Source organism: Desulfonatronum sp. SC1 (assembly GCF_003046795.1).
Lineage (GTDB): Bacteria > Desulfobacterota > Desulfovibrionia > Desulfovibrionales > Desulfonatronaceae > Desulfonatronum.
The window spans coordinates 57672-114803 of the sequence record NZ_PZKN01000003.1; the positions used below are offsets into that span (position 1 = coordinate 57672).

Below are 57132 nucleotides of genomic sequence, written 5' to 3' on the forward strand. Positions count from 1 at the left end.
GACGATCTCGATGATCAGGTCCGGTGGGCCTTGGATGCTTTGAGGCGTGATCCTGGTTTTGTCGCAGACTATGAAGAGGTCCGGCTGAATCACGGTGCGGTCGTCCAGGACGACGTCGGTGAGGGCGGTGAAGACCGTGCAAGTAGATTTGGTCGCAAGAAAAGATTTTCTGGTCTCATAAAACAAATTGCCGACCAGGGTTTGATGCCGGGTGGACGGTGCGGGCGTCATGCTGAAGGCTTCGCCGTGAATGATCTCCCAGCGTTCCTGGTCCGGCCAGGACAGATAATCCTGATATGTGAATCCGTCGTCCCCGAGTTCAGGTAGTGCCATCTCGTCGCCTCCAAGGAAGGGTGTCGCTATCAAAGCTCTGGAATGCCGACGTCATGATTTGCAACCGTAAGCGTCGGGTTCTGCTTGGTCAAGAGATGGCCATGGCTATGCCAACTGTAGCACCCCCCAACCGCTTCATGGAATACACCCCGTCTACCCCGCAAACTAGGGGTAAACCTCCTTGTATCCTTTGAATCCAGCAGATGTTTCACTCCATCGAAAACCTCGGCCACGAACTCTTTTGAGCCGATGATCCCGGAGTCCTTGAAATGCCGGCAGCGGTGGCGGAAGACGTCGGCGCGGGAGAGGCGGTAGTTTTTTTGCGCACGCGTTTGACCAGTTCGGGGTTGAGCTGTTTGCCCTTTCCGGTATCCATTGCCCCGGTTTCGTAAATGAACTGGCGATATTTTCGAATAATCTCCTTAGGATCAAGTTCGTTCCACTCAAACATGAAGAACGACCAAAAGCTATAATAATTATAGCTTTTGGTCGTTCCTTTGGGATTATATGCTTTATAATTGAAAGGGTTTCTTTGCTATGGGGCTGTCCAGGTTCCAGTAAGTGTTGGAGCTGATCCGCCAGTGTATGTCACTGTTACTACTGATGTATCACCAGGATCTGGCCATGTCGCACCAGCGCATGCAATTGAAGTTATGGTGGATCCTTCAATTGCTATTGCAGCGCATGCTGCAGCCGGACCAGCAGGTGCACCGGCAGCCCCCAGAGCATCGGCAGCCCAACCAGTTGTTAATGCTGTAAACCCTGATGCAAGGCCTGCCTCGGCAACTTTGTCTGCCGCTTCCCGCTGCAAGCCAAAAAAACGCGGCACGGCCACGGCCGCCAGGATGCCCAGGATGACCAGGACCGCGATGATTTCGATGAGGGTGAAACCGCCTTGGGCCTTTTTCGGATCTTTCTGTTTCATGTTTTCCTCCTTAGGGGAAAGATAAATGTGAAGGTGAAAGGTTGATGGTAGATTGAACCTAGCAAAGCAAAGGCTGTGCCACGGCTTGCTGTTTTGTCTGGGGAGGGGGGAGGGGTGCCGGGGTGTGTTTGTTTTGGGCGGTTTTTTTGTCGGTGCATGGGGGAGGCGGCGAAGATGAAGGCGAAAAGTGAATAAGAAGGCAGGGCGGGATGACAACAAATTTTGGAGGGCTTGAAGTAAAAAGGCGACAAATTGTGAAGGTAAAGGGATGGTGAGGGCGATGAGAGGGGGCGCTCGCTTGGCTCAGGGCGCGGAGGTCGCCGAGTGAATTTTTGCGCCTGAGGGCGATGATTTGAGCTTCGGGTTTGCGTGCCGCCCCCCCACCTGTGGTTCCCTTGTCGCCCAGCGGGCCCCCGCAATTCCGGCATCACGTGCGCTTCAGCTATTGCATCATTGTATGCCCATTGAGCCGTCTATTGCCCAGCTTCTTCAGGCCGACGGAGAATCGTCGATCAAAGGTGACAATGAGCGCGCTTTTTTCTTTCATTGCAAGAGCGGCGACCAGGGCACCCCCGAAATCACGGATGGGATCGGGCCAATAAGACAATGCCGATTTCAGGTTGACTTCAGGCACGATCTCCACTCCGGGCATTTCGATTTGATATTGTCCTTCGATTTCCATGTCCTGGCCAGGAAGATGGCAACGGCTGTCGCCTGCCCGCCCTTGATGCCCTCGGGGTGGTTGTGGGTGACCTCGGTGAACTCCCGGGCCTTTTCCAAGACCGTTTCCAGGTCGGCGTAAGCGTATTCCACCGGGCTGACTTGGGGCGCGGTAAACGAGCGCCGGGCCATGGTCTGCAAGGCTGGCCAGTCGTCAGCGGAAAATTTTCGGATTGTGGGCATCGTCGTCACCAGGGCTGGATGAAGCCCGCGAATCTGTCCCGCGAGGGATGCTTGCTGGTCCTGTACAGTTGCCGCCAAAATATATAAAGAACTGAAAAAAGATAACAATCTTGTCGAATTTTGCGATACATTTATAGCAGCTATCGCACTTTGGTATGTTTTTTCCTTGGCGACATTGAACAGTTGTAGCGTTAATGACCTGCAACCCCCGAACTCATTAGCCCTGATTAGGAGTAGGAATGACTATTGCTGAGCATTATTCACTCCCTCCGCGCCTTGGCCGGTAAAGCCCAAGCTGATGCTTTTTGACGAGCCCGTCTCGGCCTATAGATTAATGTCGGAGAATATCCACGCGAAATGCCTGGGCGCCGAACCAAAGGCCGTACCTCTTCACTGACGGAACGCTTCCCTATGTCGACATCTCGCGCCACAAAACTGGCCATTGGCCGCCAGCTTCGTCATTGCCCGTCCGTGTACTCCCTGGGCGTCCGGCGCAACCTCCTGGACTATTCACCGGCTGAACTGGAGATGATTCGCACTGCGTCTAAAATTTACTACCCCACGATACTCCTGGCCGAAGCTCTGACCGCTTTGGGCAAGGACATTTTTCCAAGTGTCCAGACAATCCGCTACGCTGGCGATAAGATTCTGCAAACCCGTCTTTTTCAACTTCTGGGGTTGCCCATGCCCTACACCAAAATATATTATGGTCAGCGCCAAAAAGAGAACATCCTGGACGACTTTGCTTTTCCCTTCGTGTCCAAAATCCCCCGCAAATCCTCCAAAGGGCGAGGTGTCTTTCTGGTTCACAACCAGGCCCAACTGCACGACTATCTGCGTCAGGCCCAACCTGCCTATATCCAGGAATATCTTCCCATTTATCGAGACATGCGCGTGGTTATTCTGGGCCGCAAGGTCGTGCATGCCTACTGGAGGAAAGCCAGGGGTGACGATTTTCGGACCAATGTTACTCAAGGCGGGAGCATCATGCTGGCTCCTTTGCCGAAAGAGGCTCTGGAACTGGCCATGCATGCCGCGCGGCAATGTCGCTTTGACCAGGTCGGCTTCGACATCTGTGAATATCAGAACCGATTCTACATCTTCGAAGCCAATATGGCCTTCGGCATGGACGGATTCAAGGCGGCGGGCCTGGATTTTCGGATCATTCTCCGCGACCTGGTGGAGAGCGACGTTCTATGAGCGGAGCAGGGGCGGTTCTTAGCCGGCCACGGGCTTGCCCGTGAAACTGGAATGACGCGAACACCCTCAGGCAAAGCGCCTAGCACTTGATGAACATGAGCCTGGGGCTGGAAACCGAGAATTTCGACCTTTTGCTGTGGGCAAAAAACATCCCAGATAGACTAAGCCCGCGATCAGAAAAAACGTCATCCTTTCTCCTCGTGCACGGTTTTACGGGTTTGTTTGACGGTCCCGCGCCGTTTCTTCCGGTCCAACCTGCGTTGTCGCGCCGCCAGGGTCGGCTTGGTGGGGCGGCGCGGTCGGGGTGGGCGCCAGGATTCGGCGATCAGTTCCGCCAGCCGAAACAAGGCATCGGAACGGTTGCGTTCTTGCGTCCGGTGTCGGCGAGCCTCGATGATCAACTCTCCCTCGTCGGTCATCCGTCTGCCGGCTCGAAGGATCAGTCGTCGGCGAACATCCTCGGGCAGCAGCGGGGTGGAGTGAACGGTGAAGCGCAGGCGCACCGCCGTGGAAACCTTGTTCACATTCTGCCCGCCCGGTCCGGAACTGCGCAGAAACTCCAACTCCACGTCGGGAGAGCGTTCGAGCTGGTCAGGGGATATTGGGAAGAGGGGCATGGTGGTGTGGGACGACGGGGGGATGGCGAATTATATCAATCACTGGACCTTTTTTGAACGACATTGCCCAGGATGATCAGGAATAATCCGACTATAGTCGAGGGCAAAATTTCTTCTCCCACGAAAACACGGATGAAGATCAGCGAGAGGAATGGCGAGAAGTAGATCAGATTGCCCACCTGGGCCGTGGTCCGGGAGAGTTTCAGGGCTTTGAGCCAGAAGATGAAGGTGATGCCCATTTCGAACACGCCCACGTAGGCCGCGCCGAGCAGGCCGGGGAGGTTGACGGCTAGAGGGTCGGAGAACAGGAACGTCACCGGGAGGATGTAGGCGAACCCAAAGGCGAAGTTCAGGAACAGCCTGAGCACCGGGTCCATGGCGTCCCGGGTGTTGAAGATCCAGTACAGGGCCCAGATCACGGTGCTTCCCAGGGCCAGTCCCGCGCCCAGCGGGTCGGCGAAGGACAGGCCGAACAGGTCGCCCCGTGTGCAGATGGTCAGCACCCCCAGGTAGCTCACGCCCATGGCCAAAAAGTCGCGGCCCGTGATCCGCTGGCCCAGCAGGGGGATGGAGAGCAGGGCCAGGGTGATGGCCCAGGTGTAGTTCAGGGGCTGGGCCTCCTGGGCTGGGAGAAGGTCGTAAGCCTTGAACAGAACCAGGTAGTAGAGAAACGGGTTGAGCAGCCCCAATAGGGCCGAGCGGCCCAGGTCCGTGCCGGACAGGCCGCGCAGGGAGCGCAGCCTGCCTTGGGCGATCAGAACCGCCAGCAGTGTCAGCGCGGAAACCAAGGTGGAGATGCACAGCAATTGGATCGGATCCACGTGGCGCAGGGAAATTTTGAAGGCCGAAGCCACGGTGGACCAGAGCAGGACCGTGGCCAAGCCGTAGGCGTATGCCGTGCGTTGGGTGTTCATGGTGTGCGTTGATGGCGAAGAAACGGGTGATGCGGGGAATAGTGTCGAGCCAGAGGATACTGCATCGAACGAGGTGTTTTCTAACGGGATTCCGCGGGATGCACAATGGACGACTCTATCCCGGGCCGGTTTCGAACTGCCGTTTCAGGCAGTGATTATCACGCGGTTTTCATGCGATGGTCTTGCCGTGATTCGAAAATGATTGCGGAAATCGTTTATATTGACAGTGGTCTTTCTGTTGAGCTAGTTGAGCCGCCATGCATTTTTACGGACATCTTTCGATCCATGACCGTGGGCAAGGCGCTCCATTTTTCAGGTACGGCTGTCCGGTTGTGTTTTCCATGTTCGGCTGGCGTACGATTTGCCATTTCAGTCCTGGTTTCGGCGCTGTAGGTGCGGCTGGGGTCTGGATGATAACACTCAGCAAAAGGAGAGACGGTAATGAGAAGGTTTCTGGTTTTGGCCCTGCTGACCGTATTTGTTTTTGGCTTCTCTGGAGCGGCCCAGGCCGTGGAACTCAAGGCCAAGGGCTCGTGGCGAGTGCACTTCAACGCCATTAAGAATCCGACGTTCGACAAGGATGAAAAGTGGGACACTTTTGCCGCCATGCAGAGGATGCGAACCAATTTCGATTTCATCGCCAGTGAGAATCTGAAGGGAGTGCTGCAGTTGGAAATCGGCGACATAACCTGGGGCGGCGAGGATGGCGGGGCTTTGGCGGATCGTGCCGTGAACATTAAGACCCGTTACGCGTACATCGATTTCAAACTGCCGGGCACGAACATGGATTTCAGGGCTGGACGACAGGACGTGACCCTGCCCAGCACTCTTGGCTCGCATATTCTGGAAGACGATGTTGCCGCCATGTTGACACACCTGCCGTTCAACGAAGCGGTCGGCCTGACCCTGGGGTGGGCACGTGCGTATGATCATGCAAGGGTCAATCCGGACGACATCACCAAGAAATGGGATGACGAGGTGGACGTGTTCCTGGGCGTACTGCCCATCAGCCTGGATGGCATCAATCTGAACCCCATTGTCGTCTATTCCCGTTGGGGCAAGGATTTCAACCTCTATGAGCTGGATAATCCGAAAAACGCCAACATGTGGCACGCTGGACTCAATATCGAGGTGTCTTTGCTCGATCCCGTCTCCATCCTTGGTGATGTCAACTACGGCCAGGTGACGTGGGCGGAAGATTTCAAGCAGTCCGGTTGGATCGGGGCGCTGGCCGTGCAATATGCCATGGACATGATGACCCCGGAAGTGTTCTTTCTCTATGAAAGCGGCGAAGGGGCCGATTTCCGGGACGGCCGCAAAAGCAAGCGCATGCCCGTGATCGGTACGGATGGCGGTTCGGTGGCCACCGGCATTGGTTACGGCGGTGCTACGGAATTCGCGGACGACAATTTCGTGCGCGGTCTGTTGGCTGAAATCGATCCCATGGGATATCAAGCCGATGAAGGTGCAGTGGGTCTGTGGGCCGTGGGCGCCGCGTTGCGGGACATCACCTTTATTGAGGATTTGTCCCATGAATTCGTGGTGTCGTACGCCAGAGGCACGAACCATAAGGATAACTTGAACCTGATGACCACCAAGGACAGCTATTGGGAAGTAGACTTTAACACCAATTGGCGGATGTACGAGAATCTGGCCCTGGTCCTGGAGTTGGCTTACGGTAAATTGAAGCTGGACGACATGAATATCGGACGAAGCGATCTGGCCAAGGACGCGCTGTATCGAGGCGCTCTGGGCTTTGTTTACGATTTCTAAGTCGGCTCTGCCCTTCAGCAATCAAAAAGGCCGCCCGGATGGGCGGCCTTTTTGATTGGGATATGATTGGAGTAACTACTCACCTGCGTTCCGGCTTGTCGTGAAAATGTGCTGAGTAGTTACTAATTGGAAGCCTTACTTCTTCCAGCTTTCGAACTGCTCCGGGTTTTCGCGCAGAAAACGCTTGGCGTTTTCCAGGCGGTCCGCGCCGGATTCCTGGTTCCAGGCCATGATCATCTGCAACTGGTTGGGGCTTTCATAACCGAAGTTCTTCAGGAAGTTGTAAACTTCCGGTTTGTCTTCCTTGAGGCCCTGACGCACGATGGTGTGGATGCTTTCTTCACCGCCCAGGATGCCCTTGGGGTCGTCCAGGTACTTCAGATCCCAGACGCCAAACATCCAGTGCGGGGACCAAGCGGTGACGACAACCCATTCATCGCGGTCCACGGCGTTGCTCAAGGCTCCGGTCATGGTGGCGTCGCTGCCTTCAATCAGTTCCAGGTTGGTTAAACCGTACTCCCGGACCGCGTCTTCGGAGAGACGCATCAGGCCGGCGCCAGGATCGATGCCGATGATCCGTCTGTTGAACTTGTCCGCGTGGTCGTTCATTTCAGCGATGGAGTTGATGGTCACGTAGGAGGGCACGGCCCAACCCAGTTTGGCGCCGCCGACAATGGGGCCCAGGTCTTCCACGGAGTCCTTGACCCGCTCATAGTAGTCGGCGTGGGTCACGGGCAGCCAGGCGGTGACCATTCCGTCAACGTTCCCGGTCCCCACGGCCTGCCACATGGCCGCGGCGGCCACCGGCAGAATTTCCACGTCATAGCCCATTTCCTCCAGGGCCGCCTGGACCACATGGGTGCTGGCCGCTGCGCAGTCCCATTCCACGTAGGCGATGCGCACGGACTTGTCCCGGGCGGACGCCGTACCGGCGGTTACAAACAAAATTACCATCAGTGCCAGCAGGATGCGAAACAGTTTTCCACTCATCATGTAATACCTCCTTGGTTTCAGGTTCGCAGTCCGTTGAAAAACACTCAATTGCCGCGTCGCTGCAAATAAACAAACTCTCACGTATGAATAAATACGCTTCGACCTTGATTTTTTTTGCTCCTTGCACTTGGGGTTTTTGAACGAACTGCCGGATAAAAACTTTTTCAATACGCAGTTAGGTGAGGGTTAGTTTTTCTTGGTGCCGAAGTGCTGCAGGACGCGGTCCAGGATGATGGCCACGATCACGATGCCCAGGCCGGCTTCGAAACCGCTGCCCATTTGCAGGCGCTGGATGGCCCGCCAGACCTCGCCGCCCAGGCCCCGGGCACCGATCATGGCCGCGATGACCACCATGGACAGACCGAGCATAACGGTCTGGTTAACGCCGGCCATGATGGTCGGCGTGGCCAGGGGCAGTTGCAGCTTGAACAGCTTTTGCCACTTGGTGGAGCCGAAGGCGTCGGCGCATTCCACCAGTTCCCGCGGCACCTGCTTGATGCCCAGGCAGGTCAGACGGATGGCCGGGGGCATGGAGAAGATCACCGTGGCAAAGATGGCGGCCACCTTGCCCAGGCCGAAAAAGGGGATCGCCGGGATCAGATAGACGAAGGCCGGCATGGTCTGCATCACGTCCAGGACCGGCTGCACGACCCGGTTCACGCCGCCGTGCAGGGCGGCCAGGATGCCGATGGGAATGCCGATGCTCAGGGCGGTCAGGGTGGCGATGAGCACCAGGGTGATGGTGCTCACCGTGGGCACCCACAGGCCCATGTTCCAGATCAGGGCCAGACCCAGCAGCGTAAAGATTCCGATGCCCCGTTTCCTGGTCAGCCAGAAAGTCAGTCCGGCCGCGGCCAGGATGAACAGCCAGGGCGGCAGGAACAGCAGCCCGTTTTCAATGGCCCGGATCACGATCTCCATGACCCTGGTGAAGGCGATGGTCAGAAAGGAAAAGTTGGTGACCAAAAAGTCGATGATCGCCTCAATGGTCGCCCCAATAGGTATTTTAGGCATCGTTGTTCCTCCCGCGTTCGGCCAAGGCCGCCAGCAACGACCCGCGAATGATCACGCCCATCAGTCTGCCGTCAGCGCTGACAACCGGCAGCGGATGGGGCAGGTTGGCCATGATCGGAATCAGGTCCGCGGCCGGGGTCTCCGGAGGCACGCTGACGAAGTCGGTTTGCATGATGTGGTGCAATTCGGTCTCGCCGCGCTTGGAGGCTTCGGAGGCCTCGTCGGCCGAGACGTAGCCGATGACCTTGTGTTTCTCGTCGTGGACGAAAATCTGGGACAGCCCCTGTTTCTGCATGAAGCGTAGCGCGGATTTGGGACCGTGGGCCGAAAGGAAAGCCACGGCCTTGGGCTTGATCATCACGGTCTCAGCGGTGAGCACTTTGGTAATGTCCACGTTTTCCACGAAGCGGGAGACGTACTCATTGGCCGGATTGGTCAGGATCTGCTCCGCAGTGCCGATCTGGACGATGGCTCCGTCCTTCATCAGCACGATCCGGTCTCCGAGCTTCAAAGCCTCGTCCAGGTCGTGGCTGATGAACAGGATGGTCTTTTGCATCTTGCTTTGCAGATTGATCAACTCGTCCTGCATGTCCCCGCGGATCAGGGGATCCAGGGCGCTGAAGGCTTCGTCCATGAGCAGGATGTCCGGATCCAGGGCCAGGGCCCGGGCCAGTCCGACGCGTTGCTGCATGCCGCCGGAAAGATTGACCGGGTAGTAGTCTTCCCAGCCCTTCAGGCCAACCTGCTCCAGGGCGATCATGGCCTTATCGCGCCGTTTTGCCTGGTCCATACCTTGGATTTCCAGGCCGTACTCGGCATTCTGACAGACCGTGCGATGGGGGAACAGGGCAAAATTCTGGAAGACCATGCCCAGCTTGGTCAGCCGGACCTGGCGCAACTCGTCCATGGAAAGGGTGGTGATGTCCTGATCGTCGATCAGGATCTTGCCGGCGGTGGGCTCGATCAAGCGATTGATGCACCGGACCAGGGTCGATTTGCCGCTACCGGAAAGACCCATGACTACGACGATCTCACCCGCGGCCACGGTAAAGCTGGCATCCGCCACGCCCACCCCGCACCCGGTTTTTTCCAGAATCTTGTCTTTCCCGACCCCGGACTGAAGCAGCTTCAAGGCTTCCTTGGAGTTGGAGCCGAAAATTTTCGTCAGGTGCTCGACGCGAATTTTCGGTTCCCGGGTGGTTTCTGACATGAAGAGTTTCCTCTGTTGATGGTGAAAAGTGTCTGTAAGCAATATCCCATTAAATTATCTCAATCATGGGGCTATGTCAACACAATGCCGGATTGATTTGCGATCAAGGAAATTAGATGTCTGTCCAGGGCAGAGGTGCAAGACTGGAGGAATCACAGCCTAGTGTGACTCATTTTGGATGCTTTAAAGCCTATGAATGTTTTTTTAGGATATTTCTTCAAATTCTGGAATGGATGATAATTTCCATAGTCTGGTTTTGCGGTGTGATATTTTCTCCCCATCTGACACAACAACCATAATTTAGTCAGGTGGTATTTTACTGCGTACTATCCGGTTCTCTGGTTGTACTTAGTGGTGAGAAATTCAGTTTTTTGGCGATATTTGTCTATTGTTGTGGAGATTTGAATGTTGGGCTTCACTTTTAGCCAGAGTGAATCTTTCGAATGATCTATCTGGAAGTGGCCCAGAGCTCGAATAATCATCCGGCTCCCCTGGTGCTTGGCGAAGTTCGGATTGACGGCCAGGGGCATCAAGGGAATAATCTTTTTTGGATTGCCACTCAATTGTCGAAAAAATGTAACATGATCGTCATGCAACACAGCCCTTCCAAGGGCACTCTGCATCTGCCTCGCACCTCCATTCGAAAAGGTCCGTCGCGTTCAGCGTCCTGAGCGCGGCGGGCTTTTTCTTTTTATGAGTTCTTGGCGCGTACGGTGCATTTTGAGGGGTAATCAGGAGGTTCCATGGAACGTGAAGATAAATTGAAGATGACGTGCACACCGGAGCAGTTGGGGGAAATTCTGCGGAGTATGGCCGATGCCATGGAACAGGGGCGGTTGAGTCTGGATACCGTGGAACTCGACTGGAACTCGGTGGAGAAGATCGCGCTGACGATTCGCAATGCCGCGGGCATGGCGGACGTGAAGATTCGGGTCTCTTCCGGTGATCGTACCGTCGATCTCCCCGAAGATCTGGAGGACGCGGAGGGTGTTGGTGATGACGCTTTGGATGGCCAGCCCCGTGATTGGGATCAGGGCCAGGACAAGGTTGGGGAGGAATTTGAGGCGCAAGCATCGGGCATGCCCCAAAAGTTGGGCAAACCACGCGGCAGCTATGGTTCGTTGAAGAAACGGATGAAAAAGTCGTTCAAGAACATCATATACGCTCTGCATGAAAACATGTGGCCTTCACAAGTCGACATTGATGAATTTCTGCGCGACTCCAGGGATATGGTCCGCTATCCGGACAAGGGCAACGAGTTCTATCCCGCCTACACCGATGCCGTGGCCGCATTCGCCGACGTGGTTCAGCGCAAGGATCTGGAGGCCGCGTATCAGGCGGCGCACGTGCTGAACACGCTCAAGACCCAATGCCACAAGAAGTACGACTGACCGGAAAGCACGAGCAAAGGGAGGGCGAGATGTTGGCCGCGAAAAGCAGGAAGATGGAAATCGTCAAGCGCGACGACACCAACGTGATGGTGAAGAGTCTGGAGTATCCGCCCCGATTGACCGAGGCGGACGTAAAGTGCTTCCGCGCGATCACTTCCCAGGAACTGACCCCGGAACAGGTGCGGCGGATCGTTACCCCGCTGGAGGTGCTGCCCCGTCAGGACGAAGTTCTGGCCATCCACTGGCACCCTGAATACGTTCCCATGGATCTGATCCGGCAGCGGATCGAGGCCACCTTTCCCTGCAAGACCCGCGAATTGATCATTCCCACCCAGCACAACGTGCTCATGGAGTACGGCGATTATTCCGGCGTGGAGGTGGACTGCTATTCCCATGGCTTTCAGCGCAAGGTGCAACTGCTGCTCCATTTCCGAACCAGCAGGCTGGAATCCGCGGACGTGTTCAAGTCCATGCTGGACCACACCTTCCGGTACCGTTCCAGCCAGTTGTACGCCTTTCTGGACATGGTCACCAACCCCAAGTTCGAGGACTATTTGCAGTTGGCAGCCGAGGAAACCGGGGTGGACGAGGACGTGGTCCGATTTTCTCGGATACAAGCCATGAAGCTGCGAATGCTCCTGGACGAACATGAGCAGAGCATTCCCCGGGACATGATCAAGAACAAGCTGATTCGGGAGTTCATCACCGCCCAGGCGGATCTTTATCCCGAATCCCTGGCCCACCGGGCTCAGGTGTTCCTGAAGACCGTCAAGCGGATGGTCAAGGAAAACTTCAGCCCGACCTATTTTTACCGGACCTCTGAGTTCATCGAGGAAGCCAGAGCCTTGGGCGGCGGCGTGGTGGTTCCACACCCGGAGCAGTTCTGGCCGATTCTGTTGGCGGATTACGACGTGGACGGCTACGAGGTCTGGAATCCACAGTCCCAGGAGTACACCGAGTTCCTAGTCAACGTGATCAACCGGCAGAACAAGAGCCGGGGCGTGGACGACCGCTCCTTGCTGGTGTTCATGGGCGACGACACGCACATGACCGAAAAGCTCAAGGACCCCGCCCAGGCCGAAGCCGAAAAGTACTATCGGGACATCGGCGTTCAGCCGGCCTGGGACGACCTGTCCATCCGTAAAAGCCTGATCGTGGGCAATGCCAGCCGGGCGAGGAGCATTGAGGAATATCGGGCCAGATTGGATGGATGAGGAAGAGGGAAGGAGGCTGAAGGCTGAAGTATGCAACCTTAAACAGTGAGAAGTGATATGGCGGATGAAAAGTTTCGGCACGAATCCTTGCAGGACAAGGAATCCATCGGCAAGTATCTCAACGCGCTCAGCGAAGGTTTCCTGAACGGCAAACTGCAGTTTTCCTGGAAGGACAAGCGATTGGTCCTGGAACCTCAAAGCCTGATCAAGTTCGATGTGGAAACCAAGAAAAGGGACGGCGAAGTGAAGATGGTCCTGCGTTTTCGCTGGGAACAGGCCTCGGAGAGCAGCATGTTCGTGGACGGTCCGCTGGTCATCGAAGGCAAGGAAAAAGGCTAGGCCCCTATGCATGCTTTTGAGGGACTGGAACAGAAAATCCAGTTCATGGCCCTGGAAGTGGCCAAACAGGTGGACGAAACCCTGAAGGTGCTGATCGCGCCGGAAGCCGAGCACATCGAAAAGGTGTCCTCCCGGGACGACTATATCGACAATTTCAAAAGCGTTATCGAAAACGCCTGTTTCTCTCGGCTGCACGGCCAGTCCCACCTGGACAAGGCCGGCATCGACTTCATCCGCGCCGTGAACATCATCAGCAACAATCTGGAGCGGATCAGCGACTTTTCCGTGGATATCGCCCGTCAGGTCCAGTATCTGTCCGATTCGCGCTTTCTGGACCAGTTCGAATACCGGCCCTTTTTTCGTCAGATTCTCGGAGCCCTGGACATCGTGGTCCGCTCCCTGTTTCACCGGGATCTCTCCCTGGCCTTGCGGATCTGTCGGGCGGAGTTCATTCTGGACAAGCTTTACAAGCACAATTTCGACAAGATCATCGCCCAGTTGCAGTCCGGCAAGGAAACCCGCAACCTGATCACCACCTTGTTCATCTTCCGGTATCTGGAACGGATGGGGGACTCCTTGCTGAACATCGGCGAAGCAGTGATCTTTTCCGTGGTCGGCGAAAAGCTGAAGATCAATCAATTTCAAGCCCTGCGGGAGTCCTTGGACAACCTGGGCTTCGACCTGCCGATGCGGGAAGTGGAGTTCGAGTCCATTTGGGGCACTCGGTCCGGGTGCCGGATCGGCAAGGTTTCCAGCGACGGCCAGGGCGATTCCACCGGGGTGATCTTCAAGGAAGGCAAGTTCAAGAAGATCGCCCAGGAAAAGCAAAACATTCAGCGTTGGGAAGCGATCTTGCCCGGTCTGACGCCCAAGGTGTTTGGATTTCAGGAAGGCCGGGACAACGCCTCGATCTTGTTGGAATTCTTGACGGGATGCACGTTTCAGGAAATCGTTTTCAACGACGACAAGGAGATTTTCGAGGACGCGTTTTTTCTGGTTCAGGAAACCGCGACCATGATCTGGCAGAAAACGCTCCAGCCCGGTAAAACTCCCTGCACGTTCATTGAACAGTTGTTTTCCCGTATTGAGGACGTTTTCACGGCGCACCCGGATTTCAACTCGCCCCAGGTACGGTTCTGCGGCCTGAAGGTTCCTTCGACCATGGAACTGCTGGAGCAACTGCGCGAGGTGGAACGGGAGGTGGTCATTCCGTTCTCGGTGTTCATCCATGGGGACTACAACAGCAACAACATCATCTATACTCAGAAAGAGCAGCGCATTCACTACATCGACGTCCATCGCTCCAAGGACGGGGATTATCTGCAGGACGTGTCCGTGTTTTTGGTGTCCAACTTCCGGATTCCGATTTTCGACAAGGTCGTCCGGTGCAAGCTGAATCAGGTCGGCCTGCACTTTCTGCATTTTGCCCGACAATTCGCTCGGGAGCACCAGGATGCGACCTTCGAAATCCGCCTCGCGCTGGGCTTGATCCGCTCCTTCATCACCTCGACCCGGTTCGAATTGAATGAGGAGTTCGCCGCGAGCATGTTCGTCCGGGGAATGTATCTCGCCGAGCTGGTTTTGGCCCATCGCGGCCGGCCCTGGGAGACGTTCAAGGTTCCGGATCTCATCCTGCGGTACCGCTATTATTGATCCCCGGGTCGGTCGTTCCGAACCCGAAACTCAATCAAAGCAATAGGAAACACGCATGCAACGGATAGCGGTCATCGGCAATCCCGGGAGTTGGTCCACGGAAAAGCTGGCCGACGCGTTCGAGGCCAAGACGGGATTTCGTCGCGTCGTGGACATGTCCCGGGTGTATATGAACCTGGACAAAGGGCGGATGTGGTTTGATGGAGTGGACTTGTCGACGCTCGACGCCCTGGCCGTGAAGAAGATCGGTCCGGCTTATTCGCCGGATATGCAGGACCGCTTGAGCCTTTTGGATCTGCTGGCCCGGAACGGGACGCCGATCTTCTCCAACCCGGCCGCGATCCTCTCGGCCCTCAATCGTCTGAGCTGCACCGTGATCCTGCGGGCCGGAAACATGCCCATGCCGCCGACCACCATCACCGAGGACGTGGAAGCCGCGGTGGAGGCCGTGGAAACGTACGGGAGGGCCGTGTTCAAGCCGCTGTATACCTCCAAGGCCCGGGGCATGGAGGTGATCCAGGCCGATCCTTTGTGTCGCGAGCGGATCATCCGCTTTCAGCAACAGGGCAATCCCGTGATGTACATCCAGAAAATGCTGGACACGCCGGGCAAGGATCTGGGCATCGTCTTCCTGGGGGGAGAGTATTTCGGGACTTATGCCCGGCAGAGTTCCGGGGCCTGGAACACGTCCACGTCCAGCGGAGGCAAGTACGCGAGCTATGAGCCGACCAAGGAGATCATCGATTTGGCCTGGAAGGCGCAGAATCTGTTCGGGCTGGACTTTACCTGCGTGGACGTGATGGAATCCAAGGACGGGCCGATGATCTTCGAGGTCTCGGCCTTCGGCGGCTTTCGCGGCCTGCTCGAGGCTCGGGGATTGGACGCTTCGGTGCACTTCGCGGAGCACGTCCTGAATCGGGTGCGGTCATGAGCGCGATGTCCGCGAACCACCTCCGCGCCAAGCTGCTGGAACGCGTCGCCGAGGGCGATTTTTGGAAAATGTTGCGGTTGCGCTTCGGAGAGTGCCGGATCGCCGTGAGGACGAACAATCCCGCGCTGATCGCGAACTTTACGCGCTATTACGCGGATTTTTTGGATCGAGGCAAGGGTTCCGGAAGCGGCGACGCTCCGGACATGACCGTGACCGCCCTGGAGACGGATGTTTGGAATCCAGATCTGCCGTGGATCGTCAAGCAGCCTGATCCGGGCAAGATCAAGGTCAAGGAAGAGTATTTGGATTTGTTCCTGAATCAGGGAGAGGGGCGGTTCGTCCGCAAGCGGCTGACCGGGATGCTGTTTTATTTCGACCGTGAAACGCATCTGGCCGTCGGCCCTTGTCTGGCCAACGACAACCAGGTGATCAACTTCGTCAACAGCCGGTTCATCCAGTGGATGCTGGACCGCAACAGTCTGCTCTGCCACGCCGCCGGGGTGGCCCTGAACGGCAACGGCCTGGCCCTGGCCGGCTTTTCCGGGATGGGCAAATCCACTCTGGCCCTGCACCTGATGCGCCGGGGGCTGGACTTTGTCAGCAATGACCGACTGTTGATCCAGGACGCCGAGTCAGAGCCGCTTCCACATGGCCCGACCATGCACGGCGTGGCCAAGCTGCCCCGGGTCAATCCGGGAACGATCCTGGGCAATCCCTCCCTGACCGGACTGCTGGACGCCTCCCGGAAGGAGGTCTACGCCCGGATGGAGCCGGACGAGCTGTGGAACCTGGAACAAAAGCACGACGTCTATCTGGATGAATGCTTCGGCCAGGGAAAATTTCTCGACTCCGCCCGGATGGTCGGCCTCGTGATCCTGAACTGGAAGCCCAAGTATCCCCGGACCTCCCTGGAGTTGGTGGACCTGGTCCAACGCCCGGAACTGCTGGACACGGTGATCAAATCCCCAGGCCTGTTCTTCCTTCCCCGGCCCGACGTCGCGTACCGCTTCCAGCCAGAAAGTTACCTGGATATTTTCAAAAAATGCGCGGTGTTCGAGGCACGGGGCGGAGTGGATTTCGACCATGTGGCCGATGCCTGCGTCCATTATCTGGGGCAGCAGGGAGAGGGATGAGGGGGGGGAGGGCGTTCCCTGTGCAACAAATCCGTATCTTCCGCACCGCGCTGATTCCCGATGAACTGCGCCTGGCCCGGTATCTGAAAGCGCCGGAACTGGGGCCGCGGGTGCTGTTCTTCAGCGGCGGCACGGCTCTCAACCCCTTGAGCCGGGAGCTGGTTCGCTACACGCACAATTCCATTCATCTGGTCACGCCTCTGGATTCCGGGGGCAGTTCGGCCAAGCTGCGGGAAGCCTTCCGGATGCCCGCGGTGGGGGATCTGCGCAGCAGGTTGATGGCCCTGGCGGACCAGAGCGTGAAGGGCAACCCGGAAGTTCGGGAGCTGTTCGCCCACCGGCTGCCTAAAAGCGCCGCCCCGGAGGAACTGCGTCACAGCCTGGAACGGCTGGTTTCCGGACGGGATACGCTGGTACGGCGCATCCCGGACCCGATGCGCAAGATCGTTCGCAACTATCTGCGCATTTTCCAGGAAAAGATGCCCGAAGGCTTCGATCTGCGCGGGGCCAGCATCGGGAATCTGATCCTGACCGCCGGCTACCTGACCAGCCAGCGGCGCATTGATTCCGTGGTCTTCCTGTTTTCCAAACTGGCGGAGGTCCGAGGCGTGGTCCGACCGACCATGAACCGCTATCTGCATCTGGTCGCGGAACTGGAAAACGGCGAGACCATCGTCGGACAGCATTTGCTCACGGGCAAGGAAACGCCGCCCATCATCTCCAGGATCAAGCGGGTTTACATCAGTTCCGGAGATCCGGGGGGCGAGCCGGTTCGGGTGGCCATCCGCGAGAAGGTCCGGAACCTGATCCGCCAAGCCGATCTGATCTGCTTTCCCATGGGCAGCTTCTATTCCAGCCTGATCGCCAACCTGTTGCCGGACGGCGTGGGACAGGCCATCGCGGAGAACGACTGTCCCAAGGTCTACGTGCCCAACACCGGGACGGACCCGGAACAGTTCGGGATGACCCTGGCGGATAATACGGCCGCATTGTTGCATTATCTGCGCCGGGGGTGCGTGGACGACCCGCCCGTGGAGCGACTGCTGAACCTCGTACTCCTGGACTCCCGCGACGAGTGCTACGCTCAGCCCGTGGACGTGGCCGCCTTGCGACGTCTCGGGGTCGATGTCCTCCGAACCTCTCTGACCGGGGACGACCAAGCATGCTCTCAAACCACAGCCTTGGACGGCGACCGGGTGGTTCGGGTTCTCTTATCCCTGGTTTGAGTATCTTGGCGCAGCGACGTCTAAAGGTATTTATCAGACATTTTTTCACGGGGCCGGAATTTCGTTAACGCCCAGCCTTCGGGCGTGACTGACAAAAAAATCGTAACTACTCAGCACAGAGTAATGCCGGGGTCGGAGTCGGAATCGGAATCGGGATCGAAAACGATGGGATGCGTTCTATTTTTTCCTGTTCCGATTCCGATCCCGACCCCGATGGCCGCAGGAAGAGCACACAACGTATGCTGAGTAGTTACAAAAAATCCAAGGAGCAGACCATGTCGAAAAAAGAAGTGAAGTTGAAAGGCGTGATGGACGTCGACCAAGTGGTGACCTATCTGGAAGACTTGGCGACTTCCCTGAAGGAGGGCAAGATCTGCGTCCAGCAGGGCGAGCAGTTCGTGACCCTTTGCCCGGACAAGATGGTGGACGTGGAGGTCAAGGCTACCTCGAAAAAAGGGAAAGAAAAGTTCGAGATGGAGTTGGCCTGGTACCGGGATGTTTCCCAGGAGATGAGTATTTCCTCGGACGAACCGGAACAGGACGCCGAAAGCGAGGGATCGCCGCCCGCGGTCAGCGGTCCGGTGATCGAAATGCCGCAAGCCCAGGACGAGGACAATATTGATCGGAGCTAGGGCAGCTCCGGTTGGACGAACGATGTGTGAGCCGGCGGCATTGTCGATCCGGTTTCGTCAACCTTTTCGAACATCATAGCGGCCTCCGTACGGGGGCCGCTTTTTTTATTGTGGCCGATAATGGGCGTGAGGGTAGGGGCACAACGCGCTGTGCCCCTGCCCTCGCGTTTTTTCGTCATTGAATCGGCATTGAACCGTAACTCCACCGTAACCATGCGATTCGCGTTGGGGTTATATGGGTTCGAACAACAACGGCGTTATGGAGCAGTTTGCTCATCCCGACAAACCACGAGAAAAAACAGCAGAGCGCACAAGGACAGCCATGTCGACAGCCATGACCGCTCAAGTCGAGTATCTGATGCCGAAAAACGAGCATTCTTCTCCATCTTCGCCCAACATCCACCCCGTATCAATGGATTATCCGGCATGCGCCAACGGTCGGCCGGACACGTCTCCCCCCCGTGCTCATGTCCTGATGCGTCTGGCTCCGTACGTCGCCCCCACAGTGCCTCTGCTCAATGTTTACGATACTTTCCGCAACTACCCGGATTTGATGGTGTTGCCCGTGGTCCAGGAAGGCAAGCCGGTAGGGCTGATCAATCGCTTCAAGCTTCATGAGATGTTCAGTCAGCCGTTCACCCGTGAATTGCATGGTCGCAAGCCGATCAGTCTGTTCATGGCCGCCAACCCGGTGATCGTGGACAAGAACGTGTCCATCGACGACCTGGCCCGGATCATTATCGACGCGGGCATGCAGCATATGTACGACGGTTTCATTATGACGGAGCAGGGGAAGTACGTCGGCATCGGCAACGGGCATGATCTCCTCGGGGCCATCACCGAGCGCAAGCAGGCCCACCTGTTCTACCTCGCCCATTTCGACGCTCTGACGGATCTTCCCAACCGACTCTTGTTCAAGGATCGACTGACCCAGGCCTGCGTGCGTTCCGAGCGTAACGGGCACTCCGTGGCCCTGATGTTTCTCGACCTGGATCGTTTCAAGCTGATCAACGACACCCTGGGCCACTCCGTGGGCGATAGGCTTCTGAAAAGCGTAGCGGCCCGATTATTGGAAACCGTGCGCAAAAAAGACACGGTATCCCGGCTGGGCGGGGACGAGTTCACGATCATTCTGGACGACGTGGGCGCGCCTCAGGATGCGGCGGTGGTCGCCCAGAAGATCATCCATGCCATGGGTCAGCCCTTTGTTCTCGAGGGCGACGAGGTTGTGGTGACCACGAGCATCGGCGTGGCCTTTTATCCCCAGGACGCCGCGAACCCGGAGGAATTGCAGAAAAATTCCGACGCGGCCATGTACCATGCCAAGGAAAAGGGCAAGAACAACTACCAGTTTTTCAAGCCGGAAATGAACGTTCAGGTCAACGCCCGGCTGAGCCTGGAAAACCAGTTGCGCAAGGCCGTGGAGGCTGATCAGCTCCTGCTGCACTACCAACCCCAGGTGGAACTGAGCACCGGCAAGGTCGTGGGCGTGGAGGCCCTGCTTCGCTGGCAGCATCCGGAGTTGGGCTTTGTCCCGCCCTTGACCTTCATTCCCCTGGCCGAGGAACTGGGGCTGATGGCCTCCATCGGGGAGTTCGTGCTCCATGAGGCTTGCCGCCAGAGCAAACAGTGGCAGGACGAATTGGGGGTCCGTGTCTGCATGGCCGTGAATCTGGCCGGATGGCAACTGGAGCAGCCCGATTTTCCGGATACCGTGGAGCGCATCCTGCGCAAAACCGGCCTTTCCCCGCGTTGTCTCGAATTGGAATTAACGGAAAACGTACTCATGGAGAACATCAAACAAGCCCGGACCGCGTTGAACGTGCTCGGCCAAAGGGGCGTTCTCGTGGCCATCGACGACTTCGGCACGGGCTATTCATCCCTGAGCTATCTGCTCAACCTGCCCATCGATACTTTGAAGATCGACAAGTGCTTCATCCAGAGCATCGGCCTCCAGGACGACGGCGCGACCATCGCCACCGCCGTCATCGCCCTGGCCCGCAGCCTTAAGCTCAACGTCGTGGCTGAAGGCGTGGAAACCCTTGAACAGCAGGATTTTCTGCGCGAACAGGGCTGCGATTTCATCCAGGGCTATTTTTTCTGCCGGCCCCTGCCCGCCGCGGAACTGGTTTCTCTCCTCGTCAAACACGCGAAAATCCCCTCCTCCCGCAAACTCAACTGCTTGACTCAGGAGTGATTTGAAGGGCCGAAATCTTGAACGCTATTGATTGATTGAGTGTTGCTGAAACGAAGCGCAATCCTGATTGCGTCGTCAAATTGTAACGGGAATGTCGCGAACGGATTGACGCTTTCGGCTACCATCTTGTATTTGGCCGCCAGTATGGTGACGGAAGGTGTGCCGGGTGATTTCAGTGGGCGCTTCGGCCCGACCCGGCTTCCGTCGCGGACATCGCTCTTTCAACCAGACAAACCCAAGTAGCAGGAATGCGCATTGAATTGAATCAGGTCAGCAAGGTGTTCAAGAACGCCGTGGCCTTGGACGATATCAGTTTTACCGTGGAATCCGGGGAACTGGTGGTGATTCTCGGGCCGTCCGGGTGCGGGAAGTCGACGTTGCTGCGGATCGTCGCCGGACTGGACGACGCCAGCTTCGGGACGGTGCGGGTCGGTGGGCAGGACGTGACGAAATTATCTCCGGATCGACGCGGCATTTCCATGGTCTTCCAGTCCTACGCTCTGTTTCCGCATCTCAATGTCGCGGAAAACATCGTTTTTGGGCTGCGCATCCGCGGATTGGGCAAGGCCGAAATCCGAAAACGCCTGGACCATGCCGCGGGCATGCTGGGGCTTGGAGAACTGCTGGACCGCAAGCCGGCTCAGCTTTCCGGGGGCCAGCGCCAGCGAGTGGCCCTGGGGCGGGCCATCGTCTCGCAACAGCCGATCTGCCTGATGGACGAACCCCTTTCGAACCTGGACGCGAAGCTGCGCCATGAAATGCGTCGGGAGATCCTGGAATTGCAACGCAAGCTGCGCATGACCATGGTCTATGTGACCCATGACCAAGTGGAGGCCATGACCATGGCCGACCGCATCGTTCTTCTGGATCATGGCCGCGTGGCTCAGATTTCCTCTCCCGCGGAACTCTATGCCCGGCCTTCCAGCTTGTTCGCGGCCCAGTTCATCGGCTCACCGCCGATGAACATGCTGGCCCTGGAACCCTTTGGCGAGGGCTGCGCGCTTGCGGGAAGCGAGAGGTTGATTGTCCGGGGCGGGTGCGAGCCTCTGCTTCTTGGGGTTCGCCCGGAAGACGTCCGCCCGGCTGAGGGTGGAATTCCCGGCGTGGTCATTCGAACGGAGTATCACGGCGCGGATACCCTGGTCGCCGCCCAGGTGAGCGGGCAGGAAGTGGTCATGCGTTTGTACGGCAAGCACGACTACCAGGCCGGAGATGCGATCCACATGATCTGGGACCGGGAAAGCAGCCACCTTTTCAGCGTGGAGAGCGGGGAGCGTCGCGAAGGCCTGGAGCCTCGGCTCGTGCTCCCGGAAACCGCCCGCTGATCGATGGTGGGACGGCTTGACGAATGTCCAGGGGCATCTTTTCGGCCTCTTCAACCAGAAACCAGATACAAGGAGAGCTTACATGCGCCTTATCGCGACCGCCATGGTTTTTTGCCTGCTGCTTATGATGAGCACGTCGGCCCTGGCCCAGAACGTCAATCTGACCATGTACTACCCCGTGGCCGTGGGGGGGCCGATCACCAAGATCATCGACGACATGATCGCCGATTTCCAGAAGGACAATCCGGGGATCACGGTCCAGGCCGTGTACGCCGGGAACTACGACGACACGCGGACCAAGGCCCTGGCCGCACTCAACGCCGGGGAGCCGGTGCAGCTTTCCGTGCTGTTTTCCATCGACGTCTTCGACCTGATGGATCAGGATGTAATCGTGCCTTTTAATGATCTGGTCGCCACGGACGAGGAGCGCCAATGGATGGGAAGCTTCTATCCCGCGCTGATGGAGAACAGCACGGTGGACGGCAAGGTATACGGCATTCCGTTCCAGCGCTCGACCATCGTGATGTACTATAACAAGGATGCGTTCCGGGATGCCGGACTGGACCCGGAGAGCCCGCCGGCCACCTGGGACGAAATGGTCGAGGCGGCCAAGAAGCTGACCAAACGCGACGCCTCGGGCAACGTGACCCAGTGGGGCGTGCACGTCCCGTCCTCGGGATATCCCTATTGGATGTTTCAGGCCTTTGCCATGCAGAACAACCAGGTGCTGATGTCCGGTGATGGCACAGAGGTATACTTTGACCATCCGGCTGTGGTGGAAAGCCTGGAATTCTGGCGTGATTTGTCCCATACCCACGACGTGATGCCCAGGGGCGTGATCGACTGGGGAACGCTTCGCCAGAAATTTCTGGAGGGCAGCACGGCCATGATGTGGCACACCACCGGCAACCTGACTCCGGTGCGCAATGAGGCCCGTTTTGATTTTGGAGTGGCCATGCTTCCGGCCAAGCAGCGTCGCGGCAGCCCCACGGGTGGCGGCAATTTTTATGTGTTCAAGCAGGCCAGCGCCGAGGAAAGGAAGGCGGCTTTGCAATTCATTCGCTGGATGACCTCGCCGGAGCGGGCCGCGGACTGGTCCATCGCCACCGGATACGTGGGTGTTCGCCCGGACGCTTACATCACCCCCGCGTTGTCCGAGTATGTTGAAGGCTTTTCCGCGGCGGCCGTGGCCCGGGATCAGTTGGAGTACGCCACGGCGGAATTCTCCACCTATGAGACGGCCCGGGTGAAGAAGTTCCTGGACGACGCCATTCAATCGGTGCTCACCGGGCAGGCCCAGCCGGCCCAGGCTCTGCAAGGCGCTCAGGCCGCGGCTGAGCGCGTGCTGCGCGCGTACAAATGATTGTGTTGTGATGGCCCGCCCCGGTCCGGTACTTCGGATCGGGGCGATCCCATCTCAATGGTTTCCCTTTCTTCTTTGCGGCGCGAGGAGTGACGGTGTATCGGGTTTCCAATCAAGTGTACGGATGGCTGCTCTTTTTTCCGGCAGCGGTGATGTTTTTTCTCTTCACCCACTTCCCGATTCTGGCCACCCTGAAGGCCAGCTTTTTCTCCACTCCTCGTGGTGCCCGTCCGGCCAGGTTTGTTGGGCTGGAAAACTACCGGGTGATGTTTGATGATCCGGTGTTCTGGAAGGTCCTGGGCAACAACTTCATCTTCGCCGCGGGAACCATTCCGCTGAGCATCGGCCTGGCCTTGCTGATGGCCGTCTGGGTCAACGGCAAGCTGTCCGGGCGTAGCATCGTACGCACCGCGTACTTCACGCCCACCGTGCTGCCCATGATCGCCGTGGCCAACATCTGGCTCTTTTTCTACACCCCGCAGATAGGGCTGCTGGACGGCTTGACCGGGCTGCTCGGCTTTCCCAGCCGCAACTGGCTGGGCGAACCGTCCACCGTGATGAGCTGTTTGATCGTGATGACCATCTGGAAGGAGGCCGGTTTTTTCATGATCTTTTATCTGGCGGCGCTGCAGTCCATCTCTCCGGAGCTGCAGGACGCGGGGCGGATCGAAGGGGCAGGAAGATGGTACTTCTTTCGCCGGGTGACCTGGCCGCTGCTGATGCCCACCACGGTGTTCATCCTCTTCAATGCCGTGATCAATGCCTTCAAGCTGGTAGACCACCTGTTTATCATGACCAAGGGCGGCCCGAACAACGCCTCTTCGCTGCTGCTGTACTACATCTATGAAGTGGCCTTTTCCTTCTGGGATACCGCCTATGCCTCCACCCTGACCATGGCCCTGCTGGTCGTCCTGGCTGTTTTGGCCCTCAGCCAATTCGTTTACCTCGAACGGCGGACCCACTACCAATGATCACCGCCAGACTCTCCCACTACCTGGAAAGCCTCGGGGCCTGGCTCCTGGCCCTGATCTGGGCCGGGCCGCTGCTCTACGCGGCCTGGGCTGCCTTTCACCCCCCGGCCTACATCGCCAATTTCGATCTTTTTGCTCCGCTGACCCTGGACAACTTTCGCACGGCCTGGAATACCGCTCCCTTTGCCCGATATTTTCTAAATTCCTTTGCCTACGTGAGCATGACCCTGGCCGGACAGTTCTTCTTGTGTACCCTGGCTGCTTTCGCCTTTGCCCGGTTCGAATTTCCCGGACGGGACATCGCCTTCATGCTTGTCCTGGTGCAGTTGATGATCATGCCCGATCAGTTGATCGTGAAGAATTACGAATTGATGAGCCGCCTGAACCTCGTGGACACCACGGCGGCGATCTCCCTGCCGTACATGGCCTCGGCCTTCGGCACCTTCCTGCTGCGCCAGACCTTTAAGCAGATCCCCAGGGAACTGGAGGAGGCGGCCCGGGTGGAGGGCGCGGGCTGGCTGCGGGTGCTCTGGAAAGTCTACGTCCCCCTGGGCAAGCCCACCTACATCGCCTACGGCCTGGTTTCGGTGAGTCACCACTGGAACAACTTTCTCTGGCCCCTGGTGATCACCAATTCCGTGAACACCAGGCCCCTGACCGTGGGATTGGCCATTTTCGGGGCGCCCGAATCCGGAGTCAATTTCGCCATCATCACGGCGGGAACATTGATCGCCGTCGCACCGTTGCTTATCGCCTTTCTGCTGTTCCAGCGCCAGTTCGTGCAGAGCTTCATGCGCTCGGGCATCAAGTGATTCAGAGGGGCTCATTGCAAATGGGGAGGAGATCGGCCTATTGCCGGGCATCCTAATTATCTGCCCATTTTCATTCTCAAAATATGAACCGCCCGCTTCGCTCATGGAAGGCTCCAAGGTCTCCAAGATAAAGATTTTGGAAAGCAAGGAAGAAGCTGCTTTCCAAAATCATTGGCTCTCCCTGTCGGAGGGATTATCACCGCCGATAGGCGGCGAGTCTTTTGGCTTCCGCATCTTTCCAGCGGAAGGCAAAAATCTCTTCTTGGCGTACTCCGAGCCTTGAGCGAAGCGGGCGGTTCAGGTTCTCATGCCTCAACAGGCCTTGAGCCATCCTCTCTATCCTTTCCCCAAGCCTCCGCACCCTCGCCACAAAGCCGGAGCCACGCCAGGGCGGCCTTGTCGCAAAAGGCCGTCGCGTCGGCGAGGAGCAGCGGGAGGCGTCTGGCCAGGTCTGTATAATACGCATCGGGGAACTGGTCCTGGTAGACGCGGTAGACGGGAATGGCTCCCTGGCGAAACAACGTCAGCCAGTCGGCGAGAATCCTTGAATCCGCCTCCAGGTGGAATTGGAAGCCGTACGAGGCGCGGCCGACCCGGAAGCACTGGTTGGGACAGGCCTCCCCCTGGACAAGCAGGGTCGCGCCGGGGGGCAGGGTGAACGAGTCCTCGTGGAATTCCATCAGGGGGGGCAAGGGCAGGGCCGCGCCGATGACGGGGTCGTCCCCGGCCGCCGGGGTTGGGTGGTGCTGAACGAACCCGAACTCCAGGCCGGAAAGGGTGTAGGTGGTTCCGCCGTGGGCTCGGGCCAGCAGTTGCGCTCCCAGGCAGATGCCGGCCACGGGGCGGTGTGCCGCGTCAAAGGCGCGCATCAGGTCCATGAGCCGGGGAAAGTGCGGGGACGAGGCGTCGTCAAAGGCGTGTTGCGGCCCTCCCAGGACCACGAGCCCGGCGAAGTCTTCCGGTCCTTCGGGCCAGTTCGACAGGACGTCGCCGTCCGAGGGCCTCAGGGTGGTTACTCGCGCGCCCCGGCGGAGAATGGCCTTGACGAAGTTGCCTCCCGGCGCTTGCGGACTGTGCTCGATCACGAGGATGGGAACGTCCTGAACGTCCTCGGCGGGCCAAGCGGCCACGGCCACCCGGGTCTCGTAATAGGGGCAGCCGTCGCCGACCCGACTGGCCATGTCCCGGGTCAACCGGTTCAGACCGTGTTCTCCTTTGACCCACCCGCCCCGTTCGGCCACGAGGATGTCCTCGCGCAGCTCGAGGTCGACGCTGAGGCGGGCCTTGACCGCTCCATGTGGACTGAAGACCTTGACCAGCCGACCTTGTTCAAGCCCCAGCCCGGCGGCCTGGCGCGCGGATAGAACGACCGCGGGCAGCGGTTCATGGTCCGCCAGGGTCCGTTCCGAGCAAATGGCGTCATGGGGGGCGACGGTGAGCAGGGTGTAGGGGAATTCCGGAGTCTCCGGAGAAGGCTCGGCCTCGTCCAGGCGCTCCAGGAAGCGAAACTTCCCCGAAGGAGTAGGAAATCTACGGTCCGCGTAGGGAACCATGGGCGCGTTGACCCGGAAGGGACGACTTCGCAGCGCCTGCAAGTCCCCGCCCTGATCCCGGCCCTGTTCTCTAAGAGGCGCGCAGACGGCTTCCAGCCACTCTTCCAGCCCTCGGCGATATTCCGAAGCAAAGGGAAACCGTCGCGCCAGTTCCTGAAACATCCAAAATTCCGACCGGCACTCGCCCACCGGCTCGATGACCTTGTTCACCGCGCCGACGTAATTGTGGCCGTAGCTGGCCATGACGTCCTGTTCTTCCAGAAACGTGGTCGCGGGGAGAAAGACATGGGCATGGTCCGCGGTGTCGTCCAGAAAATGACCGCTGTAGACCACGAATTCCGTTTGCCGAAAGGCCCGGCTGACCTTGTCGGTGTTGGGGGCCATGCATACGGGGTTGGCCGCGGTGACGAAGATCATCCGGATTTTCGGGTTGGTCGCGTTCAGGATCTCCTCCCCGATCCGAGGCATGAGCAGGGTGCGCCTGGGTGGATGCAGCTCGTCTCCCCAAAAGCGCTGGTCATAGGGTCCGTATTCCTCAAAGCCTTGACTGACGCCGCCTCCAGGGATGCCCAGATTGCCGCTGAGCGCTCCCAGGGCGTCGATGGCCTGGATGGACTGATGGGCCAGGGCGTGCCGGTGCAGCCCCCAGCCGAGAAGAATGGACGTAGGCTTGGCGGTGATCAGGGTGTCGGCGATAAGTTGAGCCTGATCCTCGCAAACCCCGGCCCGGTTGCAGAGCTGATCCAGGCTGAACCGCTCCGCCAAATTCAGAAAATCCCGCACTCCCTCGGCGTGCCGTTCCAGGAATGGTTTGTCCTCGGCCCCGGCGGCCAGGATCAGCTTGGCCGCGGCCAGGGCCAGGAAGACGTCGCGGCCGGGGCGCACCGCGATATGGTGATCCGCCAGGGCCGCGGAACGGGTTCGGGCCGGGTCGACCAGCAGAACCGGCCCGCCGCGTCGGCGCAGATCCCGGATGATCGGAACCAGACCGGCGTTGGTGGAAACCGGATTGCGGCCCCAGAGAATCATGGACCGGCTGTTGGCGTGATCCAGCGGGTCATGAGAGACCCGGTCGCCGACACTGAGATTCTGGGCCGCCTGACCCGTCCCGCCGCAGAGGGAGCCGCGCAGGGTGGTCACGCCGCCCAGCAGGCTGAAGAAATAGCGGTTGAGCAGCTTCAGAGCCGTACGCTCCCCATATCCCTGATAGTAGAGGATGGCTTCCGGACCGGATTCGGCGATCAAGGTTTTGATCCGCTCGGCTACGAGGTCCAGGGCCGCATCCCAGGTCACGATCTCCCAGCGCCCGCCGCGTCGGATCATCGGGGCCGTGACCCGTTCCAGACTGTAGACCCGCCGAACGTACAGCGCCTTCTTCCCGCAGGCCGCCCCCCTGGTCAGCGGATGCTCAGGGTTCCCGCTCAACCGGACCAGGCGTCCGTTCTCCACGGTTGCCAAAAGCCCGCAGGTGCTGGGGCAGTCACGGGTGCATGTCGTTGGGATGATTGTTTTCATAGTCCTGATATTGTTCGCTTCCATCAAAGAATACCTCAGCCCTTCGCGAAAGCCGGAGGTATGCGGGGAAGTCGCTCCAGTATTTACCTGAAGTTCTCGGGGAACACGGAATAGAGATTTTTCTTGAAATATTGAAGGTGGTTGAGTTTGTTGGTCACCCGGCTGGCGATAAAGCCTTGCCAAGCCCTTTTGTCGCTGAACCAACAGCGAGCCGTAATTCCACCGTAGCCAAGCGGCTTACGATAAGGCGGTATGGCTACTTGATGCAACAGCGAGGGGTGTCTCCGACGGCAGGTATTCAAGAGACGTGCCCGGCTTTTTTGAGCAGATACAAGCCGAAGCGCGTCAGTAACCAGTTTCCATCCGGAAACTGTTTTGTTTCCGGATGAAAACTAGCCAGAGGCGCGCTTCGGGATCGTGTTGGGAGTCGACGACGGCGTGCTCTCAGGCCCAGGCCAATGCGCCCATGGCGGACTCCTGTTCCCGTTCCTGCTGACAACACACGCACAGGGTGGAGGTGGGGTGGATTTCCAGGCGCTTGAGGGGGATATGCTCGTCGCATTCCTGGCAAACACCGTAGGAGCCGTCGTCGATGCGGGACAGCGCGGCCAGAACTTGCCGCGTCAGGTTCCTTTCGCGCTGACCGATCAGGATCAGCATGTGTCGATCCGATTCCAGGGAGGCCCGGTCGTTCAGATCCGGGCAAGCCTGATAGATTCCGCTGATCGCCTCAGCCGTGGCCGTGCCTTTGTCCCGAATCTGATCCATCAAGCCGTGCAACAGGTTCCGAAACACAAACAGTTGATCGTGGGTCATAAACGTTCCCTCCTGGTTTATTTCAGAACATCAGTACCAGGGGCGCGTGACGAAAACATGTCGGGAATGCGACGTTTTCGCTGTCATTGCTGATGTTGATGATGCGTCCCGCCAGCTCTGAGCCCAGGTCATGCACGACGAAAACTTGAATCCACGTCGCGGGCGTTACGTGTCGCGAAGCCGGGCGGGGGTAAACGGCGGTTGGAAAGGGGGTCTTGTCCATTTCTTTCAAGTCAAACGAAAGCCGACCACGTTCAAGAAGACGCGGTCGGCTTTCGGCGTTTGGAGGCGTCGTCATGCGCTGCTACAGGCTGGATGCCAGAACCATGTCCGCGATGGGCCCTCGGGAATGGGCGCCCTTGAGCACCAGGTGGGCGTAGCGGTCCATGCCCTTGAGTTTGCGCACGGTCCAGTTCAGGGCGTTGTTGAATTCCGAATTGTAGGGCGCGTCCACCTGGCGGGAGTCGCCCATCATGAACACCTTGGTGTTGGTGCACATCCGAGACAGCAACGCCCTGGCCTCCATTCGGGACATGTTCTGGGCCTCGTCCACGATGACCACGGCGTCTTCGATGTTCATGCCGCGGATGAAGGCCAGGGGCAGGATTTCCAGGCGTTTGATGTCGAACTCGGGAATGGGCGCTTCGGGATCGATGAACAACTTGTTCGCCGGACGGATGGCGTGCAGTTTCAGGATCAGGTCGCGGATGTTGCGCACGTAGGGGGCCATTTTCTCGCTGACCGCCCCGGGCAGATAGCCCATGGACCGACCGATCTCCACGTAGGGCTTGATAACATAGATCTTGTGATGGCGTTTCTCGCTCAGCACCAGGTGCAGGGCCGCGGCCAGGGAGAGGAAGGTCTTGCCGAACCCGGCCTCGGATTCCAGGGTGACCAGGTCGATGTCCGGAGAGAGCAGCAGTTCCATGGCCAGGTTTTGGTACACGTTGCGCGGGGCCACGCTCCAGACCTTATGCTGATGGGTGATGGTCCGGCGTTCCTCCCGTCCGTTGAACACGGGCTTGCCGTTTTCCCAGGAAAAGGAATTCGCGACGATGTCCTCGCCCTCGGCAATGAAGCCGGTGTATCTCTGGGATTCATTCCTGTAAAAAGGATTGGCCCGGAAATAGGGCTCGCTCTGCATGCCCAGCTTGTGCGCCTTGATGCGCATGGTCTTGTCGTTGGTCACCAGGATCGGCGCCTCCACTGAGGCCAGCAGGATCTCGTCGAGAATCCTGTTGTCGGCCAGGCAGGAGGCGGTGTTGCCTTCCGGGCCTCGTTCCAGAAGATCGAATTCCTCCTTGTGTTCCAGAAGATACGACAAGGCTTGCTGGGCCTGATGCCCCAGCCGGGAGTCGGTCTTGTGCCTGTCCAGCTCTTCAAGCACGGTATGGGGGATGAAAATGCTGTTTTCCATCCCGTTGCGCAGTACGGCGATGCTTTCCGGATCATCCAGAAGTATGTTGGTGTCGATGAAGTAGTTTTTTTGGCGTGGTTCCATTTAACCTTCTTTTAACAAGGTTCATGCCCAATACATGGACTCCCGCACCGCCTGGAGCAGGGCGAGGATGTCGTCGGGGAAGACGTGGCCGATGTTGCCGATGCGGAAGGTGTTCGTCCTGGTGACTTTGCCCGAGTAGATCACGAATCCGCGCCGCTTGAGTTCCGCGTAGAAACGAGCGAACTCGAATCCTGGATGGGAAGGGTAGAGAAACGCGGTGATGATCGGGGATTGGTATTCATCCGGAAGCAGCGTTTCAAATCCCAGTTCGCGCATGCCCAGAGAGAGGATGGTCTGGTTTTGGACATACCTGGCATGTCGGGCATTGACGCCGCCTTCGGCTTCCAGTTCCACCAGGGCCTGGGCAAAGGCCCGGACCACGTGCGTCGGCGACGTGAACCGCCATTTGCCGGCCAGGTTCTCCATTTCCAACCACTGATCAAGCAGATCAAGGCACAGAGAGCGTGCACTCCCGGAGCAGTGCTCCAACTGGCTCTGTCTGGCCACGACAAAACCGAATCCGGGTACGCCCTGAAGACATTTGTTCGGGCCGCTGATCAGATAATCCACCCAGAGGTTGTTTACGTCCATGGGGATTCCGCCGAAGCTGCTCATGGCGTCCACGATCAGGGACCGGTGGTGGCGGATCTCCAGGTCGCCGACATCCTGAACGGGATTGAGCATCCCGGTGGAGGTCTCGCAGTGGACCACGGCCATGTGGGAGATGGCCCGATCCACTCGGAGCGTCTTGTCGACGGCTTCCATGTCCAGCGGGTTGGTGTCGCCAAAGTCCAAGACATCGAAAGGAATCAGCAACCGTTTGGCGATCATGGCGATCCGGTCCCCGTAGTGACCGTTGCTTAGGACCAGCAGCTTTCCGTGCCGGGGAACAACCGTGCCGAGACAGGCCTCAACGCTGAACGTCCCACTGCCCTGCATCAATACGGTGGTGTATCCGGAGGCCGGAGTGGCCAGACGAGTCAACCGATTCCGGATGACCTGGACAATGTCGTTGTATTCGGCGTCCCAGGTACACCAGTCGCGAAGCATGGCGGCACGCACCCCGGGGGAGGTGGACAACGGCCCCGGAGTCAATAACAAATAGGGATTGTCCAGGATTTCAATCTGGTTCGGTTCCATGCGCGGAACTTCTTCATGGTAGGTTGTTCAGGCGTGGCGCGGCCAATTGCCGGACGGTGACGGGCCGGATGATCATGGCCGGACGCCACGGGACAGGCGCAGTTCGATTTCCTCGATCAAGGGCAACACCTCCCAGACGCCGCGGGCCGTGTAGTGGGCCCCGGCGCGGCGGAAGCGCCGGGCGATCAGTTCCAGGCTCGAACTCAGGTCATCGGGGGCCAGGCTTTCGGCCTCCCTGCGCGACAGCCCCAGTTCGTTGCCGGACATGGTCAGGCCGATGGTCCACATCCCTGCGTTCAGGCCCTCTTCGATGTCCGCGACGGTGTCGCCGATCTTGATCATCGCGGACATGGGAAAGACATCCAGGGTCATGGCGTTGACGTAGCACATCCATGGATACGGTCGTCCCTCCGACACTTCCGTGGAGCAAACAACCGTATCCGGCTTGTACCCCTGGCCGGCCGCGGAGGCCATCAGGCGTTCCACCATGGGCCGCGAATATCCGGTGGTCGAACCGATCCTGATGTCTTTGGCCCTCAAGGCGGTGACCAGGTTTCGCACTCCCGGAATCAGTTCGGCATGGTCGGTCACGACGTCCATCATTAACGGTTCGATCCTGGCGTAGATGTCCTGCACATCCTGCTCGTTCGGATCGCGGCCATGCACCTGCCGCCACCTGCCGCTCAAGGTTTTCTGATGCGTCATGGCCCGAACATGGTCGATTTTTTTCAGCCCCATGAAAACCCTGATCTCCTCGTCGTCCACGGTCACGCCGAATCCGGAGAAGGCTCGTCGAAACACCTCCGTGGGGCCGATGCATCCGTAGTCAACGGTCGTGCCGGCCCAGTCCAAGATCACCGCCCGAACCGGGCCGGAATAATCCCTGCACCGGTCCCCCACCTCCAGGAGCAACTCCTCAAATTGCTCCACATTGTCTTGGTCGAAACAGGTATGCATGGATGATTGCCCGTCGCTTTCCGGTATTAACACATGGTTTGCGGATTGATGATGAAAGGAAAGAGCATCTATTATACCCGCTCAATGTTACAGGAGCGTGATGACCTTGTTACGATTGTGTCGGGCGCACGGTGTGGGGTCGCGTATCTGAAACGTCACGGACTTGTGAAGGAGGCCTCGTCTTGGTGATTTCAGTCGTCCAAGCCATGCATGTTCAACAAATGCAGATTGCCCAGGAATTGCTCGGTACAGCGCTCCCAGGAGTAGATTTCGGCGTGGCTGCGGCAGGCCTGGGGGGAGAGGGGCAGGGCCCGGTGTACGGCCTCGCCCAGATCGTCGGAAAGCCATCCGGTTTGGCCGTGGACGACCACGCTTTGGGGGCCGGTTACCGGGTAGGCGGCCACTGGGACGCCGCAGGCCATGGCCTCCAGGAGGACCAGGCCGAAGGTGTCCGTGGTGCTCGGGAAGACGAAGACGTCCGCGGCAGCCAGGTGGGCGGCCAGTTCCTCGCCGCGTTTGGCTCCGACGAACCGGACGTCCGGATAGGCCCCTTTGAGTTTCACGAAGGCCGGGCCATCCCCGACCACGTACTTGGTCCCGGGAATGTCCAGGTGGAGAAAATCCTCGATATTCTTTTCCACTGCCACCCGGCCCATGAACATGGAAATGGGACGCGGTGCGTCCAGGTAGTCCTTGCTCCGCGGACGAAAGAGCCCGGTATCCACGCCCCGGGACCACAGCTTCAGGCTGGAGAAGCCCAGGGAGCGCAGTTCTTCCATCAACTCCGGCGAGGCGGTCATCACGGCCTTGGAGGGTTTGTGGAACCAGCGGAAAAAGGCGTAGGAGGCCCGGAGCGGAACGGGGAACCGCAGCCGGATGTATTCCGGCAGGCGGGTGTGGTAGGCCGACGTGAACCCCTTGCCGCGCTTCCAGCAGAAGAATCGACCGGCCCAGCCCATGGGACCTTCGTTGGCGATATGCACTGCGTCCGGGCGATAGTTGTCCAGGATGCGGGTCACCTTGCGCCAGGGAAACAGCGAAAGGCGGATTTCCGGGTACGTGGGGCAGGGCAGGCCTGGAAACATGTCCGGACTGAGCACAAGGACCACATGACCCTTTTCCCGGAGGATGCGGACCGTGTTCTCCAGGGTGGTGACCACGCCGTTGATCAGCGGGGTCCAGACGTCGGTGATCAGGGCGATGCGCATGGTTCCTTCCTGGTGATCATTTCGTTTCCGGCTCGAAGGATCAGGTGTTCACCGTCGGGCGCGGTTGTCTGAACCGGGGAAACCGGGCCACGCTGTTCTGATCAAATGATCATGCCCGGGCTGCCCAAGCCCGCCCCGCGGAAAGGAAAATGACGAGGGCGGGACGTTGCCGGAAGCTGGGGATCAATGACCGGAATAGCATTATCACCAAGTATATCCGGTCAATGTTACAGGAAGATGGTGGTTGTGTGGCAATTTTGTTGTGTTACAGCTTCGTCAAGCGCTGCTGTTTCCCCGAAGGGTGGCATCGTGAGTATTACCGGCACTCCAGCATGGGAACCAAACCCAGGGCGTTCCCGTGCTCTGTTTCTTTTCCGAGGACGCTGGAACCTCCGGCCCCCTCTCTCTCCCACTGGAGCGCTGGAACGATCAGGCCATATCCCCTTCATGCGGGTCAGGTTGGGGCATATCCGGAAGATCACCGGTCTGTCCGTCGAAACAAAGCCCGTCAGTCTGCCGATCAGCATCACACCGTGCGAGTATCTTGAAAGTTGCTCAAAATTTCAGGTGTGTTGCTAAGGGGCCGCTCTCCAGGTTATGGGCGACAACAACCTTACGCTTCAAGTGGACGACTCCGTATACCTGTCCACCTTCATCCCCGGAGCGTCTTCCTGAACGACGCCGGGGAGGTCGTCGGGAACTGAGGCGGTGAGGGAAATGTCGCAACCGCTTTCGTGAGGAAAACTTCCATGCGAAAATTAATCCGCACTTTTTCTTTCTTGATCTTCATCCTCGTACTGACCACTGGCTGCGGAGGAGGGAGCGGAGGAGAGCCTGGACGCGTCGCCGCCGTTGAGAATTCCCTGATACCCGCCGTGATCAAGGCCGGTGACGAACCGCCCTTGCTGCATCTGGAAGACAGGATGCGGCATTTCAGGGTTCCCGGAGTTGGAATCGCCGTGGTCAATAACGGGGTTGTCGAATGGGCCAAGGGATATGGGGTGGTCGAGGCCGGGGGAAGCCGGGCGGTCAACGCGCAGACCGTTTTCCAAGCCTGTTCGATCAGCAAACCCGTTGCCGTGACCGGGATCATGCTGCTCGAGCAATCCAAGACCCTGGACATCACCCGCAACGTGAACGACTACCTCACCTCCTGGCGGCTTCCCGATTCTGCCCACACCGTCAGAGAGAAGGCCACGGTGGAACGGCTGATGTCGCATACCGGGGGGACAAGCGTCGGGGGATTCGCCGGATATGCGCCCGGCGAGGCGTTGCCGACGATTTTGCAGACCCTCCAGGGCATTTCGCCCGCCAACAACAAGGCCGTTGAAGCGGTCTACGTTCCGGGAACGAAATGGTCCTACTCGGGTGGGGGAATGGAAGTGCTGCATTTGATGACCCAGGAGGTGACCGGGATGCCTTTGCGTGACTATATGCAGCGTCATTTGTTCACCCCCCTGGGCATGTCCAGGAGCGACTTCGCGCAACCCCTGGACGGTCCGTTGGCGACTAACGCGGCCAAAGGCCACGATGTGGACGGGGGCGTCGTTTCGGGAGGATGGAATACGTATCCGGAACTCGTTGCCGCCGGCCTCTGGACCACGCCATCCGATCTTGGTCGTCTGCTCGTTGAAACGATCAACGCGACCAGAGGGCATGGGATCGCATTGGAACTGGAGACAGCGGTGAACATCCTGACCCAGAGGCCGAACTCGGAGTTCGGCCTGGGCTTTATGGTCGAGACCAGGGCCGACGACCTGGTCTTCAAGCATACCGGCAGCAACCAGGGATACAAAACCTATTTCATGGGGTTGCGGGATCGGGGACAGGGCGTGGTCGTGATGACCAACGGTGAAAACGGATCCCCGCTGATGTACGAGATCGTGAGGAGCGTCGTCAGGGTGTACGACTGGCCGGACATTGAGGGGGCCGAAGAAGCGGAGCTCGTGGACGTGCCGCGGGCGACCCTGCGGTCGCACGTCGGAGCGTATGTTGGCACTTTCAGGCCGACGGGCAAAGAGGCCATTGAAGACATTGATTTTCAGGTTTACCTGGAGGATTCCGGCCTGATGCTCCGGTTGGCCTATGCCGGTGGATCAGGACGAATGGATCTGTATCCGGTGGCGCATGATGAATTTCTCCTCAGAGGCGACCTTGAAGGCACCCTTGTCTTCGACGTGGACGCCCAAGGCCGGACAATCGGTTTCAGCATTCCGCGGATAAACGTCACGGCACGAAAAAAGTGAGGCGACGTCGGGGGTCGTGTCAGAGCAAGCCTTTGGAATCAGGGATTTTCAGATAGGTTTCCAGCCCGTGTCGGTATCGGTCATTCAACCCGGAGGTGGTTATGTCGCAAGAATCGATTTCCAGGCGAAAGTTTTTGCAAATGACGGCCATATCCCTGGCCCTGATGCCGTTTGACTGGGCGGAGATGAACGCCCTGGCCGCAACGGTGAAGCCAGGCAACGGCAAGCCGGTGGTCATCATCGGCGCGGGGCTGGGCGGACTGTGTTGCGGGGCCTATCTGGCAAAAGCCGGCATTCCGGTGACCCTCGTCGAACAACACTTCATTCCTGGCGGCTATGCCACCACCTTTCAACGCGCATCGGGAAAATTCACTTTTGAAGTCTCCCTGGAGGGCACGTCCATCCATGACAACTCGGCGGAGCGGATGCTCAGGGAACTGGGCGTGTTGGATAAAATCCAGATCGTGGCCATTCCGGAAGTCTTGAAGATCAGGGGGCCCGGCTTTGAGATCGCTGTCCCCCAGAAAGATCCCCAGGCGCTGATCGAGCTTTTGTCCAGGCAATTTCCTGAGGAAAGGGACGGAATCCGGAACGTTATCGAGGAAATGGTGGGCATTGTCCGGGAGACGGACCGCCTGGTTGCCGGTCAGGTGGCGTTTTCGGATTTTCCCGCCGAGTATCCCAAGCTGTGGAACGTCCATGACAAGACGCTGTACGACTTTCTCGACGGGTTCGTGAAGAACCCGGACCTGAAGAATGCCTTGTCCGAACAATGGGGCTATTATGGGTTGCCGCCGTCGAAGCTCTCCGGCTTTTATTACGCGGTCGCGTTTGGAGAATACCTGCTCAAGGGATCCTACTACATCAAGCCGCGGTCTCAGGCCTTGAGCAACGCTCTTGCCGACGTCATCAAAGCCTCGGGCGGGGAAATCCTGTACGGCGTCGAGGCCCGGAAAATACTGGTTGAAAACGGCGAGGCCACGGGCGTCGTGACATCAGAGGACAAAACCCTTCCGGCGCTCGCCGTGGTGAGCAATGCCAGTGCGATCACCACGTTCAAGCAGATGGTGGCACCGGATGTGCTCCCGCCGGATTACCTGATCAAGCTCGACGGGTACCGCCCGAGCATTTCCTCATTCATCGTCTGGCTGGGCCTGAATCAGGAATTGCACGGCAAACTGGAAGGGTACGACCATTCCGTCAGTTCCGGGCTGGGGCCGGAAGCCGACTACGAACTGGCCCTGGCGGGAGAAGTGGAAAAAATGGGTTTCGGCATGGTCTGTTACGACAATGTCTACGAAGGGTATTCCTCACCCGGCACGTCGACTTTGAAGATCATCTGCCTCAGCGGCTATGAGCCCTGGAGACGATTCGAAGCGGATTACCGGGCTGGCCGCAAGGGCGAGTACCACAAGGAAAAGGACAGATGGGCGGATATTCTGATTGCCAGGGCGGAAAAGGATATCCTTCCAGGGCTGCGTTCCATGATCGAGGTGCATGAAGCCGCCACGCCGCTGACGAACTGGCGGTATACGCGCAATCCGGAAGGGGCGATTTATGGTTTTGAACAGGCCATGAACAACACCTTCATGAATCGGATCGACAACCGGACACCGGTCAAGGGCCTGTACCTCGCCGGCGCGTGGGGCAGTCCCGGAGGCGGCTATACGGCGGTCATGGGCAGCGGCAGGCAGACGTTCGCCTACCTCATGGAAGATTTGAAGGCGGGCGGTTTGGGCTGACAGATCAGCATGTCACTCGATCACCCATCACAGGCTTTGTCGGAAGATTCGCGGGGCGATACGTCTACGCCGACCAATCCTGATCCAGCAAAAAGTCAATGAGATTTTTATGGATGATGCCTTCCCGGCTCAAATCAAATCTGTCAAGACTCAGGACCATTTTGGGAAAATTGTCCTGTATCGCCAGAAGCGACGAGAATTCCCGTTCCGCGGCGACCACGGCCATGCCCGGGGTGCAGTAGCCGCATTGCACGGCCCCGTGTTCGGCCAAGGCCCGCTGGATGGGATGGGGATTTGCCTCCGCGCCCAGCCCTTCCACCGTGACCACGACTCGCCCCTCCAGCTGGGCCGCGAGCATCAGGCAGGACAGCCTGGGTACGCCGTCCACCAGCACGGCGCAGGTGCCGCATTCCCCGCCGCCGCAGCCTTCCTTGGTTCCCAGCAGCCCAAGATCCTCGCGTAGCGGATCCACCACCCGCCGGTCGGGTGCGGTTTCCAAATCCATGGAACAGCCGTTGACAGTGCAACGAACAATCACTTTTTCCCCCGCTTCATGGCCTTCAGAACACGTTCCGTGGTTAACGGGGCTTGATGCACGTCAGCACCGCAAGCCGCATGCACGGCATTGGCCACGACCGGCAATGGTCCGTTCATGCCCACTTCGCCCACACCCTTCATGCCAAAGGGGCCGCTGGGCTCCTCCACGTCGCAGGCCAGCGAGACCATGTCCGGTACGTCCAGGGCCGTGGGAGTGATGTATGTCGTCAGGGAGTCCGCTCGCCCTTGCCGGACAGTTGCAGTGCGCGCATGGATTTTTCGTACCAGTCGGTCATCATGATGCTTCTCCTTTCCACGTTGAGAGTTCGCCGCGGGATGCGGCTTGTGGAAAGGAGAAGCAGATAATCGGCTGATACGGAAGTGTTTTCAGGCAGGTCGAGGATAAAGCAAAGCGGAGATCATGGAAGGCGAAAGGCCGAGCTGAATGTTTTTTTGGCGCAAAGCGGCTTACTTGAACAACCGACTGGACCGGCTTCGGCCCGTTGTGCCCCGAAGAGGGAGGAAGATCCCGATTGACAGCGTACGTCGTAAGTCATAATGTTGCATTATGAGAATGACACTATCCATACCCGATGACGTGGCACGTCGGTTCCAGGCGGCCGTACCCGCCCGACGACGGTCGCGTCTTGTCACCCGTCTCCTGGAACAGGAGCTATCCGAACGTGATGATTCACTGGCGGCAACTTGCCGCGCCGCAAATCGTGACCAGGCGCTGGAGCGCGAGATCGACGAATGGCAAGCGTTTGACGACGGTGTTGAGGAATGACGGACCAACAGATCAAGCGTGGGGAGATCTGGTGGGTCAGCCTCGACCCCACGCAGGGATCGGAAATCAAGAAGACTCGGCCATGTGTCGTGCTTTCTCACGACACCTTGAACCGACTCAGGCGCACTGTCGTCGTCGTCCCTCTCTCCACGTCAGCCAAACCACATCCTCCCATCACGGTTGCCGTCACCTGCCAGCGAGACACCGCCGTTGCCGTGATCGACCAGATTCGCGCGGTCGCCAAACACAGACTCAAGTCCCGGATCGAGTTCCTTGACCGAGATGAACTGGACGAGATATGTCGGGCCATCGCAACAATCCTCGAAATCAGATAGCGAAGGGCACAACAAGGTTGCTCCACGGTATTTGGCAAAGGCCGAGCTTCGCTTGCCTTTGCCAAAACGGTGAGCACCACGTTAGCCGTATGTTCACCGAATAGACCACGTGGGTGCGGCGGATGATGTCCACCACCTCGGGTGATCCGCACAGATATCCCACGCGCAGCCCTGCCAGGGCGTACATCTTGGAGAAGGTCCGGAACACCACCAGATTCGGGTACTCGCGCATCAACTCCATTCCGTCCGGATAATCCTCCCGGTCCACGTACTCAAAATAGGCTTCGTCCAGGACCACGATCCGCTGGTTGCCCACGGCGTCCAGGAATCCGCGCATGGTCGCCGCGTCCCAATACGTTCCCGTGGGATTGTTGGGATTGCAGACGAAAAAGATCTTGGTCCGCTCATCCGCTGTGTCCAGCATGGCCTGGGGATCAAAGGCCAAATCCTTGAGCGGCGTCAGCCGGGCCTGGAATCCGGAAAACTCGGCCACCCATGTAACTGCTCAAAAACACCGGGCAGCTCTATTCATGGTGGGGCAGGCATCCTGCCTGCCTAATGCCAAAGCTTACATGCCGCCGGCGTGCAAAAGCCAACAAATCCTGAACAGACAGGCAAGATGCCTGTCCTACCATTTTGTTTCTTTGTCATCCGAAAAAAATAATAACCGCATCATGCATCTCGGCTGTCCTGTGGAATTTCCCGTACTTTTTGAGCAGTTACCCACCCATTCGTACACGGCAAAGGTCTTGTCCGCGGTGACGATATTGTCCCCGCGCTCGCAAAAGGCCTTGATCACGCTGGCGATGACCTCGCAGGCCCCGTTGCCCACCAGGAACTGATCGGCGGACTTGTCGAATTTCGCTGCCAGGGTCTGGCGCAGGTCAGAGCAGTCGCCGCTGGGATAGATGGGTGCGCGCCCGGCCTCAAAACGTTCGATGACCCGGCGAGCCGCGAGCGGCGGCCCCAGGCTGTTTTCGTTGTTGTTCACTTGATCGTCCCTTACGCACCCTGACAACCATGGACCGCTTCGGTCTGGTCACCTGGAAGGGTGATACCCCCATGCCGCGCATGCTCCAGGCGCCGGAGCTGCAGCGGGGCATGGGCTTCGATCCTGGGTTCACCCTGGGTTCATCCTGGACAAGGGTTCTCGGCGGGACAGGATACGTCTTCCTGGCAACGGGGGCTGCCCGCCTGTCATGAAGGCGATTATCGGGTCCCTGTCGGGGGCGGCAGGCACTATGCGGGCCAAGACTAATTTGTTCTCTGCAAAACCTCAATAACCTCAAAGCAGTAGACTGCGGCATATACGAAGGAAACCCCCAAGGTGGGCTGGCAATCATCGAAATTGAAATCGCCGCTATCGCTATCGAAATCGTAAAGTTACCAAGACTCGATTTCGATCACGATTTCGATAGCGATACCGTTTCAGAGCTTCCGAGGTTCGAGAACAAAATTGCCCTGCTATGCGGGCATGAGGTGGTGGACATCGCCTACCGGGCGTGTCATCAAGGCCGCCGACCTCGAATCCCTGTTCCGTAATCTCAATGTGGACGCTTGATTCCACCGATCAGTTCAAACGCGACCCGGCAATTGAAACATTCTTTCCATGTCCCGCATCAACCCGATTCTGACCGGTTCGGTCCTGACAAGCTTCTTTCGACTCTGGCTGCCCTCTCTGGCGGGCCTCATGGCCATGACTTCGGCAAGCATCGTTGACGGCATCTTCATTGGAAACTATGTGGGCGCCACCGCGCTGGCCGCGGTGAACCTGATCATCCCGTTCCTTGGAATCCTTTTCGGCATCACCTTCATGCTGAGCATGGGCGGGACGGTTCGGGCCGGAACGTATATCGGCCAGGGCAATGCGACCGCTGCCGGCGCGATCTTCTCCAAGACCCTGCTGGCTGCTCTTGTCTTTGTTCTGCTGGTCACGGGTTTGGGCCTGCTCTTGGAGACATCGCTGCTGCGGGCCCTGGGCGGCAATGAGGACGTGCTCCCGATGATGCGGACCTATTTCCGGATCATCATGGGGTTTACCTGGGCGCATCTGCTGACCGTGGTCATGTATTTTTTCGTCAGGGTGGACGGGTATCCGGGCCTTGCCGCCCTGGCGCTGATCCTTGGCTCGATGACCAATCTTGTCCTGGATTATCTGTTCATCGTCCGTTTCGGATGGGGCATCGCCGGCGCGGCCTGGGCCACGGGCATCTCCCAGGCCCTGCCCTTCCTGGTGCTGTGCGCTTACTTTCTCTTTCCTCAACGCCGGTTGATCTTCCACCTCCGACAGACAAAATGGCGTGAATTGTTTCGTTCCGCGTTCAACGGCCTTTCCGAATGCATCAACGAGATATCCGCCTCGATTATCGCCCTGTTCCTGAATTGGATGTTCATGACGCGGTTCGGCGTCAACGGCGTGGCGGCCATCACAGTGGTGAACTATATGATGATCGTCGGGCTGATGATGGTTTTCTCCCTTGGCGACGCGGGCGGGGTATTCATCAGCCAGAATTACGGCGCGGGCAAGGTCCGGCGCATTCGCCGCTTTCTGCTGACCTGCCTTGCCGTGGCCCTGCTGCTCGCCTCGACCTGCATCTGGCTTCTGGTCTTCCACCCGGTCCCCCTTGTCCGTGCGTTTCTCGGCCCGGAGGATCAGGACGTGATCCATTTGACCGTCGGTCTTTTGGGGTATTTCTGGCCAGTTTTCGCGGTCAACGGCCTGAATCTGGTCATCACGTCCTATTTGACCGCCCTTCATCTGCCGCTGCAATCTTCGATCATCGCCCTTGCCCGAAGCCTGGTCTTGCCTGTGATGCTCCTGCTGACCCTGTTTTACGCGTTTCCGGATATCCCGTTCATCCTGGCCATCCCCCTGGCCGAACTGATCACGTTTGTTCTGGCTGCATGCTTTCTGGCCCGATTTTTCCCCAATCAGGCGCTTTTCGGCAAGCTGCACGCCGCGCGGCCATTGGCCGGAGAAGACGCAGGCCAGAGCTGAAGGCACAAAGTCCCCGGTCCGGACCAAGATGACTCGCGGCCTTCTCCGCAACACCTTGGTCTTGCTGACCGCCAACCACGTTTTCACCGACCACTGCCTTGCGCACCAAACACGTTGTGTGCCAAGCTTTAAAGAGGATACGGTATGCGAGTTTACGACACGCTTATTCTCCACCTTCCGGCAAAAACACGCTTCGCGGCCGCGGCCGTGGCCGCGGCCCGGGAGTATGCCTCGGCTGTTGGCTTTGACGGCAGGGATCTCTCCCGGATCTGCCTGGCCCTGGAAGAGGCGGTCTGCCACGCCGTCAGCCTGGGCTACGGCGGGGAGCGGGACATGCTGCGCGTCACCCTGGGCCGGACCGCCTTGGGGCTGCAAACAAGCATCCTGTCCAAGGGACTGCCCCTCGACGAAGAGGCCCTGCCCCGGTTTGATCCGCACCGACTGCAATCCGAGGAAGACATGACCGGCATGCATGCCCACCTGCTCCGCGGTATGGTGGACAAGGCTGTTTTCGCGACCCTCAAGGGCAACAGGCGCAAAATCACCTTGTTCATCAACCTGCCGGTCGGATCCGCGGCCCACGGTCAGCCTGACCATGCCCAGCAAGATCCGGTGTCCAAGGATCCCGCACTGACCACGATCATCCGCCCGGCCGGACCGGAAGATGCGGAAGGGATTTCCCGGCTGGCCCTGCGTGCCCATGGCTCCCTTCTGTTCAACGCGGACATTTATTACCCGGCACGGGTCCGGGAAATGCTCGAGCAGGGCGAAATGCGCTCCATGGTGGCGGTAACGCCGCGCGGGGAAATTCTCGGGCACGGGGCGCTCGTGGCGGAAGCGCCCGGGGGGCTGGTGGAGGAGATGACCTACGCGCTCGTGGACCGACGCGTGCGGGGTCGACACTGCTCCGACGAACTCGCGGCGGCTCTGCTGGCCAACGCCCGTGAACGCGACCTGCATGGCCTCCATGCCCTGGCCGTCTGCAACCATGTCCTTTCCCAGCGATCCGCCCTGGCCGTCGGTTTTCGGGAATGCGCCCTGCTCCTGGGGGCCAGCCCTCCGTCCAAATCCTGGAGCAAGGCCGAAAAACACTCTGACGCTGCGCAGGAGCCGCATCGCATCGCCAATCTCCAGTTGATCCTGCCCCTGCGTCCGCTGCCTCCCGCCCCCCTGTTCGTCCCAAGGCGGCACGCGGCCATGACACATCGCATCCGCGAGCACCTGGGCATGACCGGTGCGGATGCGGGGCGCACCTCCCGGACATGCGGTGAAACCGGGCAAAACGATCTTCAGGGCGGCAACGCGCGGATCCGGGTGGAAACCGATCCCAAGGAAGGATGGGCCTGGATCGTCGTGCTGGATTACGGCAAGGACGCGGTAGGCCGCGTGGCCCGCCAACAACGTCGGCTGTGCGCCCAGGGCCTGTCCGTGATATTCCTGATGCTCCCCCTGGACCTCCCGGCCGCGGCAACCATGACCCAGGGCTTCGAGGAAATGGGATTCTTCTTTTCCGGGATCACCCTCTGCCCCCAAGGCCGGGTCCACCTGGCCCTGCAATGCGTCAACGGCGACCCCGGATACGACGCGGTTCAGGTCCATTCGCCCTTTGCCCGCGAACTGCTGGACTACGTCCGGGCGTGCGGAAGCGGCAGGCCTGCTGAAGAGACCTCTTGCAAAAAGCCATGATTTTTTAGCCAAACAGCTTGTTCATGGCATTTGCCGACATGTCCAGGATGTTCAGCCTGGCATCCTGCTACAACACCGCCTCCTTGCTCGGCCCCGGCACGCAACCCAAACGCCGCAACACCACCATGGGGAGCATTACCAGACGACACCGCGGCGGCCGGTACGGCCCGCACAAGTGATTGGCGATTTCCCGGGTGTGGGCTTTACGTTGTTCCTGGAGGTGTAGGTTCATTGGGTTGAGGCTTCCTTTGGTGCTGGTATTGCCACCTTCCTTGCCGAGTGGTGATTTAGAGGCCGGATGTGGAGCCCCTTCCACGAAAGATTCCCGGTGCAGGACAGCTACGCCGACCAATCCTGATCCAGTAAAAAGTCAATGAGATTTTTATGGATGATGCCTTCCCGGCTCAAGTCAAATCTGTCCAGACTCAAGACTCTTTTCGGAAAATTGTCCCGAACCGCCAGAAGCGACGAGAATTCCCGTTCCGCCACGGTCTGGTCAGGGATCAGGTACGCGACCTGGATATAGATTTTTTGCGATGCTTTTTCAGCGACAAAGTCGATCTCCTTGCCGTTCGACTTCCCGATCCGCACTGTGTATCCCCTGCGCAACAGTTCGAGGTAGACGATGTTTTCCAGAATCTGATTGATGTCTCTCTGGTTGTGTCCGTAAATGGCTTCCCGGATGCCGTGGTCGGCCAGAAATATTTTCTCATGAAATTTGAGTAGTCTTTTTCCCTGCACATCTTCACGCGGCACGAGGTAAAGAAGGCATGCATCCTGGGCGTAGGATATGTAGTTGTATATTGTTTCCAGGGATATCTTCCTCTTTTCGTGCTTCAGATACTTCAAAATGCTTGATCCGGAAAACGAGTTCGCCACATTCGCGAGAAGATACCCAAGCACACGCTCAAAAAGCTCTACATCCCGAAGTGAATGTCGTGCGACAATATCCTTGAGCAATATCGAGTTGTATATGTCCTTCAAATAGTCGTGAGCCGCGGCTGCATGCAGACTGTTTTCATGGAGAAAAGGCATTCCGCCATATTCAAGAAACCTGGCGAATGCCTCGTCCGGCGACGATATTTCTTTTTTTTCCGCCAGTATTTTGGTCACTTCCTGGAATGAAAAGGGGTAGACGGATATTTCAATATACCGGCCGGCAAGGTAGGTGGCCAGTTCTCCAGAAAGCAGTTTGGAGTTCGATCCGGTGATATAGAGATCACAGTCCAGATCCACTCTCAAGGAGTTGACCATTTTCTCCCAGCCGTCCAGTTCCTGGATTTCATCCAGAAAGAGATACGTCCTTCCGCCGCTGCTCTCGCTTTTCCCCCTTATTTCCTCGTAAACGCTTCGCGCATCGCGATTGGCGTACGCCATGCTCTCGAAGTTGATCGTCAGGATTTGCTGCTCCGAGACGCCATCGGCCATCAGTTCCCGTTGAAGGAGTTGCAACAGTGTTGACTTGCCCGAACGACGAATCCCGGTGAAGACCTTGACCACATCCTTGTCAATAAAGGGTCTGACCCGGTTGATGTAGTTTTCCCTCTTGATCATGCCCACCTCCCCTGGCTGGGGATGGTATGCTTCCATGACGAAAACAGCAACATGTTTTTCAGGAAGTTTACGGCGTATCGAAATCTTTATGGGGCTGGGGTAGTGGGGGAAAAGGATGGTCCGGCGAGCAAGCGTCAACCTCCTGGAAGGCGAGAGCGGATCACCCGGTCTGACCGTAATACGCCCAAACTTGATCGAAGGATCGGCTAAAGGAGCGGTTTTCCATGTAGTTTCGGGCCTGGGTGCGCATTTTTCGCAGCAGGTCCGGGTTGTCCAGCAGGGTGGTCATGGCCTGGCGGTAAGCTTCGGCGGTGGTGGAGGGGACGATGAATCCGGTTTGGCCGGGAATCAGGTTTTCCTGGGGTCCGCCTTCGGCGGAGACGATCACCGGCAGGCCGGAGGCCTGGGCTTCCAGGACCACGTTGCCGAAGGTGTCCGTGGTGCTGGGGAAGACGAAGACGTCGGCCGAGGCGTAGGCCTGGGCCAGGGCTTCGCCGTCCAGGTAGCCGGTGAACACCGCGGGCGTTCCGCCGAGATTGCGCTCCATCTCCTCCCGATATGGGCCGTCGCCCACGATGATCAGCCGCACGTCGTTCCGTTCCCGGGCCAGATCCCGGAAGGCCTGCTCCAGGATGTGCAGGTTTTTTTCCTTGGACACCCGGCCCACGTAGAGCAGTTTGGCCTCGTTGCGAAGCTGGAAGCGCTTTTCATAGAAACCGTTGCGCTTGGAGGGGTGGAAGCGCTCGATGTCGATGCCCCGTGGGTAGACCCGGACCTTTTCCGGGCGCAGGCCCTTGGCGATCAGTTCGTTGGCCGTGGCGTGGGACGGGGCGAAGACCAGGTCCATCTGGTCGTAGTACCACAGCGTGAACCGCCACATCAGTTCTTCCATGGCAAAGTCCTGGGTCAGGCATTTGGTGTATTGGGGCAGGGAGGTGTGGTAGGTGCCGTAGATGGGCAGGTGCATCAGCTTGGCCAGGGCCAGGGCGGCCAGGCCGATGGGACCCGGGGTGGCGGAGTGAATGTGCGTGATTTCCTTGTCAAAGCAAAAGCGCATCATTTCCAGCACCGGCGGATAGAACAGCTTCAACTCGGGGTATTCGGGCAGTTCGAAGACGCCGATGGGGGTGAAGTTTTGCACGCCGTCCGCGGCCCGGACCGCCTCGTCCGGGGCGCAGGTGATGATGGTCATGTCCTTGCTGGTGGCCTGGGCCAGGGAAAGCTGCTGCTGAAGGGTCAGGGCCACGCCGTTGACCTCGTAGTAGGTGTCCGTGAAATGGGCCACCCGGGCGGCGAGGTGCTCTCGTGACCCGTTCCGGGTATCGTTCCGGGCACCATCTCGGGTTTCTTGCCCTTCGCCTTGCTGTTCCTCGGGCATCCTTTTGTCAGCGGCCAGGGCTTCCCGAATTTCCCGGCTGAATTTCCGGTCATGGGCGAACATGGAGTAGGAGAGGAAGTAGGGGGCGAGCAGGGTGTACAGGGCCCCGGCCGAGCCCAGGGAGTGGAAGATGTTGAAGATGCTGCCCTGGGCGATTTTGCGCAGCATGTGGTCCGCTGAATGCTTCATGACCTGGTTGGCGGAGCGGTTCACGAAGGAGAACCACGCCTTGCCCTGACCCTCCCGCCCGTTGTCGCTGGAGCGGACGATGGACATCAGTTCCGGGTCGTTCCAGATCAGCCGGGCCGTCTCGTAGCGCAGCAGGTCCTGGAGCTGCTCCGGAGGGTTGCGACGGGAGCCGGGTCCGATTCTGGGGCGAATCCTCTGGGACCAGAGGGCATGCAGGGAGCCCAGCAGCCCGGATTCCTCCTCCCGGCCCGGATACAGGTTGCGGTCGATGAACTTGAGCAGAATGTCCTTGTTGACGTGTTTTCTCAGCTCGAATTTCTGGGCGTAGAACTGGTAGGCGATGCTGTAGAGGTTGTGGGCCAAAGTCTGGGGAGAGGAGGAAACGCCCACCGGAATGGCTTCGCCGTTCCGGACGCCATTCAGAAAGCCGGTCACGTCCCGGCGTCCAGGCACCACCGTGTGCGTCCGGGCCATGTTCAGGGAGCTGTGGTCGTCCGAGCCGCCGGTGAGGTGCTTGATCCAGGGCTCGGGAGGCAGGGCGGCCCGGTCGTGGACGTTCTCCAGACGCTGGATGTCCTCCGGGGAGAGACCTCCAAGGATGCGTTTCAGGTTGATGTTCAGGTGTTCGTCCCGGGCCCCGTTGATCTCGAAATGCTTGAACAGCAGCAGCAACTGTTCGAAATGGGCCTTGGTCAGCTTGTCGTTGACCGAGAACAGCGGGTGGGCCAGGACGTGCAGGATTTCGGCCCGGCGCAGATACTCGGCCAGATCAAAGACGTTGTCCCGGTATTTCTGGATTTCCCGGTGCTGGGCCTCGGTGATGTCGTAGGCCAGGACGTGGACCTTGCAGCGATCCTCGGGGAAGTAGGCCGTGATCTCCTCGCTGACGAAGGTGTCCGGCAGGTGGGCGATGTCCAGGCTGCCCTCGATGGTGTTGTGATCCGTAATGGTGATCAGGTCCATGCCCTTGTCCCGCAGGGTGCGGTAGAGGTGCAACGGCTCGGTGTAGCTCTCCGCGCATCCGATCTTTTGCAGCACCCATTGGGACGGACGTTTGGAATACTTGGAGTGGACGTGCAGATCGGCCTTGGTCGTTGGTTCCATATTCACCTCCCTGGTATGTTGGGGAAGTGGTACCCGGAACAGGTGACGAAATGACGACAAGGGGGTGACCAAAGATGACAGGCTTGTAAAAATCTCGTGACATTTCGCGTTGTCACCGAATCTTCACATTTCAGTCACCCGGCGGTCATGCTTCGGAGCGGGAATGGGATAGTGAGCGGGCGGTAGTTCACTTTCCTGAATCTTCAGCCGGAGGATGTCCGTGATGAGCGCCACCGCAACTGCTTCGCATCGTCTGATCGACCTGCCTTCACCCTTTGTCCGTCCGCTGCCCAGCAAATTGTTCGGCCTAGCCAAGCCGTCCCTGGAGAAAGTGCTGGCCCTGAGCTATTTGAACCGGAAGTACGGGGAAGTCCTGTCCGACCTGGATCAGACGCCGGAGGGGCAGGACCAGGTTGATTTTCTGGAGCGGTCCCTGAAGGCCCTGAACATCGGCGTGGTCCTGGATGACGCGGAATTGGAGCGCATTCCAAAGGACGGACCGGTGGTCGTGGTGGCCAACCATCCCTTCGGGGCGCTGGAGGGGCTGGTCATGGCCGCGGTGCTGCGCAAGCGGCGGCCGGACCTGAAGATCATGGCCAATCACCTGCTGGAACGGGTGGGGGAGTTGCGGGACTTGTTCCTGTTCGTGGACCCTTTCCTGGGCGGGGCGAACACGGTGCACGGCAACGGAGCGGCTCTGAAGAAAATTCTGGCCTGGCTGCGAGAGGGCGGGTTGTTGGGGGTGTTCCCGGCCGGGGAGGTTTCCCACTTGCAGGTTTTGCGGCGGACCATGGCTGATCCGCCCTGGAGCGAATCCGTGGCCCGGATCATCCGCAAGACCGGGGCCGCGGCGGTGCCGATGTTTTTTCAGGGAACCAACGGCCCGTTGTTTCATATGGCCGGACTGATTCATCCGCGGCTGCGGACCGTGCTGCTCCCCCACGCCCTGGTGCGCAAGTCCGGTTCGCAGATCCGGGTGCGCATCGGTCGGCCCCTGGGACCCAAGCACTTGGCCGGCTGTCCCACGGACGCCGATCTGATCGCCTACCTGCGCCACCGGACCTATCTTCTGCAATGCGGGTCCAAGCCGCGACGCAATAATCCGACGGGCCATCACCCGCTCTTGCCGTCGATTGCGTCGGACGGGCCGCCAACGGAACGTTCAAGCGGGCGGGTTGCGGAGGCCGCGCATGCCGCCGGGAACTCGCTGCATCTCGAACAGCAGGCCCTGTCCGCGGACCAGATCCTGCTGGAAACCGATGAATTTTGCGTCCATCTGGCCGAGGCCCGGAACATTCCTCATCTGTTGCACGAAATCGGTCGGCTGCGGGAAATGACCTTTCGGCTGGCCGGGGAAGGAACGGGCAAGGAGGTGGACCTGGACATCTTCGACGCCCACTATCTGCACCTGTTTCTCTGGGACAAACGGGAGCAACGGATTGCCGGGGCCTACCGGCTGGGGCGCACGGACGTGATTCTCAAGAATCACGGAGCCAAGGGGCTGTACACCAGCACCTTGTTCTCGTTTCGGCCCGGATTCTGGGACAAAGTTGTTCCGGCCCTGGAACTGGGACGGTCCTTCGTGCGCCCGGAATACCAGAAGAACTACGCCCCCTTGCTCCTGCTCTGGAAGGGCATCGCCCGGTTCATTCTGCGCCATCCGGAGTACCGGACCCTGTTCGGCCCGGTGAGCATCGACAACGAGTACCACCGCTTTTCCCGACAACTGATGGTGGGCTTCTTGCGGGCCCACGGCCACATGCACGAACTGGCCGACCACGTCCGCCCCCGTCGTCCCTTTCGCCAACGCCGACTGTTCCGCCTGGACGACTCTCTGCTGACCATGATGTCCAAGACCATCGACGACGTCTCGGACATCATCACGGACATCGACCGCCACAAGACCGGGGTTCCGGTGCTGTTGCGCCAGTACCTGAAGTTGGGCGGAAAAATGCTCGGATTCAACGTGGACCGGGAATTCAGCGACGTCCTGGACGGCCTGGTTTTGGTAGACCTGCTCCAAACCGACCGCCGAACCCTGGACCGGTATCTGGGCAAGGAAGAGGCCAGGGATTTTCTGGCTCTGCACCGGGCCGGGGAAAGAGTGTCGAGAGGAGGGCAAAGCGGATCGGGCGGCGGAGGTGTAGCCGCGATGGCGGGGTGAAGGGGAACGGGTGATGAGTTGAACGACGATACCGGATTGTCGTTTCCGTGTCGTTCAGGTGTGCGCGTTGAAGGTGAACGGATTGAGGGTGGGTACGGAGAAGACTTTGAAATCGGAGATATTTCTCGTGACGACGGTCAGACCGTGTACGGAGGCGATGGCGGCGATCATTGCGTCTTCATAGAGGGTGTCGGATTTGCGGTGCATCATTTTCGCCCAAAGTCGAAACGCGGGGACATCCATGGGTAAAATATTGGAGGCATCCGTGAGCAAATCCAGCCAGGCCTCGATTTCCTTGGCCTTGCGGGCGTCTTGATCCCGGCTCAACTCAATGCCCGCTTGGATTTCCCCGATCGTCACCGCGGACACGTACAGGTCACGCTCGTCAATGGATTCCAGCCAGGCAATGACGGCTCCATGCGGGCGAGGTTTGCGCAGTTCCGAGACGACATTGGTATCCAGCAGGTACATGACTCACTCCCATTCGCGAACCTGACGGCGTCGAGCTCCGCCTCGCTCCGGAACAAGAAATTCGGTGCGCGGAGACTTCATCAGCAGGATTTGTTTGAGGGATGGACGGGCCGCGGCCTGGAGGCGTCGCCATGCATCAATGGGCAACAGCACCGCTGTTTCGGTTCCCCGGCGGGTTACGACCTGGGGGCCTTTGGAGACGCAGGCGTCAAGTAATTCGCTGAAACGAGCCTTGGCATCTTGTACCGGCCATGTCTGCATCACTTCACCTCTGCTTTGGAATTGAATCGACGGGCAACCAGAAGACTAGTTAGCTGACTAGTTATCCCGTGTCGGTGTTGGAGTCAAGACATCGCCTCATCTTCGGACCGGATACCGTCTCACGCTTTCCTTGGTTTTATTGTCACCGTCACGCAATTGTCATTCAAACGTAACGCGAAGTGATTGTTCCGGGCTTTGGATTAAGGGTAGTTGTAGGGCTGAGGCGGCTCTGAAGGCTGTTTCGCGAACTTCCCTTTTTACCCAAACCCAGAAAGGAGCAATCGGATGACAATTTTTAGCTCTTACGCGTTGCGGTTCGTTATGGTCTGCGCCGTGGTCTGCTGCGCGGCTGTCGGATTTTCGGCGTCCCAGGTCCGGGCCGACGAGATCACGGTGTACACGTCCTACGAAGAGGATGAGGCCGCGGCGTTTTTGGCGGCCATGCAGCGGGATCTGCCGACGCTGAAGGTGAACATGCTGCGGCTGTCCACCGGGGATCTGCACGCCCGGATGCTGGCCGAGGCGGGCAATCCCCGGCACGACGTGATCTGGGGCTGGGCCGTGACGAACATGGTTGACCCTCGGATTCAGGACATGCTGGAGCCGTATCAACCCAAGGGTATCGATCGGATTCCGGCCCGGTTCCGCGACTCTGACGGACGCTGGTTCGCCAAGACCGGGTACATGGCCGCGTTTTGCGTGAATAACGAAGTCCTTCAGCGCAAGAATCTGCCCATGCCCACTTCCTGGGAAGATCTGCTCAAGCCCGAGTTCAAGGGTGAAGTGGTCATGCCCAACCCGGCCAGCTCCGGCACCGGGTATCTGCAAATCGCCTCAATCCTGCAAATGAAGGGCGAGGAGGCCGGGTGGAAGTATCTGGCCGAGCTGGACAAGAACATCGCCCAGTACATCAAGAGCGGTTCCCGGCCCTGCAACGTGGCCAGTGCCGGGGAGTTCGCCGTGGGGGCCTCTTTTGCCCTGCGGGCCATCAAGAACATCGACGAAGGCTATCCCATCACAATGATTATTCCCTCCGAAGGAGCCGGCAACGAGCTGGAAGCCTCCGGCTTGATGAAGTCATCAAAGAACAAGGAAGCTGCCAAGCGGTTCCTGGACTGGACGGTCAGCAAGGCCGCTGTGGACGAGTACTACAAGTGGAAGGAAATCGTCACGGTCAGCGGCGGGTCCATGCCGGAGTCCTTTCGCAAGGCCGGCTTGCCCGCGGATATCGGTACGGTAATGGTGGACATGGATTTTGCCTGGTCCGCGCAAAACCGGGACCGGATTCTGCAGCAGTGGCAGGACAAGCTGGAGCGCTAGGCTGTCCGCTGAAAAAATCCCAATTCCGCGCGGCCTTCAGGCGAATGTCTGAAGGCCGTGTTTCGTAGAACATCGATCGGACGAGGTGACGCGATGCCCTTGGATATTCGGAATGTGACCAAGCGATTCGGCGAATTGAAGGCCCTGGACGACGTCTCCATTTCCATCGGGAACGGGTCTTTGGTTTGTTTTCTGGGTCCGTCGGGGTGCGGGAAGACGACATTGCTGCGGGTCATCGCCGGGCTGGAGCCGCACGATTCCGGGGCGCTGTTCCTGGACGGCCGGGACTTGTCCCGGGTTCCGGCCCGGAACCGCAACTTCGGGGTGGTGTTTCAATCCTATTCCCTGTTTCCAAACATGACCATCGCGGCCAACGTGGCCTACGGTCTGGAATGTCGGGGCTGGTCCAAGAAGGATGTTGGACGGAGGGTGGAGGAGATGCTCAGTCTGGTGCATCTCAATGATCAGGCCGGAAAGCATCCTCACCAGCTTTCCGGGGGCCAGCAGCAACGCATCGCTCTGGCTCGGGCCCTGGCGCCGAATCCGGCGGTGCTTCTGCTGGACGAGCCGCTCTCTGCCTTGGACGCCAAGGTCCGCGAGGAGCTGCGCGTGGAAATCCGGGAGCTGCAACAGCGGCTGGGCATCACCACGATCATGGTCACCCACGACCAGGAAGAGGCCCTGACCATGGCCGACAAGGTCGTGGTCATGCAAAGCGGACGGGTGATGCAGGTCGGGACGCCCATGGATCTTTACCGGCGGCCGCGAAACCGGTTCGTGGCCGAGTTCATCGGTCGGATGAACCTCGTCCCGGCGGACCTGGGCCTGCCGGTGCCGGAAAACGGTCGACCGGCCGGGACACGGCCCACCATCGTGGGCATTCGCCCGGAGGACATTCAACTTCTGGCGGAGCAGGACGCCCGGTGTCGCCTGCATGCCGTGGTGGAGCACATCACGCGGCTGGGCAACCTGACCCGGGTGAGCCTGCATCTGCATCACAACGGGAAGGACGCAAGTGTTGGGACCGACGGATCGAACCTTCCCGTGGTGCGCCTCTTGGCCGAGGTTCACGGGGTGGCCGAAGGGCTGGAGGTGGGCATGTCCCGGTGCGTGACCGTGGCCCCTGAGTCCGTGCGCGTGCTGGAGTGGCAATGAATCCCGCCCCGTCCCGGGGCGGGGCCGCGCAGGACTTGCGGGCCGGCGGTCTTGCGCCCAACGTGTCGTTAAACTGGGAACCCCTGCTCAAGGTGCTGGTTGCCGCGGCCATCGCCGTGCCCTTGCTGGTCTTCGTGCTGTATCCCCTGGTGCATATCCTGGGGCGCAGCTTTCAGACCCCGGACGGGCTCGGCCTGGCCAACTACGCGGCGGTGATGGGCTCGCAACGCTTTTTGCGTCTGGTGTCCAACAGCTTCGCGGTGACCACGGTGACCACGGTGATCACCGTGGTTTTGGCCTACGGCTTCGCCTACGCGGTCCAGCGGACCCGAATGCCGCTGCGCAACCTGTTCCGGCTGATCGCCCTGGTGCCCCTGTTCGCTCCGTCCCTGGTCCAGGCCCAGGGTTTGGTCCTGCTGTTGGGCCGCAATGGATTGATCAATCGCACCCTGGGCACGGACTTTTCCATTTACGGCTATTGGGGCATCGTGATTTCCAGCGTGCTTTACGTCTTTCCCTACGCGTTTCTGATCTTTTCCGCGGCCCTGGCCTTGGCGGACAACCGGCTCTACGAATCCTCGCGCATCCTGGGGGCCGGTCCGCTGCGCAACTTCTGGACCGTGACCCTGCCTTCCACCCGCTTCGCCCTGATCGCCTCCTCCTTCGTGGTCTTCACCCTGGTGATCACGGATTTCGGCAATCCCATGGTCGTGGGCGGGGACTACAGCGTTTTGGCCACGGAGGTCTACAACCAGGTTATCGGCCAGGCCAATTTCGAGCTGGGCACGGTCATCGGCATGGTGCTCCTGGCCCCGGTGGCCGTGGCCGTGGCCTTCGAGAAATGGATCAACCGCCGGGGGTACGCCCAGATTTCCGAGGGCTCCCAGCCTTTGGACGTCCGGCCGGATCGACTCCGGGACGCTCTGTTCACCGGGTACGCGGTGCTGATCAGCCTGGCCATCCTGGCCGTGCTGGGCATCGTGATCTTCGCCAGCTTCACTCACCTCTGGCCCTACCGGATGGACTTCTCCCTGCGTCACTACCGGTTCGACGTCCAGGGCGGCATCCAGCCGCTATGGAACAGCATCTCCATCGGGCTGATGGCCGCCGGGGTGGGCGTGCTGGCCACGGGACTGGCGGCCTATGTCACGGAAAAATTTCGCACCGTGCTGGATTCGCCCCTGTATTTCCTGTGCATCGTCCCGGCCGCCGTACCGGGCATGGTCCTGGGGCTGGGCTACATCCTGGCCTTCAACTCCCCGGGCAATCCCATCTATCCCCTCTACGGCACCTTGTTCCTGATAGCGATCTGCAACGTCTATTACTATCACGCCCAGGGCTTTCTGATCGCCTCCACCAGCATGAAGCAGATCAGCCACACCTTTGACGAGGCATCCTCCACCCTGGGGGCGACCTTTGCGCGGACCATGCGCAAGATCACCCTGCCATTGATGTGGCCGACCCTGGTGGGGGTGGCCGTGTTCTTCTTCATGCGCAGCATGGTCACACTCTCCGCGGTGATCTTCCTGGTCACCCCGTCCACCCAGGTGGCCGCGGTCTCTGTGCTGCTCCTGGAAGACCGTGGCGCGATCAACCAGGCCGCGGCTTTTTCCGTGTGCATCATGGCCGTGGTCGTGGCCGCCCTGCTGGTAGCCCGGGCAGTCCTCACTGCTTTCGGATTTCGCCACATCTCGTTGATCCGCTGAAAGTCCGTTGAAATACTCCCAATTGCCGCATCACCGCAAAAGTCCAAACTCTCACGAATCAAGAAATACGCTTCGACCTTGCACTTGAGGTTTTGAACGGACTGCCGATAAAGGATTTTCCGCGGATTGCTAATCCAGAAGCTCCAATAATCCGGTTATGTCCGGCAGGACGATGTCGGCCGAGCAGGCGAGCCGGGCCTTTGCGCTTGCGCCGCTCAGAACCCCGATGCGGGCTCCCAGGTTGGCGGACCGGGCCGATGTCATGTCGTGATCGCTGTCGCCGATCATGGCGACCTGTGCGGGCGGCAGGCTGACGGCGCGACAAAAGGCCAGGGCCATGCCCGGGCCCGGCTTGGCTCCATGACCGCTGTCGTATCCAGCCACGAAATGCAGCATTCCCTCCAGACCGAAGCGGCGAACCGCGGCCCAGGCCGCGTCCTGACCGTCGTTGGTGGCCAGCCCCAGGAACATGCCGCACCGGGTCAACCTGGAGAACAACGCGGGCAGATCCGTAACCGGCACCGCATTGCGCGGCCCTTCCCGGGCGAACAGCAGGTCCAGATGCTGCCGGAGCAGATCCCGGCCCATGACCGCCCCCAAGCCGTGCCAGAGCCCGGCCAGTTCCCCGGAATGTCCGGCGGCGATGATCGAGTCGGCCTGAAAGGTTCCGCTGTCCGTATCGTAGCCGCCGACGGCGAGCAGTCGCGACGCCAAAGCCGGATCACCGCCAGCCGCCATGGCCGCGGCGGCCTGCATGACCGGCCGCCATGAGGCATGGAAGTCGAACAGGGTGCCGTCCTTGTCGAAAAGCAGCCCGCGAATGTTGGAGAGGATGTTTGAATTTGGCAAGGAATGCCTTCCGGATTTGGACGATGGTTCAGAACAACTTGCACATTGTCAGGCTCAGGCAAACGCGCTCATGGCGGGCGTTCGTTCCCGGAGTCCAGTTACTTGCTCGCCCTTACCAGACTTTTTTCAATACACCATTATCGGTCCAGCATCTCCCGGACCTTGGCCAGCAGCTTCTTCATGGTGTGCGGTTTGGGGATAAAGTCGGCGGCTCCAGCCCGCAAGACCACGTGGGCTTGGCCCTTGGAGGAAAAAACGTTGGCAATCAGAACTTTGACCTTGGGGTTAAGGCGGAGCAGTTTTCGTGGACTGCTTCACGGGGGGCTGGTCGGGTGATACGTGAACCAGGAGACCTGTTTACGTTCCAACGTGGAGAAGTGCTGATCCGCGAGGCCATGGATCCGGGTATGTCCTTCGTGGTGCCCCTAGCCGCGGCCATTGTGGAAAGCCGCGGCGGGATGCTGGTCCACGGCGCGATCATCGCCAGGGAATACGGCCTGCCCTGCGTCACGGGAGTTACCGAGGCGACGCGCAGGTTCAAGACCGGGGACATGCTCCTGGTGGACGGCTACAGGGGGATGGTGGTGTTTCACCGGAATGACAAATCTATCGATGAAAAGCCTACTCCGCCCGCAGGGCCTGGATGGGATTCAGGGCCGCGGCCTGGCGGGCCGGGTAGTAGCCGAAGAAGATGCCTACGGCCGCGGAGACGCCGACACCCAGAAGCAGGGCTCCGTGGACCAGCTCGAACCGCCATTCGGAGTAATGGGCGATGCCGTACGACGCACCCACGCCGATAATGATGCCCAGGATTCCGCCCACCAGGGAGAGCAGCACGGACTCGATCAGGAATTGCCACTGGATGTCCCGCTTCTGCGCGCCAAGGGCCCG

Annotated in this window: 54 protein-coding genes and 2 pseudogenes (2 of these 56 running past the window's edge); 28 read left to right on the top strand and 28 right to left on the bottom strand. The window is 59.1% G+C overall.

Annotated features, from left to right (window positions below; all coding sequences use genetic code 11):
- The 5 genes and pseudogenes from C6366_RS02495 to C6366_RS02510 form a co-directional block, all read right to left on the bottom strand.
- A protein-coding gene (locus C6366_RS02495) for a Uma2 family endonuclease (protein ID WP_107735773.1) crosses the window boundary here: on the bottom strand, positions 1–333 show its 5' portion. 258 nt of this gene lie to the left of the window's left edge; the window shows 333 of its 591 coding nt (coding positions 1–333); the start codon lies at positions 331–333; its stop codon lies beyond the left edge, outside the window.
- 88 nt (positions 334–421) lie between these two features.
- Positions 422–790 (bottom strand): annotated as a pseudogene (locus C6366_RS19175) (hypothetical protein); the annotation flags it as partial.
- A gap of 78 nt (positions 791–868) precedes the next feature.
- Positions 869–1258 (bottom strand): type II secretion system protein, encoded by a 390-nt coding sequence (locus C6366_RS20535; protein WP_304481803.1) that lies wholly within the window; start codon positions 1256–1258, stop codon positions 869–871.
- Positions 1259–1700: 442 nt separating this feature from the next.
- The gene (locus tag C6366_RS02505; protein ID WP_107735774.1) at positions 1701–1892 is read right to left on the bottom strand and encodes a hypothetical protein; all 192 of its coding nucleotides are present in this window, start codon (positions 1890–1892) and stop codon (positions 1701–1703) included.
- Complete coding sequence (locus tag C6366_RS02510) at positions 1874–2161, bottom strand: ADP-ribosylglycohydrolase family protein (protein ID WP_107735775.1); 288 nt, start codon at positions 2159–2161, stop codon at positions 1874–1876. The genes C6366_RS02505 and C6366_RS02510 overlap by 19 nt, the downstream gene beginning before the upstream one ends.
- Positions 2162–2572: 411 nt before the next feature.
- Here C6366_RS02510 and C6366_RS02515 point away from each other — a divergent pair, with 411 nt between their 5' ends.
- Entirely contained in the window at positions 2573–3361 is a 789-nt protein-coding gene (locus tag C6366_RS02515) for a RimK family alpha-L-glutamate ligase (protein WP_158269608.1), read from the top strand.
- Positions 3362–3546: 185 nt separating this feature from the next.
- Here C6366_RS02515 and arfB read toward each other — a convergent pair whose 3' ends face one another.
- Together arfB and C6366_RS02525 are read right to left on the bottom strand one after the other, a co-directional pair.
- A complete protein-coding gene (gene arfB, locus C6366_RS02520) occupies positions 3547–3978 on the bottom strand; it encodes an alternative ribosome rescue aminoacyl-tRNA hydrolase ArfB (RefSeq protein WP_107735777.1) in 432 nt (143 codons plus the stop codon).
- A gap of 35 nt (positions 3979–4013) precedes the next feature.
- The gene (locus tag C6366_RS02525) at positions 4014–4892 is read right to left on the bottom strand and encodes a DMT family transporter (RefSeq protein ID WP_107735778.1); all 879 of its coding nucleotides are present in this window, start codon (positions 4890–4892) and stop codon (positions 4014–4016) included.
- A gap of 441 nt (positions 4893–5333) precedes the next feature.
- Here C6366_RS02525 and C6366_RS02530 point away from each other — a divergent pair, with 441 nt between their 5' ends.
- Positions 5334–6665 (top strand): outer membrane homotrimeric porin, encoded by a 1332-nt coding sequence (locus C6366_RS02530; protein WP_107735779.1) that lies wholly within the window; start codon positions 5334–5336, stop codon positions 6663–6665.
- A 135-nt stretch (positions 6666–6800) separates the two neighbouring features.
- On the opposite strand, the gene C6366_RS02535 is transcribed toward C6366_RS02530, so the two are convergent.
- The 4 genes from C6366_RS02535 to C6366_RS02550 form a co-directional block, all read right to left on the bottom strand.
- Entirely contained in the window at positions 6801–7619 is an 819-nt protein-coding gene (locus C6366_RS02535; RefSeq protein ID WP_233248374.1) for a glycine betaine ABC transporter substrate-binding protein, read from the bottom strand.
- A 225-nt stretch (positions 7620–7844) separates the two neighbouring features.
- The gene (locus C6366_RS02540) at positions 7845–8672 is read right to left on the bottom strand and encodes a proline/glycine betaine ABC transporter permease (RefSeq protein ID WP_107735780.1); all 828 of its coding nucleotides are present in this window, start codon (positions 8670–8672) and stop codon (positions 7845–7847) included.
- Positions 8665–9882 (bottom strand): glycine betaine/L-proline ABC transporter ATP-binding protein, encoded by a 1218-nt coding sequence (locus C6366_RS02545; RefSeq protein WP_107735781.1) that lies wholly within the window; start codon positions 9880–9882, stop codon positions 8665–8667. Before C6366_RS02545 ends, C6366_RS02540 begins: the two co-directional genes overlap by 8 nt.
- Before the next feature lie 326 nt (positions 9883–10208).
- The gene (locus tag C6366_RS02550; protein WP_107735782.1) at positions 10209–10505 is read right to left on the bottom strand and encodes a hypothetical protein; all 297 of its coding nucleotides are present in this window, start codon (positions 10503–10505) and stop codon (positions 10209–10211) included.
- A 120-nt stretch (positions 10506–10625) separates the two neighbouring features.
- On the opposite strand from C6366_RS02550, the gene C6366_RS02555 reads away from it, so the two are divergent.
- The 14 genes from C6366_RS02555 (at position 10626) to C6366_RS02620 (ending at position 25352) form a co-directional block, all read left to right on the top strand.
- The gene (locus C6366_RS02555; RefSeq protein ID WP_107735783.1) at positions 10626–11273 is read left to right on the top strand and encodes a GAK system XXXCH domain-containing protein; all 648 of its coding nucleotides are present in this window, start codon (positions 10626–10628) and stop codon (positions 11271–11273) included.
- Positions 11252–12487: a hypothetical protein gene (locus C6366_RS02560; protein ID WP_233248365.1), complete on the top strand. Its 1236-nt coding sequence runs from the start codon at positions 11252–11254 to the stop codon at positions 12485–12487. Before C6366_RS02555 ends, C6366_RS02560 begins: the two co-directional genes overlap by 22 nt.
- Positions 12488–12544: 57 nt before the next feature.
- Positions 12545–12826 carry an amphi-Trp domain-containing protein gene (locus tag C6366_RS02565; RefSeq protein WP_107735784.1) on the top strand — a complete coding sequence of 94 codons (282 nt, stop codon included), beginning with the start codon at positions 12545–12547 and terminating at the stop codon, positions 12824–12826.
- 6 nt (positions 12827–12832) lie between these two features.
- Positions 12833–14479 (top strand): PhoU domain-containing protein, encoded by a 1647-nt coding sequence (locus tag C6366_RS02570; RefSeq protein ID WP_107735785.1) that lies wholly within the window; start codon positions 12833–12835, stop codon positions 14477–14479.
- A gap of 55 nt (positions 14480–14534) precedes the next feature.
- A complete protein-coding gene (locus tag C6366_RS02575; protein ID WP_107735786.1) occupies positions 14535–15410 on the top strand; it encodes a GAK system ATP-grasp enzyme in 876 nt (291 codons plus the stop codon).
- Positions 15407–16543, top strand: coding sequence for an HprK-related kinase B (locus C6366_RS02580; RefSeq protein ID WP_107735787.1), 1137 nt, complete (start codon positions 15407–15409; stop codon positions 16541–16543). Before C6366_RS02575 ends, C6366_RS02580 begins: the two co-directional genes overlap by 4 nt.
- A gap of 20 nt (positions 16544–16563) precedes the next feature.
- A complete protein-coding gene (locus C6366_RS02585) occupies positions 16564–17769 on the top strand; it encodes a GAK system CofD-like protein (protein WP_306460415.1) in 1206 nt (401 codons plus the stop codon).
- Positions 17770–18044: 275 nt separating this feature from the next.
- The gene (locus tag C6366_RS02590; protein WP_158269609.1) at positions 18045–18401 is read left to right on the top strand and encodes an amphi-Trp domain-containing protein; all 357 of its coding nucleotides are present in this window, start codon (positions 18045–18047) and stop codon (positions 18399–18401) included.
- Positions 18402–18723: 322 nt separating this feature from the next.
- A complete protein-coding gene (locus tag C6366_RS02595) occupies positions 18724–20598 on the top strand; it encodes an EAL domain-containing protein (protein WP_158269610.1) in 1875 nt (624 codons plus the stop codon).
- Between the two features lie 248 nt (positions 20599–20846).
- Complete coding sequence (locus C6366_RS02600) at positions 20847–21923, top strand: ABC transporter ATP-binding protein (RefSeq protein WP_107735791.1); 1077 nt, start codon at positions 20847–20849, stop codon at positions 21921–21923.
- A gap of 82 nt (positions 21924–22005) precedes the next feature.
- Positions 22006–23286 (top strand): ABC transporter substrate-binding protein, encoded by a 1281-nt coding sequence (locus tag C6366_RS02605; RefSeq protein WP_107735792.1) that lies wholly within the window; start codon positions 22006–22008, stop codon positions 23284–23286.
- 95 nt (positions 23287–23381) lie between these two features.
- A complete protein-coding gene (locus C6366_RS02610) occupies positions 23382–24257 on the top strand; it encodes a carbohydrate ABC transporter permease (protein WP_233248366.1) in 876 nt (291 codons plus the stop codon).
- Positions 24254–25069 carry a carbohydrate ABC transporter permease gene (locus C6366_RS02615; protein ID WP_107735793.1) on the top strand — a complete coding sequence of 272 codons (816 nt, stop codon included), beginning with the start codon at positions 24254–24256 and terminating at the stop codon, positions 25067–25069. The genes C6366_RS02610 and C6366_RS02615 overlap by 4 nt, the downstream gene beginning before the upstream one ends.
- 40 nt (positions 25070–25109) lie before the next feature.
- Positions 25110–25352, top strand: coding sequence for a hypothetical protein (locus C6366_RS02620; protein WP_146164747.1), 243 nt, complete (start codon positions 25110–25112; stop codon positions 25350–25352).
- A gap of 22 nt (positions 25353–25374) precedes the next feature.
- Here the strand turns inward: C6366_RS02620 and C6366_RS02625 are convergent, their stop codons facing one another.
- The 6 genes from C6366_RS02625 to C6366_RS02655 form a co-directional block, all read right to left on the bottom strand.
- Positions 25375–28137 carry a molybdopterin-dependent oxidoreductase gene (locus C6366_RS02625; protein WP_199221401.1) on the bottom strand — a complete coding sequence of 921 codons (2763 nt, stop codon included), beginning with the start codon at positions 28135–28137 and terminating at the stop codon, positions 25375–25377.
- A 444-nt stretch (positions 28138–28581) separates the two neighbouring features.
- Positions 28582–28953 carry a TraR/DksA C4-type zinc finger protein gene (locus tag C6366_RS02630; protein ID WP_107735796.1) on the bottom strand — a complete coding sequence of 124 codons (372 nt, stop codon included), beginning with the start codon at positions 28951–28953 and terminating at the stop codon, positions 28582–28584.
- A gap of 304 nt (positions 28954–29257) precedes the next feature.
- On the bottom strand, positions 29258–30454 hold the full coding sequence (locus tag C6366_RS02640) for a PhoH family protein (RefSeq protein ID WP_107735798.1): 1197 nt from the start codon (positions 30452–30454) through the stop codon (positions 29258–29260).
- 21 nt (positions 30455–30475) lie between these two features.
- Positions 30476–31594 carry a 2-aminoethylphosphonate--pyruvate transaminase gene (gene phnW / locus C6366_RS02645; protein ID WP_199221402.1) on the bottom strand — a complete coding sequence of 373 codons (1119 nt, stop codon included), beginning with the start codon at positions 31592–31594 and terminating at the stop codon, positions 30476–30478.
- 72 nt (positions 31595–31666) lie between these two features.
- A complete protein-coding gene (gene phnX, locus C6366_RS02650; protein WP_107735799.1) occupies positions 31667–32551 on the bottom strand; it encodes a phosphonoacetaldehyde hydrolase in 885 nt (294 codons plus the stop codon).
- A 191-nt stretch (positions 32552–32742) separates the two neighbouring features.
- On the bottom strand, positions 32743–33759 hold the full coding sequence (locus C6366_RS02655) for a glycosyltransferase family 1 protein (protein ID WP_107735800.1): 1017 nt from the start codon (positions 33757–33759) through the stop codon (positions 32743–32745).
- 749 nt (positions 33760–34508) lie between these two features.
- On the opposite strand from C6366_RS02655, the gene C6366_RS02660 reads away from it, so the two are divergent.
- Entirely contained in the window at positions 34509–36005 is a 1497-nt protein-coding gene (locus C6366_RS02660; RefSeq protein ID WP_107735801.1) for a serine hydrolase, read from the top strand.
- A 101-nt stretch (positions 36006–36106) separates the two neighbouring features.
- A complete protein-coding gene (locus C6366_RS02665; RefSeq protein ID WP_107735802.1) occupies positions 36107–37747 on the top strand; it encodes an NAD(P)/FAD-dependent oxidoreductase in 1641 nt (546 codons plus the stop codon).
- Positions 37748–37811: 64 nt separating this feature from the next.
- Here the strand turns inward: C6366_RS02665 and C6366_RS02670 are convergent, their stop codons facing one another.
- Positions 37812–38285 (bottom strand): (2Fe-2S)-binding protein, encoded by a 474-nt coding sequence (locus C6366_RS02670; protein WP_255412072.1) that lies wholly within the window; start codon positions 38283–38285, stop codon positions 37812–37814.
- Positions 38282–38473, bottom strand: coding sequence for a hypothetical protein (locus C6366_RS02675; RefSeq protein ID WP_107735803.1), 192 nt, complete (start codon positions 38471–38473; stop codon positions 38282–38284). The genes C6366_RS02670 and C6366_RS02675 overlap by 4 nt, the downstream gene beginning before the upstream one ends.
- Before the next feature lie 594 nt (positions 38474–39067).
- On the opposite strand from C6366_RS02675, the gene C6366_RS02685 reads away from it, so the two are divergent.
- A complete protein-coding gene (locus tag C6366_RS02685) occupies positions 39068–39406 on the top strand; it encodes a type II toxin-antitoxin system PemK/MazF family toxin (RefSeq protein ID WP_199221403.1) in 339 nt (112 codons plus the stop codon).
- Here C6366_RS02685 and C6366_RS02690 read toward each other — a convergent pair.
- The gene (locus tag C6366_RS02690; protein WP_306460416.1) at positions 39399–39899 is read right to left on the bottom strand and encodes an aminotransferase class I/II-fold pyridoxal phosphate-dependent enzyme; all 501 of its coding nucleotides are present in this window, start codon (positions 39897–39899) and stop codon (positions 39399–39401) included. The two genes, C6366_RS02685 and C6366_RS02690, sit on opposite strands and share 8 nt — an antisense overlap.
- Before the next feature lie 135 nt (positions 39900–40034).
- Positions 40035–40397 (bottom strand): aminotransferase class I/II-fold pyridoxal phosphate-dependent enzyme, encoded by a 363-nt coding sequence (locus C6366_RS02695; protein ID WP_306460417.1) that lies wholly within the window; start codon positions 40395–40397, stop codon positions 40035–40037.
- A 29-nt stretch (positions 40398–40426) separates the two neighbouring features.
- Here C6366_RS02695 and C6366_RS02700 point away from each other — a divergent pair, with 29 nt between their 5' ends.
- The 4 genes from C6366_RS02700 to C6366_RS19480 all read left to right on the top strand — a co-directional run bounded on the left by C6366_RS02700 (position 40427) and on the right by C6366_RS19480 (position 44269).
- Complete coding sequence (locus C6366_RS02700) at positions 40427–40609, top strand: hypothetical protein (protein ID WP_107735806.1); 183 nt, start codon at positions 40427–40429, stop codon at positions 40607–40609.
- Between the two features lie 406 nt (positions 40610–41015).
- Entirely contained in the window at positions 41016–42404 is a 1389-nt protein-coding gene (locus C6366_RS02705) for an MATE family efflux transporter (RefSeq protein WP_107735807.1), read from the top strand.
- Positions 42405–42548: 144 nt separating this feature from the next.
- Positions 42549–44090 (top strand): ATP-binding protein, encoded by a 1542-nt coding sequence (locus C6366_RS02710; protein WP_107735808.1) that lies wholly within the window; start codon positions 42549–42551, stop codon positions 44088–44090.
- A 23-nt stretch (positions 44091–44113) separates the two neighbouring features.
- Positions 44114–44269, top strand: coding sequence for a hypothetical protein (locus C6366_RS19480; protein WP_158269611.1), 156 nt, complete (start codon positions 44114–44116; stop codon positions 44267–44269).
- Between the two features lie 160 nt (positions 44270–44429).
- On the opposite strand, the gene C6366_RS02715 is transcribed toward C6366_RS19480, so the two are convergent.
- Together C6366_RS02715 and C6366_RS02720 are read right to left on the bottom strand one after the other, a co-directional pair.
- Positions 44430–45644, bottom strand: coding sequence for an ATP-binding protein (locus C6366_RS02715; RefSeq protein WP_107735809.1), 1215 nt, complete (start codon positions 45642–45644; stop codon positions 44430–44432).
- A 160-nt stretch (positions 45645–45804) separates the two neighbouring features.
- Positions 45805–48315 (bottom strand): glycosyltransferase, encoded by a 2511-nt coding sequence (locus C6366_RS02720; protein WP_107735810.1) that lies wholly within the window; start codon positions 48313–48315, stop codon positions 45805–45807.
- A 223-nt stretch (positions 48316–48538) separates the two neighbouring features.
- On the opposite strand from C6366_RS02720, the gene C6366_RS02725 reads away from it, so the two are divergent.
- A complete protein-coding gene (locus tag C6366_RS02725) occupies positions 48539–50479 on the top strand; it encodes a lysophospholipid acyltransferase family protein (RefSeq protein ID WP_158269612.1) in 1941 nt (646 codons plus the stop codon).
- A 54-nt stretch (positions 50480–50533) separates the two neighbouring features.
- On the opposite strand, the gene C6366_RS02730 is transcribed toward C6366_RS02725, so the two are convergent.
- On the bottom strand, positions 50534–50950 hold the full coding sequence (locus C6366_RS02730) for a type II toxin-antitoxin system VapC family toxin (RefSeq protein WP_107735812.1): 417 nt from the start codon (positions 50948–50950) through the stop codon (positions 50534–50536).
- Positions 50951–50953: 3 nt separating this feature from the next.
- Entirely contained in the window at positions 50954–51211 is a 258-nt protein-coding gene (locus C6366_RS02735) for a type II toxin-antitoxin system Phd/YefM family antitoxin (RefSeq protein WP_107735813.1), read from the bottom strand.
- 285 nt (positions 51212–51496) lie between these two features.
- Between C6366_RS02735 and C6366_RS02740 the strand changes: the two genes are divergently transcribed.
- The 3 genes from C6366_RS02740 to C6366_RS02750 all read left to right on the top strand — a co-directional run bounded on the left by C6366_RS02740 (position 51497) and on the right by C6366_RS02750 (position 55392).
- Positions 51497–52531, top strand: a complete 1035-nt coding sequence (locus C6366_RS02740; RefSeq protein ID WP_199221404.1) for an ABC transporter substrate-binding protein — start codon at positions 51497–51499, stop codon at positions 52529–52531.
- Between the two features lie 93 nt (positions 52532–52624).
- Positions 52625–53686, top strand: a complete 1062-nt coding sequence (locus C6366_RS02745; RefSeq protein WP_107735814.1) for an ABC transporter ATP-binding protein — start codon at positions 52625–52627, stop codon at positions 53684–53686.
- Positions 53683–55392, top strand: coding sequence for an ABC transporter permease subunit (locus tag C6366_RS02750; RefSeq protein ID WP_107735815.1), 1710 nt, complete (start codon positions 53683–53685; stop codon positions 55390–55392). Before C6366_RS02745 ends, C6366_RS02750 begins: the two co-directional genes overlap by 4 nt.
- 129 nt (positions 55393–55521) lie before the next feature.
- Here C6366_RS02750 and C6366_RS02755 read toward each other — a convergent pair whose 3' ends face one another.
- The gene (locus C6366_RS02755) at positions 55522–56241 is read right to left on the bottom strand and encodes an HAD family hydrolase (RefSeq protein WP_107735816.1); all 720 of its coding nucleotides are present in this window, start codon (positions 56239–56241) and stop codon (positions 55522–55524) included.
- A gap of 137 nt (positions 56242–56378) precedes the next feature.
- On the bottom strand, positions 56379–56471 hold the full coding sequence (locus C6366_RS20540; protein WP_199221405.1) for a response regulator transcription factor: 93 nt from the start codon (positions 56469–56471) through the stop codon (positions 56379–56381).
- Positions 56472–56573: 102 nt separating this feature from the next.
- Here C6366_RS20540 and C6366_RS20615 point away from each other — a divergent pair.
- Positions 56574–56807, top strand: a pseudogene (locus C6366_RS20615) (PEP-utilizing enzyme); the annotation flags it as partial.
- A gap of 55 nt (positions 56808–56862) precedes the next feature.
- On the opposite strand, the gene C6366_RS02770 reads toward C6366_RS20615, so the two are convergent.
- Positions 56863–57132, bottom strand: partial view of an ABC transporter permease gene (locus C6366_RS02770; RefSeq protein ID WP_107735818.1) — the 3' end only. The gene runs 921 nt beyond the window's last position; the window shows 270 of its 1191 coding nt (coding positions 922–1191); its start codon lies off the right edge, out of view; it ends in the stop codon at positions 56863–56865.

Excerpts from the sequence above, each read along its gene's own strand:
- C6366_RS20535 (WP_304481803.1), bottom strand. The coding sequence starts at position 1,258 with ATGAAACAGAAAGATCCGAAAAAGGCCCAAGGCGGTTTCACCCTCATC.
- C6366_RS02510 (WP_107735775.1), bottom strand. The coding sequence starts at position 2,161 with ATGCCCACAATCCGAAAATTTTCCGCTGACGACTGGCCAGCCTTGCAG.
- C6366_RS02515 (WP_158269608.1), top strand. The coding sequence starts at position 2,573 with ATGTCGACATCTCGCGCCACAAAACTGGCCATTGGCCGCCAGCTTCGT.
- arfB (WP_107735777.1), bottom strand. The coding sequence starts at position 3,978 with ATGCCCCTCTTCCCAATATCCCCTGACCAGCTCGAACGCTCTCCCGAC.
- C6366_RS02525 (WP_107735778.1), bottom strand. The coding sequence starts at position 4,892 with ATGAACACCCAACGCACGGCATACGCCTACGGCTTGGCCACGGTCCTG.
- C6366_RS02530 (WP_107735779.1), top strand. The coding sequence starts at position 5,334 with ATGAGAAGGTTTCTGGTTTTGGCCCTGCTGACCGTATTTGTTTTTGGC.
- C6366_RS02535 (WP_233248374.1), bottom strand. The coding sequence starts at position 7,619 with ATGGTAATTTTGTTTGTAACCGCCGGTACGGCGTCCGCCCGGGACAAG.
- C6366_RS02540 (WP_107735780.1), bottom strand. The coding sequence starts at position 8,672 with ATGCCTAAAATACCTATTGGGGCGACCATTGAGGCGATCATCGACTTT.
- C6366_RS02545 (WP_107735781.1), bottom strand. The coding sequence starts at position 9,882 with ATGTCAGAAACCACCCGGGAACCGAAAATTCGCGTCGAGCACCTGACG.
- C6366_RS02550 (WP_107735782.1), bottom strand. The coding sequence starts at position 10,505 with ATGCAGAGTGCCCTTGGAAGGGCTGTGTTGCATGACGATCATGTTACA.
- C6366_RS02555 (WP_107735783.1), top strand. The coding sequence starts at position 10,626 with ATGGAACGTGAAGATAAATTGAAGATGACGTGCACACCGGAGCAGTTG.
- C6366_RS02560 (WP_233248365.1), top strand. The coding sequence starts at position 11,252 with ATGCCACAAGAAGTACGACTGACCGGAAAGCACGAGCAAAGGGAGGGC.
- C6366_RS02565 (WP_107735784.1), top strand. The coding sequence starts at position 12,545 with ATGGCGGATGAAAAGTTTCGGCACGAATCCTTGCAGGACAAGGAATCC.
- C6366_RS02570 (WP_107735785.1), top strand. The coding sequence starts at position 12,833 with ATGCATGCTTTTGAGGGACTGGAACAGAAAATCCAGTTCATGGCCCTG.
- C6366_RS02575 (WP_107735786.1), top strand. The coding sequence starts at position 14,535 with ATGCAACGGATAGCGGTCATCGGCAATCCCGGGAGTTGGTCCACGGAA.
- C6366_RS02580 (WP_107735787.1), top strand. The coding sequence starts at position 15,407 with ATGAGCGCGATGTCCGCGAACCACCTCCGCGCCAAGCTGCTGGAACGC.
- C6366_RS02590 (WP_158269609.1), top strand. The coding sequence starts at position 18,045 with ATGTCGAAAAAAGAAGTGAAGTTGAAAGGCGTGATGGACGTCGACCAA.
- C6366_RS02595 (WP_158269610.1), top strand. The coding sequence starts at position 18,724 with ATGTCGACAGCCATGACCGCTCAAGTCGAGTATCTGATGCCGAAAAAC.
- C6366_RS02600 (WP_107735791.1), top strand. The coding sequence starts at position 20,847 with ATGCGCATTGAATTGAATCAGGTCAGCAAGGTGTTCAAGAACGCCGTG.
- C6366_RS02605 (WP_107735792.1), top strand. The coding sequence starts at position 22,006 with ATGCGCCTTATCGCGACCGCCATGGTTTTTTGCCTGCTGCTTATGATG.
- C6366_RS02615 (WP_107735793.1), top strand. The coding sequence starts at position 24,254 with ATGATCACCGCCAGACTCTCCCACTACCTGGAAAGCCTCGGGGCCTGG.
- C6366_RS02625 (WP_199221401.1), bottom strand. The coding sequence starts at position 28,137 with ATGAAAACAATCATCCCAACGACATGCACCCGTGACTGCCCCAGCACC.
- C6366_RS02630 (WP_107735796.1), bottom strand. The coding sequence starts at position 28,953 with ATGACCCACGATCAACTGTTTGTGTTTCGGAACCTGTTGCACGGCTTG.
- C6366_RS02640 (WP_107735798.1), bottom strand. The coding sequence starts at position 30,454 with ATGGAACCACGCCAAAAAAACTACTTCATCGACACCAACATACTTCTG.
- phnW (WP_199221402.1), bottom strand. The coding sequence starts at position 31,594 with ATGGAACCGAACCAGATTGAAATCCTGGACAATCCCTATTTGTTATTG.
- phnX (WP_107735799.1), bottom strand. The coding sequence starts at position 32,551 with ATGCATACCTGTTTCGACCAAGACAATGTGGAGCAATTTGAGGAGTTG.
- C6366_RS02655 (WP_107735800.1), bottom strand. The coding sequence starts at position 33,759 with ATGCGCATCGCCCTGATCACCGACGTCTGGACCCCGCTGATCAACGGC.
- C6366_RS02660 (WP_107735801.1), top strand. The coding sequence starts at position 34,509 with ATGCGAAAATTAATCCGCACTTTTTCTTTCTTGATCTTCATCCTCGTA.
- C6366_RS02665 (WP_107735802.1), top strand. The coding sequence starts at position 36,107 with ATGTCGCAAGAATCGATTTCCAGGCGAAAGTTTTTGCAAATGACGGCC.
- C6366_RS02675 (WP_107735803.1), bottom strand. The coding sequence starts at position 38,473 with ATGGTCTCGCTGGCCTGCGACGTGGAGGAGCCCAGCGGCCCCTTTGGC.
- C6366_RS02685 (WP_199221403.1), top strand. The coding sequence starts at position 39,068 with ATGACGGACCAACAGATCAAGCGTGGGGAGATCTGGTGGGTCAGCCTC.
- C6366_RS02700 (WP_107735806.1), top strand. The coding sequence starts at position 40,427 with ATGGACCGCTTCGGTCTGGTCACCTGGAAGGGTGATACCCCCATGCCG.
- C6366_RS02705 (WP_107735807.1), top strand. The coding sequence starts at position 41,016 with ATGTCCCGCATCAACCCGATTCTGACCGGTTCGGTCCTGACAAGCTTC.
- C6366_RS02710 (WP_107735808.1), top strand. The coding sequence starts at position 42,549 with ATGCGAGTTTACGACACGCTTATTCTCCACCTTCCGGCAAAAACACGC.
- C6366_RS19480 (WP_158269611.1), top strand. The coding sequence starts at position 44,114 with ATGGCATTTGCCGACATGTCCAGGATGTTCAGCCTGGCATCCTGCTAC.
- C6366_RS02715 (WP_107735809.1), bottom strand. The coding sequence starts at position 45,644 with ATGATCAAGAGGGAAAACTACATCAACCGGGTCAGACCCTTTATTGAC.
- C6366_RS02720 (WP_107735810.1), bottom strand. The coding sequence starts at position 48,315 with ATGGAACCAACGACCAAGGCCGATCTGCACGTCCACTCCAAGTATTCC.
- C6366_RS02725 (WP_158269612.1), top strand. The coding sequence starts at position 48,539 with ATGAGCGCCACCGCAACTGCTTCGCATCGTCTGATCGACCTGCCTTCA.
- C6366_RS02730 (WP_107735812.1), bottom strand. The coding sequence starts at position 50,950 with ATGTACCTGCTGGATACCAATGTCGTCTCGGAACTGCGCAAACCTCGC.
- C6366_RS02735 (WP_107735813.1), bottom strand. The coding sequence starts at position 51,211 with ATGCAGACATGGCCGGTACAAGATGCCAAGGCTCGTTTCAGCGAATTA.
- C6366_RS02740 (WP_199221404.1), top strand. The coding sequence starts at position 51,497 with ATGACAATTTTTAGCTCTTACGCGTTGCGGTTCGTTATGGTCTGCGCC.
- C6366_RS02745 (WP_107735814.1), top strand. The coding sequence starts at position 52,625 with ATGCCCTTGGATATTCGGAATGTGACCAAGCGATTCGGCGAATTGAAG.
- C6366_RS02750 (WP_107735815.1), top strand. The coding sequence starts at position 53,683 with ATGAATCCCGCCCCGTCCCGGGGCGGGGCCGCGCAGGACTTGCGGGCC.